General features: G+C 72.7%; 54 protein-coding genes (1 of these 54 cut by a window edge). 25 read left to right on the top strand and 29 right to left on the bottom strand.

Features of this window, described 5'->3' with window-relative positions:
* Positions 1–101: the beginning of a lipase maturation factor family protein gene (locus ACWD0J_RS24015; protein WP_451497873.1), read on the bottom strand. Its footprint begins 1321 nt before the window's first position; the window shows 101 of its 1422 coding nt (coding positions 1–101); its start codon is at positions 99–101; its stop codon lies beyond the left edge, outside the window.
* 208 nt (positions 102–309) lie between these two features.
* On the opposite strand from ACWD0J_RS24015, the gene ACWD0J_RS24010 reads away from it, so the two are divergent.
* The 3 genes from ACWD0J_RS24010 (at position 310) to ACWD0J_RS24000 (ending at position 4746) form a co-directional block, all read left to right on the top strand.
* Positions 310–1668 (top strand): DUF6777 domain-containing protein, encoded by a 1359-nt coding sequence (locus ACWD0J_RS24010; RefSeq protein WP_451497872.1) that lies wholly within the window; start codon positions 310–312, stop codon positions 1666–1668.
* A gap of 95 nt (positions 1669–1763) precedes the next feature.
* A complete protein-coding gene (locus tag ACWD0J_RS24005) occupies positions 1764–3851 on the top strand; it encodes a SpoIIE family protein phosphatase (RefSeq protein ID WP_451497871.1) in 2088 nt (695 codons plus the stop codon).
* 31 nt (positions 3852–3882) lie between these two features.
* Positions 3883–4746, top strand: coding sequence for an Fpg/Nei family DNA glycosylase (locus tag ACWD0J_RS24000; protein ID WP_451497870.1), 864 nt, complete (start codon positions 3883–3885; stop codon positions 4744–4746).
* Between the two features lie 46 nt (positions 4747–4792).
* Here the strand turns inward: ACWD0J_RS24000 and ACWD0J_RS23995 are convergent, their stop codons facing one another.
* From ACWD0J_RS23995 to ACWD0J_RS23985, 3 genes are all read right to left on the bottom strand, one after another.
* Positions 4793–5461, bottom strand: a complete 669-nt coding sequence (locus ACWD0J_RS23995; protein ID WP_451497869.1) for a zf-HC2 domain-containing protein — start codon at positions 5459–5461, stop codon at positions 4793–4795.
* 151 nt (positions 5462–5612) lie between these two features.
* Positions 5613–6128, bottom strand: coding sequence for a hypothetical protein (locus ACWD0J_RS23990; protein ID WP_451497868.1), 516 nt, complete (start codon positions 6126–6128; stop codon positions 5613–5615).
* Positions 6129–6265: 137 nt separating this feature from the next.
* Complete coding sequence (locus ACWD0J_RS23985) at positions 6266–6811, bottom strand: sigma-70 family RNA polymerase sigma factor (RefSeq protein ID WP_451497867.1); 546 nt, start codon at positions 6809–6811, stop codon at positions 6266–6268.
* Between the two features lie 212 nt (positions 6812–7023).
* Between ACWD0J_RS23985 and ACWD0J_RS23980 the strand changes: the two genes are divergently transcribed.
* Positions 7024–8178 carry a CapA family protein gene (locus ACWD0J_RS23980; protein ID WP_451497866.1) on the top strand — a complete coding sequence of 385 codons (1155 nt, stop codon included), beginning with the start codon at positions 7024–7026 and terminating at the stop codon, positions 8176–8178.
* Between the two features lie 69 nt (positions 8179–8247).
* On the opposite strand, the gene ACWD0J_RS23975 is transcribed toward ACWD0J_RS23980, so the two are convergent.
* Complete coding sequence (locus ACWD0J_RS23975; protein ID WP_451497865.1) at positions 8248–8709, bottom strand: universal stress protein; 462 nt, start codon at positions 8707–8709, stop codon at positions 8248–8250.
* 464 nt (positions 8710–9173) lie between these two features.
* Between ACWD0J_RS23975 and ACWD0J_RS23970 the strand changes: the two genes are divergently transcribed.
* Positions 9174–10043 (top strand): polysaccharide deacetylase family protein, encoded by an 870-nt coding sequence (locus ACWD0J_RS23970; protein ID WP_451497864.1) that lies wholly within the window; start codon positions 9174–9176, stop codon positions 10041–10043.
* A gap of 33 nt (positions 10044–10076) precedes the next feature.
* On the opposite strand, the gene ACWD0J_RS23965 is transcribed toward ACWD0J_RS23970, so the two are convergent.
* The gene (locus ACWD0J_RS23965; protein ID WP_451497863.1) at positions 10077–10748 is read right to left on the bottom strand and encodes a class F sortase; all 672 of its coding nucleotides are present in this window, start codon (positions 10746–10748) and stop codon (positions 10077–10079) included.
* 332 nt (positions 10749–11080) lie between these two features.
* Between ACWD0J_RS23965 and ACWD0J_RS23960 the strand changes: the two genes are divergently transcribed.
* Positions 11081–11572, top strand: coding sequence for a hypothetical protein (locus tag ACWD0J_RS23960; RefSeq protein ID WP_451497862.1), 492 nt, complete (start codon positions 11081–11083; stop codon positions 11570–11572).
* Between the two features lie 124 nt (positions 11573–11696).
* Here ACWD0J_RS23960 and ACWD0J_RS23955 read toward each other — a convergent pair whose 3' ends face one another.
* Both ACWD0J_RS23955 and ACWD0J_RS23950 read right to left on the bottom strand, forming a co-directional pair.
* The gene (locus ACWD0J_RS23955; RefSeq protein ID WP_451497861.1) at positions 11697–12224 is read right to left on the bottom strand and encodes a hypothetical protein; all 528 of its coding nucleotides are present in this window, start codon (positions 12222–12224) and stop codon (positions 11697–11699) included.
* A gap of 233 nt (positions 12225–12457) precedes the next feature.
* Positions 12458–13222 carry a bestrophin-like domain gene (locus tag ACWD0J_RS23950; protein WP_451497860.1) on the bottom strand — a complete coding sequence of 255 codons (765 nt, stop codon included), beginning with the start codon at positions 13220–13222 and terminating at the stop codon, positions 12458–12460.
* A gap of 82 nt (positions 13223–13304) precedes the next feature.
* Here ACWD0J_RS23950 and ACWD0J_RS23945 point away from each other — a divergent pair, with 82 nt between their 5' ends.
* From ACWD0J_RS23945 to ACWD0J_RS23930, 4 genes are all read left to right on the top strand, one after another.
* Complete coding sequence (locus ACWD0J_RS23945; RefSeq protein ID WP_451497859.1) at positions 13305–13760, top strand: hypothetical protein; 456 nt, start codon at positions 13305–13307, stop codon at positions 13758–13760.
* 317 nt (positions 13761–14077) lie between these two features.
* On the top strand, positions 14078–15049 hold the full coding sequence (locus ACWD0J_RS23940; protein ID WP_451497858.1) for an SCO0930 family lipoprotein: 972 nt from the start codon (positions 14078–14080) through the stop codon (positions 15047–15049).
* A gap of 338 nt (positions 15050–15387) precedes the next feature.
* On the top strand, positions 15388–16200 hold the full coding sequence (locus ACWD0J_RS23935) for an SAM-dependent methyltransferase (protein ID WP_451497857.1): 813 nt from the start codon (positions 15388–15390) through the stop codon (positions 16198–16200).
* A complete protein-coding gene (locus ACWD0J_RS23930; RefSeq protein WP_451497856.1) occupies positions 16197–18332 on the top strand; it encodes a putative bifunctional diguanylate cyclase/phosphodiesterase in 2136 nt (711 codons plus the stop codon). Before ACWD0J_RS23935 ends, ACWD0J_RS23930 begins: the two co-directional genes overlap by 4 nt.
* 117 nt (positions 18333–18449) lie before the next feature.
* Here the strand turns inward: ACWD0J_RS23930 and ACWD0J_RS23925 are convergent, their stop codons facing one another.
* Positions 18450–19334: a LysR family transcriptional regulator gene (locus tag ACWD0J_RS23925; RefSeq protein WP_451497855.1), complete on the bottom strand. Its 885-nt coding sequence runs from the start codon at positions 19332–19334 to the stop codon at positions 18450–18452.
* A gap of 118 nt (positions 19335–19452) precedes the next feature.
* Between ACWD0J_RS23925 and ACWD0J_RS23920 the strand changes: the two genes are divergently transcribed.
* The 5 genes from ACWD0J_RS23920 to ACWD0J_RS23900 all read left to right on the top strand — a co-directional run bounded on the left by ACWD0J_RS23920 (position 19453) and on the right by ACWD0J_RS23900 (position 24683).
* Positions 19453–20121, top strand: coding sequence for a succinate dehydrogenase (locus ACWD0J_RS23920; RefSeq protein ID WP_451497891.1), 669 nt, complete (start codon positions 19453–19455; stop codon positions 20119–20121).
* Between the two features lie 2 nt (positions 20122–20123).
* Positions 20124–22076 (top strand): fumarate reductase/succinate dehydrogenase flavoprotein subunit, encoded by a 1953-nt coding sequence (locus ACWD0J_RS23915; RefSeq protein WP_451497854.1) that lies wholly within the window; start codon positions 20124–20126, stop codon positions 22074–22076.
* Positions 22073–22822, top strand: coding sequence for a succinate dehydrogenase/fumarate reductase iron-sulfur subunit (locus ACWD0J_RS23910; RefSeq protein ID WP_451497853.1), 750 nt, complete (start codon positions 22073–22075; stop codon positions 22820–22822). Before ACWD0J_RS23915 ends, ACWD0J_RS23910 begins: the two co-directional genes overlap by 4 nt.
* A gap of 281 nt (positions 22823–23103) precedes the next feature.
* Positions 23104–23874 (top strand): GNAT family N-acetyltransferase, encoded by a 771-nt coding sequence (locus ACWD0J_RS23905; protein WP_451497852.1) that lies wholly within the window; start codon positions 23104–23106, stop codon positions 23872–23874.
* A complete protein-coding gene (locus tag ACWD0J_RS23900) occupies positions 23874–24683 on the top strand; it encodes a lysophospholipid acyltransferase family protein (RefSeq protein ID WP_451497851.1) in 810 nt (269 codons plus the stop codon). Before ACWD0J_RS23905 ends, ACWD0J_RS23900 begins: the two co-directional genes overlap by 1 nt.
* A gap of 18 nt (positions 24684–24701) precedes the next feature.
* Here ACWD0J_RS23900 and ACWD0J_RS23895 read toward each other — a convergent pair whose 3' ends face one another.
* The gene (locus ACWD0J_RS23895) at positions 24702–25331 is read right to left on the bottom strand and encodes a TetR/AcrR family transcriptional regulator (RefSeq protein WP_451497850.1); all 630 of its coding nucleotides are present in this window, start codon (positions 25329–25331) and stop codon (positions 24702–24704) included.
* 83 nt (positions 25332–25414) lie between these two features.
* Between ACWD0J_RS23895 and ACWD0J_RS23890 the strand changes: the two genes are divergently transcribed.
* On the top strand, positions 25415–26365 hold the full coding sequence (locus ACWD0J_RS23890) for a DMT family transporter (protein ID WP_451497849.1): 951 nt from the start codon (positions 25415–25417) through the stop codon (positions 26363–26365).
* On the opposite strand, the gene ACWD0J_RS23885 is transcribed toward ACWD0J_RS23890, so the two are convergent.
* Positions 26352–27350: an LLM class flavin-dependent oxidoreductase gene (locus tag ACWD0J_RS23885; RefSeq protein WP_451497848.1), complete on the bottom strand. Its 999-nt coding sequence runs from the start codon at positions 27348–27350 to the stop codon at positions 26352–26354. The two genes, ACWD0J_RS23890 and ACWD0J_RS23885, sit on opposite strands and share 14 nt — an antisense overlap.
* A gap of 156 nt (positions 27351–27506) precedes the next feature.
* Here ACWD0J_RS23885 and ACWD0J_RS23880 point away from each other — a divergent pair, with 156 nt between their 5' ends.
* Positions 27507–28238: a nucleotidyltransferase domain-containing protein gene (locus ACWD0J_RS23880; RefSeq protein WP_451497847.1), complete on the top strand. Its 732-nt coding sequence runs from the start codon at positions 27507–27509 to the stop codon at positions 28236–28238.
* Here ACWD0J_RS23880 and ACWD0J_RS23875 read toward each other — a convergent pair.
* The 4 genes from ACWD0J_RS23875 to ACWD0J_RS23860 form a co-directional block, all read right to left on the bottom strand.
* Positions 28181–29356: a GTP-binding protein gene (locus tag ACWD0J_RS23875; protein WP_451497846.1), complete on the bottom strand. Its 1176-nt coding sequence runs from the start codon at positions 29354–29356 to the stop codon at positions 28181–28183. The genes ACWD0J_RS23880 and ACWD0J_RS23875 overlap by 58 nt on opposite strands.
* Before the next feature lie 3 nt (positions 29357–29359).
* Positions 29360–29530 (bottom strand): 50S ribosomal protein L32, encoded by a 171-nt coding sequence (gene rpmF, locus ACWD0J_RS23870; RefSeq protein WP_095750490.1) that lies wholly within the window; start codon positions 29528–29530, stop codon positions 29360–29362.
* Between the two features lie 93 nt (positions 29531–29623).
* Entirely contained in the window at positions 29624–30028 is a 405-nt protein-coding gene (locus tag ACWD0J_RS23865; RefSeq protein WP_451497845.1) for a (2Fe-2S) ferredoxin domain-containing protein, read from the bottom strand.
* A gap of 55 nt (positions 30029–30083) precedes the next feature.
* The gene (locus ACWD0J_RS23860; protein ID WP_451497890.1) at positions 30084–31298 is read right to left on the bottom strand and encodes a right-handed parallel beta-helix repeat-containing protein; all 1215 of its coding nucleotides are present in this window, start codon (positions 31296–31298) and stop codon (positions 30084–30086) included.
* Positions 31299–31409: 111 nt separating this feature from the next.
* Between ACWD0J_RS23860 and ACWD0J_RS23855 the strand changes: the two genes are divergently transcribed.
* Positions 31410–31901: a phosphatase domain-containing protein gene (locus ACWD0J_RS23855; RefSeq protein WP_451497844.1), complete on the top strand. Its 492-nt coding sequence runs from the start codon at positions 31410–31412 to the stop codon at positions 31899–31901.
* A gap of 105 nt (positions 31902–32006) precedes the next feature.
* On the opposite strand, the gene ACWD0J_RS23850 is transcribed toward ACWD0J_RS23855, so the two are convergent.
* The 5 genes from ACWD0J_RS23850 to egtA form a co-directional block, all read right to left on the bottom strand.
* Positions 32007–32222, bottom strand: coding sequence for a dodecin (locus ACWD0J_RS23850; protein WP_451497843.1), 216 nt, complete (start codon positions 32220–32222; stop codon positions 32007–32009).
* 100 nt (positions 32223–32322) lie between these two features.
* Positions 32323–33285: an L-histidine N(alpha)-methyltransferase gene (gene egtD, locus ACWD0J_RS23845; RefSeq protein WP_451497842.1), complete on the bottom strand. Its 963-nt coding sequence runs from the start codon at positions 33283–33285 to the stop codon at positions 32323–32325.
* Positions 33282–34109, bottom strand: coding sequence for an ergothioneine biosynthesis protein EgtC (gene egtC / locus ACWD0J_RS23840; protein ID WP_451497841.1), 828 nt, complete (start codon positions 34107–34109; stop codon positions 33282–33284). The genes egtD and egtC overlap by 4 nt, the downstream gene beginning before the upstream one ends.
* Entirely contained in the window at positions 34109–35470 is a 1362-nt protein-coding gene (gene egtB, locus ACWD0J_RS23835; RefSeq protein WP_451497840.1) for an ergothioneine biosynthesis protein EgtB, read from the bottom strand. Before egtB ends, egtC begins: the two co-directional genes overlap by 1 nt.
* Positions 35467–36768, bottom strand: a complete 1302-nt coding sequence (egtA, locus tag ACWD0J_RS23830; protein ID WP_451497839.1) for an ergothioneine biosynthesis glutamate--cysteine ligase EgtA — start codon at positions 36766–36768, stop codon at positions 35467–35469. Before egtA ends, egtB begins: the two co-directional genes overlap by 4 nt.
* 288 nt (positions 36769–37056) lie before the next feature.
* On the opposite strand from egtA, the gene ACWD0J_RS23825 reads away from it, so the two are divergent.
* A complete protein-coding gene (locus ACWD0J_RS23825) occupies positions 37057–37905 on the top strand; it encodes a TIGR02452 family protein (protein ID WP_451497838.1) in 849 nt (282 codons plus the stop codon).
* Positions 37906–37967: 62 nt separating this feature from the next.
* On the opposite strand, the gene ACWD0J_RS23820 is transcribed toward ACWD0J_RS23825, so the two are convergent.
* Both ACWD0J_RS23820 and ACWD0J_RS23815 read right to left on the bottom strand, forming a co-directional pair.
* Entirely contained in the window at positions 37968–38414 is a 447-nt protein-coding gene (locus tag ACWD0J_RS23820) for a type II toxin-antitoxin system PemK/MazF family toxin (protein WP_451497837.1), read from the bottom strand.
* Between the two features lie 110 nt (positions 38415–38524).
* Complete coding sequence (locus ACWD0J_RS23815; RefSeq protein ID WP_451497836.1) at positions 38525–39949, bottom strand: amidase; 1425 nt, start codon at positions 39947–39949, stop codon at positions 38525–38527.
* Positions 39950–40191: 242 nt separating this feature from the next.
* On the opposite strand from ACWD0J_RS23815, the gene ACWD0J_RS23810 reads away from it, so the two are divergent.
* Positions 40192–41586: a glycoside hydrolase family 43 protein gene (locus ACWD0J_RS23810; RefSeq protein WP_451497835.1), complete on the top strand. Its 1395-nt coding sequence runs from the start codon at positions 40192–40194 to the stop codon at positions 41584–41586.
* Between the two features lie 164 nt (positions 41587–41750).
* Here ACWD0J_RS23810 and ACWD0J_RS23805 read toward each other — a convergent pair whose 3' ends face one another.
* Positions 41751–42848: a helix-turn-helix domain-containing protein gene (locus ACWD0J_RS23805; protein WP_451497834.1), complete on the bottom strand. Its 1098-nt coding sequence runs from the start codon at positions 42846–42848 to the stop codon at positions 41751–41753.
* Between the two features lie 508 nt (positions 42849–43356).
* Between ACWD0J_RS23805 and ACWD0J_RS23800 the strand changes: the two genes are divergently transcribed.
* Positions 43357–43734, top strand: coding sequence for a peptidoglycan-binding domain-containing protein (locus tag ACWD0J_RS23800; RefSeq protein WP_451497833.1), 378 nt, complete (start codon positions 43357–43359; stop codon positions 43732–43734).
* A 441-nt stretch (positions 43735–44175) separates the two neighbouring features.
* On the top strand, positions 44176–45297 hold the full coding sequence (locus ACWD0J_RS23795; RefSeq protein WP_451497832.1) for an amidinotransferase: 1122 nt from the start codon (positions 44176–44178) through the stop codon (positions 45295–45297).
* A gap of 130 nt (positions 45298–45427) precedes the next feature.
* Here the strand turns inward: ACWD0J_RS23795 and ACWD0J_RS23790 are convergent, their stop codons facing one another.
* Together ACWD0J_RS23790 and ACWD0J_RS23785 are read right to left on the bottom strand one after the other, a co-directional pair.
* Positions 45428–46429 carry a hypothetical protein gene (locus ACWD0J_RS23790; RefSeq protein ID WP_451497831.1) on the bottom strand — a complete coding sequence of 334 codons (1002 nt, stop codon included), beginning with the start codon at positions 46427–46429 and terminating at the stop codon, positions 45428–45430.
* Between the two features lie 94 nt (positions 46430–46523).
* On the bottom strand, positions 46524–47987 hold the full coding sequence (locus ACWD0J_RS23785; RefSeq protein WP_451497830.1) for a hypothetical protein: 1464 nt from the start codon (positions 47985–47987) through the stop codon (positions 46524–46526).
* A gap of 403 nt (positions 47988–48390) precedes the next feature.
* On the opposite strand from ACWD0J_RS23785, the gene ACWD0J_RS23780 reads away from it, so the two are divergent.
* On the top strand, positions 48391–49257 hold the full coding sequence (locus ACWD0J_RS23780) for a class I SAM-dependent methyltransferase (RefSeq protein ID WP_451497829.1): 867 nt from the start codon (positions 48391–48393) through the stop codon (positions 49255–49257).
* 7 nt (positions 49258–49264) lie between these two features.
* On the opposite strand, the gene ACWD0J_RS23775 is transcribed toward ACWD0J_RS23780, so the two are convergent.
* The 3 genes from ACWD0J_RS23775 to ACWD0J_RS23765 form a co-directional block, all read right to left on the bottom strand.
* Positions 49265–49486 carry a helix-turn-helix domain-containing protein gene (locus ACWD0J_RS23775; RefSeq protein WP_451497828.1) on the bottom strand — a complete coding sequence of 74 codons (222 nt, stop codon included), beginning with the start codon at positions 49484–49486 and terminating at the stop codon, positions 49265–49267.
* A complete protein-coding gene (locus ACWD0J_RS23770; RefSeq protein WP_451497827.1) occupies positions 49486–49983 on the bottom strand; it encodes a DUF2975 domain-containing protein in 498 nt (165 codons plus the stop codon). The genes ACWD0J_RS23775 and ACWD0J_RS23770 overlap by 1 nt, the downstream gene beginning before the upstream one ends.
* Positions 49984–50055: 72 nt before the next feature.
* Positions 50056–51147 (bottom strand): fatty acid desaturase family protein, encoded by a 1092-nt coding sequence (locus tag ACWD0J_RS23765; protein WP_451497826.1) that lies wholly within the window; start codon positions 51145–51147, stop codon positions 50056–50058.
* A gap of 558 nt (positions 51148–51705) precedes the next feature.
* Between ACWD0J_RS23765 and ACWD0J_RS23760 the strand changes: the two genes are divergently transcribed.
* Positions 51706–52899 (top strand): N(5)-(carboxyethyl)ornithine synthase, encoded by a 1194-nt coding sequence (locus ACWD0J_RS23760; protein WP_451497825.1) that lies wholly within the window; start codon positions 51706–51708, stop codon positions 52897–52899.
* A gap of 564 nt (positions 52900–53463) precedes the next feature.
* Complete coding sequence (locus tag ACWD0J_RS23755; protein ID WP_451497824.1) at positions 53464–54405, top strand: hypothetical protein; 942 nt, start codon at positions 53464–53466, stop codon at positions 54403–54405.
* A 554-nt stretch (positions 54406–54959) separates the two neighbouring features.
* On the opposite strand, the gene ACWD0J_RS23750 is transcribed toward ACWD0J_RS23755, so the two are convergent.
* A partial coding sequence (locus tag ACWD0J_RS23750; protein WP_451497823.1) for a CoA transferase occupies positions 54960–55321 on the bottom strand: 362 nt, incomplete at its 5' end.

Raw genomic sequence — 55321 nt, 5'->3', positions numbered from 1 at the left:
TGCAGGGCCGCCGTCAGGAACGCCACGAGGTACACGCCGGCCAGAGCCCGCTGGAAGACCAGCCGGCTCATCCAGTACTCGGGTGCGGTGAACCAGTCCACGGCCGTGCGCTCCTGTCTGCGTCTCGCTGCGGGCACTCCCGGCCCGCTCCGGAGACTCCCGGTTCTGACTCCGGAGACTCCGCGCCGGATCCCCGCCGGACCCCGCGTGACTCTCCGTGTACCTTCCTTCCGCTTGCGTAACCCAAGTGAGTGAAGCAGACAATAGTGGCGACATGCCCGACATGGGCGGGACGGACGGGAGAACGTGGTGCGCACACCCACCGCAACCCTCGGCACGGCCTGCGCGCTCTCGGCGGCGCTCCTCGTCGCCGGCTGCGGCGGCGCCGGGGACGACGCCGACGCCACCGGGGCGAGCGGGGAACTCTTCCTCCAGCCCGCCGCGGCCCAGGGGCCTGACCCCTTCACGGACTCGACGGCGGCCTCCGCGCTCGCACCGCCGCCGGTCACCCGAACGCCGCGGCCGGCCCCGTCGGAAGCGGCCGGGGGACGGTCCGTCTCCGGCTCGACGCCCGGCCTCTACGCCGGCATCCGGCGGGCCGGCAGCTGCGACGTGCTCCGGCAGGCCGAGCACCTGACCCGGGACCGGGTCAGGGCCCGCGCCTTCGCGCAGGTCGTGGGCGTCTCCCCGGCCTCGGTCCCGGACTACCTGCGCGCGCTGGCCCCGGTCGTCCTGCGCGCCGACACCCGGGTCACCGACCACGGCTACCGCGACGGGCGGGTCACCGGCCGTCAGTCCGTCCTCCAGGCGGGCACCGCCGTCCTCGTCGACAACCGGGGCGTGCCGCGCGTCCGCTGTGCCTGCGGCAACCCGCTGACCCCGCCGGCGGCCTTGCGCGGCAGCCCGGGCACCCACGGCCGCCCCTGGGCCGGCTACCGGCCCGCGCAGGTCGTCGCGGTGGCTCCGGCCATCCGGGCCGTCGCCACCGTCACGATCATCGACATCGTCAGCCGCGCCTGGATCGAGCGGCGCGTCAGCCACGACGTCCGCCACGACCGCGTCGTGCCGACGCCGGACCCGCTGCCCCCGGCGTCCACCCCGCCGTCCCCCGACGGGCGTTCCTCCAGCGCCTCGCCGAACGGCGGCGGCGCGTCCCCGAGGACGGACGGCTTCCCCCCGGCGGCGAGCGACTGCCCGACCCCCACCCCCACCCCCACCCCGACCCCGATTCCGTCCTCGTCCTCGGCGCCGACCGCCACGGTCACCCGGGAGGCCACCGACGACGTACCGACGGACGACGACATGGCGGACGCCACCACAGGCGCCACCACGGGCGCCACCACGGGCGCCACCACGGGCGAGCCCACCGGTTGCCCCACGGCCACCGTCACCGCCATGTCCCCGTCGGACCCCGGCGGCCCTCTCACGCCGTCGGACGAGCCGGACGACACGCCCCGCCTCGGCACCACGGTCCCCGGCGAGCCCACCGCCGAGGAAGCCCCGCTGGACGACCCCTCCGTGGACGCGCCCGACACCTCCCCGGGCTCCTCCGACGAGGCCGGCCCCGACGCCGTGCCGGAAGCCCCCGACCCGCCCGACGGCGGCGGACTGATCCCCGACGACCAAGCCGGCACGGACAGTGTCCCCGGCAGCCCCACCGGCGTCTGAACCGGCCGACGGCGCAGGCGCCCCCGGCCCACCCGCTCACCCCCCGATCCGTCCTCCCGGTCGAAGAATCGGGTGAATCCTGGCAAGGTGGCCCCATGGCTGATCGGGGAGCGAGCGCCCTGTCACTCCCGGACGACTGGCCCGCCCACCCGGACCCGATCCTGGCGCTCAACCGCATGGGCAGCTTCGACTGGGACCTGGACAGCGGCCTGTTCCACATGGACGCCCAGGCCCACGAGGTCTTCGACCTGCGCCCCGACGAGTACGACGGCCACCCCGGGTCGCTGGCGAGCCGGGTGCCGGGCGCGGAGGCGCACCGCCTCGACGCCCTGGTCGCGCAGGCCATCAAGGACGGCAGCGAGAACTACGGCACCTACTTCCGGCTCCGCTGCCGCGACGGCTCGCTGCGCTGGACCCACACCCAGGGCTACATCCGGCGCGACGAGACGGGTCGTCCGCGCCGGATCGTCGGCATCGTCCGCGACGCCACCCAGGAGCTCAGCGAGATCGAGTCCCGCCGCGATCAGGCCGCCCAGGACGAGGCGCGGCGCCGCCAGACCAACGTCGTCCAGCTGACCACGGCCGCCCTCGCCCACGCCCGCACCGTCGACGACGTGATCGACGTCCTCAAGGACACCCACGGCCTCACCCACCTCGGCGCCACCAGCCTGGTCTTCGGACTGGTCGAGGCCGGCCGCATCCGGCTGGTCGCCGAGGGCCCCGAGGGCAGCTTCGTCCCCGGCACCGACGTCACCCGGATCGACGAGCCCTACCCGATGAGCGAGGTCGTCCGCACGCTCAGCCCCCGCTTCATCGAGTCACCGGAGGAGTTCGCCGAGCGGTACCCCATCCTGTGGCCGCACCTCACCGGCCTGGACATCACCGCGGCCGCCTATCTGCCGCTCATCGCCGAGGCCCGCCCGATCGGCGCCATGGGCCTGCTCTACAGCGACCGGCGCGGCTTCTCGCCCGAGGACCGCAACGTCCTCGTCGCCCTCGGCAGCAGCATCGCCCAGAGCCTGCAGCGGGCCATGCTCTTCGAGCAGGAGAAGGACCTCGCGACCGGCCTCCAGCAGGCCATGCTGCCGCGCTCCATCCCCAGCGTCCCCGGCGCCGACGTCGCCGTCCGCTACCGGGCCGCGACCGCCGGAGGTTCCCCCGGCCGGGACATCGGCGGGGACTGGTACGACCTGATCCCGCTGCCGGGCGGCCGCGTCGGTGCCGTCATCGGCGACGTCCAGGGCCACGACACCCACGCCGCCGCCGTCATGGGCCAGCTGCGGATCGTGCTGAGGGCCTACGCCGCCGAGGGGCACACCCCGGGCACCGTGATGGCCCGCGCCTCGGTCTTCCTCCACGAACTCGACACCGAGCGCTTCGCGACCTGCCTGTACGCCGAGGCCGACCTGTCGACCGGCGTGGTCCAGGTGGTCCGGGCCGGACACATCGACCCGCTGATCCGGCACCCCGACGGCAGCTGCCGCCGCGTGTCCGTCCCGGGCGGCCTGCCGCTCGGCCTGTCCGCCGAGTTCGGGCGCCTCGACTACCCGGTCGCCACCCTCGAACTCGACCCCGGGCACACCCTGCTGCTCTGCACCGACGGGCTGGTCGAGCAGCCCGGCGCCGACCTCGACGACGGCATGCGCACCCTGACCGCGCTCATCGCCACCGGCCCGGACGACGTCCGCGACCTCGCCGACCGGCTCATCGACGTCGCGGAGGAACGCGGCGGCGACGACGACGTGGCCCTGCTCCTGCTGCGCCGCCACGGTCTGGACACCCCGCGGTCCGGGGGCCGCCTCCAGCAGCACGTGGCCCCCGGCGACCCCGAGGCCCTGGCCGCGGCCCGGCACATGATCCGCGCCGCCGTCGCCGCCTGGGGCGCCCGCGACCGCTGCGACGAGATCGAACTCGTCGCCGACGAACTGATCACCAACGCCCTGATGCACACCGAGGGTTCGGCGATCGCCACCCTCAGGGTCCTCACCGGCACGGAGCGCCGCCTGCGCGTCGAGGTCGAGGATCCCTCCAGCGCCCTGCCGCGCCGCCGCGAGGCGGGCGAGTCGGGCGTCTCCGGACGGGGCCTGCTCCTCGTCGACCTGCTCACCGACGCGTGGGGCGTGGAGGCGCGGGGCGGCGGCAAGTGCGTGTGGTGCGAGTTCCTGGTGACGGAGCCGAGCTGAGCACTCCGGTGTCCGGTGGCACTCTGGACCTATGCCGGAACTCCCCGAGGTCGAAGCGCTCAAGGACTTCCTCACCGAGCATCTGGTCGGCCACCGGCTCGTCCGGGTGCTGCCCGTCGCGATCAGCGTCCTGAAGACGTACGACCCTCCGCTCACCGCCGTCGAGGGCCGCCAGGTCACCGCCGTGCACCGGTACGGCAAGTTCCTCGCCCTCGCCACCGAGGGCGGCCCGCACTTCGTCACCCATCTGGCCCGCGCGGGCTGGCTGCACTGGAAGGACACGCTTCCGGACGGCCCGCCCCGCCCCGGCAAGGGTCCCCTCGCCCTGCGGGCCGCCCTGGAGACCGGCGCCGGCTTCGACCTGACCGAGGCGGGCACCCAGAAACGCCTCGCGGTGTACGTCGTCGGGGACCCGCGGGAGGTCCCGGGCATCGCCCGCCTCGGCCCGGACCCGCTCGCCGCCGACTTCGACGAGGCCCGTCTCGCCGCCCTGCTGACGGGTGAACGCCGCCAGCTCAAGGGCGCGCTGCGCGACCAGAGCCTGATCGCCGGGGTCGGCAACGCCTACAGCGACGAGATCCTGCACGCGGCGAAGATGTCCCCTTTCAAGCCGACCTCGTCGCTCACACCCGAGGAGACCGGCCGTCTGTACGAGGCCCTGCGCACCACTCTCACGGAGGCGGTGGAACGTTCCCGGGGTGTGGCGGCCGGCCGCCTGAAGGCCGAGAAGAAGAGCGGCCTGCGCGTCCACGGCCGCGCCGGCGAGCCCTGCCCCGTGTGCGGCGACACCATCCACGAGGTCTCCTTCAGCGACCGTTCGCTCCAGTACTGCCCGACCTGCCAGACAGGCGGCAGACCGCTGGCGGACCGCAGGCTGTCGAGGCTGCTGAAGTAGGCGCGGACACGCGCGCCAGGGGCGGCCGAGCAGGTACGGCTCCCGTCTACCGGGTCTCCAGCGTCACCAGGTGCTCCCCGGTGCTCGTGCGCAGTTCGAAGTGGTCGATCTCGTCGGGGTGCATGGCCGCGCCGCCGCGCATGATGTTCGGGCGGGCGTCGTGCCGCAGGACGCTCCAGCTGGTCACCGTCTGTTCCGAGCCGTCGAGGCCGACGGCGATCAGGCGGCAGGTGCGGGGACCGGCACCGTCCTTGACCTGGAGTTCCACGTCGCTGCCCCAGACCTTGTCCTCGGTGGTGACCTGGGCCCACACACCCGACCGCTCGTCGGTCGCGGTCACCCGTACCCCGCCGGCCTCGGCACCCCCGGCCTCGTCGCCGCTCGCCATCAGCGCGATGCCGGGTCCGGCCACCGCGAACACCACCGCCGCGGCCACCGCGTACAGCAGGCGCCGGCGCCCGGCCCGGTGGCGTGCCGCGACCGCGCCGAGCAGCCGGTCCAGCAGTCGGGGGCCCGGCTGGGCCATGGGATGCACGACACGGGGGGTCGCCCGGCGGTACAGCATCATCTGCCGGGTGACAGGTCCGAACTCGGTCACCTGTGCCGCACAGCGGGGGCACTCCATGAGGTGGTCCTCGAAGCGGAAGGCCTCCGCCTCGTCCAGCACGCCGAGCGCGTACGCGCCGACATCGCGATGCCTCTCCAGGGACCTCATGCCGAATCCTCGTGCCGTTGGGTGCGGGTGGGGTTACTCCGTGCTCCCACCGGTACGCACCGGCCAGCCGAATCACTCAAGGGCCACACCGAATCGTAACCAAGGGATTCGGAGCGGCCGGACCCGGGGATTGGTCCGAGTCGAGACGAATCTAGAAAAGATGGATGGCGAGGTGTCCCAGGGGCAATCCGAGCTGCCAGGCCGGCGTCCACACCTTGGGCCCCTCGTCCTCACCGGCCGCCGCACCGCCTCCCGGCACCGCGTTCAGATCGGGCGCGAGCAGCTCGGTCTCCTCCAGCCAGCGCCAGGCCGCCCGCGCGAGTTCCAGGTCCGGAGCCGGGCCGCGGGAGGCGGCCGTCGCGGCGGCGAGCGCGGCCATCCGCTCGCACACCCAGTCCTGCCAGGGCTGGTCGTACGCCGTCAGCGACAGCCAGTTCTCCAGCTGGGAGACGACCTCGATGCCGGACAACTCGCCGTCGGTGTCGGACAGATAGATGGTCAGCGCCAGTGCGTCCCGTCCGGCGCGGAACTCGAAGGACGTCGGCGGCATCAGATCGCCGGACTTCAGCAGTTCGTCGGCGATGTACTCGGCGTACAACCAGGCCATGGGGACCGTCAGTTCGCCCCCGCCGGCGCCGTCCGCGCTCTCGTGACCTCTGTGCGGCATCCCTTCCTGCCTTCCTCCGGTTGCGTGCGCGTAGCCCGTCGCCGGGTCCTCGGTGCGGAACACGGATGAGGACAGCCGATTACCCGACCGGGGTCCAAGGCAAGGCGCTTTACGGAGGTTTGACCAAGTCATTGGTTTCACCGCAGGTCGGCCGCATATCCCGGAAGCACCCGGCGCAGGGCGCGCAGCGCGTAGTACGCGCGGGACTTCACGGTACCGGGCGGAATGCCGAGGGCTTCCGCGGCCTCCGCCACACTCGCCCCTTGGAAATACACCAGCACCAGTACGTCACGGTGTTCCCGAGTGAGTGTCTTCACAGCCTCCCGCACATCGAGGGTGGCCGCCGCCCGCTCGGCATGATCGGCGCACACCCGCGAGTTCTCCAGGATCGCGTCGCCGACCTCCGCCGGGCGTGCCTGCCGGGCCCGCCGCGCGTCGATGGCGAGCCGCCTGCCCACGGTCAGCAGCCATGGCCGTACGGAGTCGAAGTCGTCGGCGCGCAGGGCCTCAGGGTGCTGCCAGGCGCGTACGAGTGTTTCCTGGACGAGGTCCTCGGCGCGCTGTCGATCGCCGTCACAGAGCCGGAGCAGCAGCGCGAAGAGGGGCCGGCCGTGCTCCCGCTGCAGTGCGGCGAGCTCGTGCTCGGCGGTCGTCCCGTTCGTGAGAGTGATCCCGGCCGTCATGGCCGTATGGCACAACAGAGGACGGTTTCTGGACAGGGCGGGCGCACAGCTCTGCGGCGGACGGTCGATCGCGTCGGCGAACGGTTCGACGAACGGTCCCGCCGCGCCGTCCGCGCGCTCCGGACGGGCTAAAGAGGGCGGCGGGATTGTTTGCGGGCGCCTTCAGCTTCGTACCTATTTGTAGGTCAATATGACCACAATGGGGTGAGCTGATGATCGCACGCAGAAGCCAGGTCGCCCTGGCTCTCACGGCCCTGCTCGCCGCGGGCGCCGCCTGCCAGGCCCAGGACCACGAACGGCCCGCCGGGCCCGGACACCCGGCCCCGTCCGCCGCCGCCCGCGGTTTCACGCTCGTCGCCTCCGGTGACGTCCTGCCGCACAGCTCGATCATCGACCGGGCCCGCTTCGACGCGGGCGGCACCGGCTACGACTTCCGCCCGATGCTCGCCGGTGTCGAACCGGTCGTCTCCCGCGCCGACCTGGCGCTGTGTCACATGGAGACCGTGTACGGCGCGAACGGCGACTACACCGGCTACCCCACCTTCAAGTCCCCGCCCGAGGTCGCCCAGGGCCTCGCCGCGACCGGCTACGACGGCTGCTCCACCGCCTCCAACCACAGCCTCGACGACGGCGCCGACGGCATCCGCCGCACCCTGGACGCCCTCGACCGGGCGGGCGTACGGCACGCAGGCTCCGCCCGCACCGAGGCCGAGGCGGGCACGGCCACCGTGCTGCGCGCGGGTCCCGCGCAGGTCGCCCACCTCGCCTACACGTACGACACGAACGGGTTCCCGCTCCCGCAGGGGCAGCCCTGGGCCGTCGACCTGATCGACGAGGCCAGGATCGTCGCCGACGCCCGGGCGGCCCGCGAGGCCGGCGCCGATGTCGTCGTCGTCTCCCTGCACTGGGGCACCGAGTGGCAGGACGCCCCCGACGAGCGGCAGCTGAGCCTGGCGGGGAGCCTCACCGCCGCCCGCACCGGCGGGCGTCCCGACATCGACCTGATCCTGGGCACCCACGCCCATGTCCCGCAGGCGTACGAGAAGGTGAACGGCACCTGGGTGGTGTACGGGATGGGCGACCAGATCGCCGGCGGGATGGTCAACCACCAGGGGGTCCGGGATCCGCGCGGCAACCAGTCCACGCTCGGCCGCTTCACCTTCGCGCCGCCCGCGCGGGCGGGGGAGCGCTGGCGGGTGACGCGGGCCGAGTTCGTCCCGCAGTGGTTCGACATCGACGCGGGGCGCGTGGTGAACCTCAACCAGGCGCTCGCCTCGGGCGCCGACGTGCGCGCCGTGCGCGACCGGATCCGGCAGGTGGTGCTGAGCCGGGGCGCGGCCGAGGACGGGCTGACCATGGGGCGCTGACCGCTCCGCCGGTCTCCCCGTCGCCGCAGCGACCCGCGACCCCGTAGCCCGCCGGCCCGTGGGGGCGGGCTACGGCACCACCGTCACCGGCCACCGCCCCGCCTTCACCAGCCGCACCGCGACCGAGCCGACGATCCGGTGGCCGGCCGACTCCGAGGCGCCCACGACCACCGCGTCCGCCTTCAGTTCGTCCGCCGCCCGCACCAGGCCGCTGAAGGGATCGCCGCGGAAGGTGTGGAACTCCCAGCGCACGTCGAATATCCCCTTGGTCCGCTCGGTCGCGTCCCGGATCTGTGCCACCAGGTCCTCGGCGATCTCGTCGGTCGTCTCGGCGACGGGCGCCCCGAGCGCCGCGCCCGCCCCGAGCACCGGCTGCACGTACACGACGGCGAGCAGCGCGTGCTGGCGCCGGGCCAGACCGCCGGCATAGGCCGCCGCGCGGAGCGAGGAGTCGGAGCCGTCCACGCCGGCCACGATGACCTTGGGCCCGTCCGTGCCCCGCTCGAACTGATGCGATCGCTGTTCCGTCACGGCTGTGAGGCTATCGGAATCCGCAGGTCCCGCCGCCGGCCGCGGGTGCGGCGCCGGGTGCGGACCTGCTGGACAGGTCCGCACCCGGTCCGCCGGGCCCGGCCTCGTCCCCTCCGTCGAGGCCGAGAGCCGAGAGCGACGGCAGGCCTTGGGCGGCGGCCGGCCGGTGCCCGCCCTTCGGGTGCCCCTTTCCCCGGAGTTCGCGCAACCACGGCGAAGGACGGCAGGAAATCGGCAGTACCGGACGGAACATCGGACGGATCACCGGGCGGAATGCCGGACGGAATGCCGGACGGAACACCGGGCCGGTCACCGGCACTTGGCGTGGGAACACCGCGGTGCGCCGCTTGTCCTCCCGTGGTGCGCCGCCGCCGACGGCGAGCCGTAGGCCGCCCGGGTGGAATCGTGCCGCCGCCCCGGTGCCGTTGTGGTGCGTCGGGTCCGCCGTGGGCGACTGATGAGTCATGACGAAGGATCAGTTGCTCACCCGGCTGTCGTCGACGGCGACGGCGGTGTTCACGCGGCGTCGGGCCCTGCTCGCCGGCGCCGCCGCCGTCGGGGCGGCCGGCACCGCCGGTCTGCTCGTGTCCGGTTCGGGCGGGGAGGCGGCCCGGCCCGCCGCCCCGGTCGCCGGCCCGCAGGCCCGCCGCGCACTCAAACCCTCCGCCTACCGGCTCCAGCCCCTGACCGGATACGGCCCGCCCCGGACCGTGCCCGGCCGGACCCTCGTCCGGCGCGAACCGTTCCTGCGGGTGTCCGGACGAGGCCGCACCATGGTGCTGACCTTCGACGACGGGCCCGACCCCCGCTACACCCCGGACATCCTGGACACCCTCGCCGAGTACGACGTCCGCGCGATGTTCTTCGTGTGCGGCGAGATGGCCGCGGACCACCGGGACCTGCTGGCCCGCATGGCGGACGAGGGGCACGTCGTCGGCAACCACACCTGGTCCCACCCGCTGCTGACCCGGCTCGGCCGCGCCCAGATCCGCTCCCAGATGGAACGCACCTGCGACGTCATCGAGGAGGCGTACGGCGAGCGCCCGGCGTGGTTCCGCGCGCCCTACGGAGCCTGGAACCGGGCCGCCTTCCAGCTCGGCGCCGAACTCGGCATGGAACCGCTGGCCTGGACGGTCGACACCCTCGACTGGACCACCCCCGGCACCGGCACCATCGTCGGCCGGGTGGAGGACGGCGCCGCTCCCGGTGTCGTGGTGCTCTCGCACGACGCCGGCGGTGACCGCACCCAGAGTGTCCGGGCGCTGCGCGACTATCTGCCGCATCTGCTGGATTCCGGCTACCACGTCACCGTCCCGCGACGGCAGGACACATAACCGGACCACGGGGCCCGCCCGGTCGGGGAACGCTCAGCGGACCTCGACCAGGCGGGCGAAGGCGACGACGTTCCCGTCGTAACCGTTCTGCTCGGAGAAACCGCCCCCGCAGGTGATGACCCGTAGTTCGGGGGAGCCCTTGGAACCGTAGACACGGTCGCCGGGGAAGTTGTTCTTCTCGAAGACCTCGATGCCGTAGATCTCGAAAACGGCCGTCTTTCCGTCCTGCCGCGCGATCTCGACGCGATTTCCCTGCTTCAGGGCTCCCAGCCCGTAGAACACGGCGGGGCCTTGTTTGTTGTCCACGTGCCCGACGACGACGGCGGTGCCCTTCTCGCCGGGGGTGACCGCGCCGGTGAACCAGCCGGCCAGGTTCGGATCCTCCGGCGGCGGTGCGCCGACCCAGCCGTCCGCGTCCAGACCGACCGCCATGACCGGCGCGTCGACCTGGATGGACGGGATCCTGACCCGGTCGGGCACGGAGTACGGCAGGGGACCGGGGGTTGCGCTGAACGTGCCGGCTGTGGCGCGGCTCTCGGCGGCGGCCGCCGACGCGGGCTGCGGCGGTCCGACATCGAATTCCCCCGACCCGTTCCGAATGAGCGCGAGGCCGGTCAGCAGAACAAGCGCTATTACGCCCCAAGGAGCGCGCTTCTTCGGCCGCTCCTCCTCTTCGGCCAGGCCGGCCAGTTCGGACGCAGACATTCGACTTCCCCTCTCGACGCGGCCGTCGCCACGTCATTCGCGCATACGAGAACGCTAAGTCCCGCGTGCGGAACCGGCGACGGGGCGAACGCGAACGGGTGGCCCGTACTCCTTGTGGTGCGCCATCCGAGTTGCCGTCGCGAGGAATTTTCTGACGGTCCGTGACCTGCGGTGATATCCGATTGTGTGCGTGCCGTTCGGCGTGTCCTCTCACCAGGACGGACCATCGCCGACATGCGGCCCCGCGCAGGGCATCTGAGGGTTTTTGCGGGAGGCGCTTTCTCGCCGATCCACCGGGGACGGTTCCCGGGGCGTCTTCCGCGGAGGATCACATGCGTAACTCTCGTGCCCTGGCGGTCACCGGCGCCGCCGCGGTCGCCGTCGTCGGGCTCGCCGCTCCGGCCGCCGTCGCGTGGAACAGCCCGAGCAACATCGTCGCCCTGCCCAGTGTCATCGCCCGCGGCGGCCAGCTGACCGTCACCGTCGACGGCTGCCCCAAGGGCGGCACCATGACGTCGAACGCGTTCCCGTCGACCTCGTTGTCGCCCATCAGCGGAGCCAACGAGACGTCGAGGGGCACCGCCACCATCAACGCCAACGCCAGCCCCGGCTCGTACAGCATCACCGTCAAGTGCGAGAGGACGGGCACGCTCACCAACCCGGCCGCGTTCACCGTCATCGGCGGTGTCCGCGGTGGTCTCGGCGGCAGCAGCTCCACCGGGGCGACCCCCACCGACATGGCCATCGGTGGCGGGCTGGTGGCCGCGGCCGTCGTCGGCGGCGGGCTGTTCTGGATGCGCCGCCGTTCCGAGAAGCGGATCTGACCTTCCGCTGGCCTCTCGCGGACGCCGACCGCACGTGCACAGGCCTTCGCCCCGGTCCCTCCAGGGATCCGGGGCGAAGGCCTCACGTGGCGCGCGGTGCCGGTCGGGCGCCGTTCCTCTCGGCTCAGGCGCCGTCCTCCTCGGTGCGGCGGCGGGAGAGGTGGTACGCCGTTCCGACCGAGCCCGCGATGAGCGCGATGCCGAGGCCGATCTCCTGGAGGTCGAAGCCGGCGAAGCTGCCGCCCTCACCGGCGTGGACGCCGCGGGACGGGTGCACCGGCACCGGCACCGGCACCGGCGTGGGCTCGACCGGGCGGCCCCCGGCGATGGTGAGGTCGGCGTTCTGCCAGAAGGTCCCGCAGCGGAACGTCACCTCGTACAGGGCGCCCGGCTTCGCGTCCCAGTCGACCATGGCCGTGGCCGTCGTCTGGCCCTTGCGGATGGTCACGTCGTCGAAGACGCCCGAGGAGACGAACACGTCCTGGCCGCAGCCGGTGGCGCGCAGGGTCACCTGCCCGCCCGCCGCGATGGTCTGCGGCAGGACGCTGACCCGGAAGCCGGTGCTCTCGGCCCTCGCGTGCGCGGCGGGGGCGGTGAGGGCCAGGGCGCAGGCGCCCAGCAGTGCGGCCGAAGCGACGCGTATCGCGCGCATGGTGGTTCCTCCGGTCCCCGAGGAGCAGCTGCGGACCTTTTTCCGCTTGCGCCAGAAATGCACCTCGATGACCGAAACGCTAGGAACATGTGTGCGTCCGCGCGATCCCACTCGGGCGAATGGGGCACGCGTGTGCGCCGGTCGGGGGACCTGACCGGCGTGGCGGGTGTCCCCGGCGGTCCCCCGGGAGAGGGCCGGTCGCGGCGGCCGGGCCGGCCGCCGGGGGACGGGCGTCACCCCTTGACGTGCGGGAACAGGCTCAGGAACGGGTCCGCCGACGCCGTGATGCCCCGGCTGTAGGGCGCGTCGAAGTCCCAGATCAGGAACAGTAGGAACGCGATCAGCGCGGAGAACAGCCCGGCGAGCACCAACTCCCGCACCGTGCGCCGGATCTGCAGCGCGAAGACCATCCCGATGGTGACCACGCCCCCGCCCAGCAGGCCGAACCACACCACCCCCGGCATCGTGGGCGAGGCGGAGTCCGCCCGGGCGTTGCGCGCCTGGTCCGCGGTGGCGATCTGGTCCAGGACCGGCTGGTAGGCCTGGGCCTCGAAGTCGGTCCTCGGCTCGTAGTCGGTGACGTCCACACGGATCCGGCCGAGGAGCGCGGTGCCCCGGTCCGTGACCTGGCCGTCGTCCGCCATGGCCTTCCATTCGGTGGTGACGACGTGTCCGACATAGGCGTTGACATCGGCCCGAATACGGTCGCGGACGTCGGGCGGATAGACCCGGACCCGCTCCGAGATCTCGTGCAGCGCCTGCGCCTCCGCCTGCACGTGGTCCTGGGCGCTGCTGCGCGCCTCCCAGACCCCGGCGATGGCCAGGCCCAGGACGATCGCGTACACCACGCCGATCCACATCGTCATGTACTCGATGACGTCCGGTGTCTCGCTGGGGTCCTCGTCGTCGGGTGCCCGGCGGTGCCGTACGAGGGTGATGACGACCACCACGGCACAGGCTGACAGCATCGCGAGGGTGAGAACAAGCCATTCCGGCAAGGGGAGCCTCCAGGATCGGTGCTAGCGCGGCCGCAGCGCGGCCACGGCGACCACCGCGGGCATGGTGATGAGCAGGACGTAGGTGACCGGCGACGTGGTGCCGCGGGTCTGCCGTTCGGGCGGTTGCGCCTGGTACCGCGGATACGCCACCGGGGCGACGGAGGGGGGCGGGGCGGGCTTCGCCGGCGGTGCCGGCGCGGGGGGCGGGGTCGGCCGCGGACGAGGTGGCGGCGGCTGTGGTGCCGACGGCTGTGGTGCCGGCGGTGGTGACGCGGGCGGCGGCTTCGGCGGCGGGGGCGTCGGCGTCGGCTTCGGCGGCGGGGGCGTCGGCGTCGGCTTCGGCGGCGGGGGCTCCGGAGCGGGGGTGGGCTTCGGCGGGGTCGGGGTCGGCGTAGGTGTCGGCGGGGGTGGAGGCGTGGGCGTGGGCGTGGGGGTCGGGCAGGGCGGGGGCGGGGGCGACGGCGGCGGGCAGGTCGGCCAGGTGAGGCTGCCGGCGACCGCCACCGCCCGCGTGCCGTCCGGCCCGGTCGAGGCGTAGGCGCAGGCGTCGGCCTGGGCCGCGCCGGCCGGCGCGCCCACGAGCATCCACGTCAGCGTCAACAGGGCAAACGCCCGTATGGCCGGGGCGGATCGGGTCGGTTCGGGTCGATGCACGACGGCGATCATGAGGCCTGGAGAGCCGCCACACGCCCGGGTACGGCCGGATTGCCCCGAAAGGGGGAACACCCGTGACACAGGTTTCGGAAAGAAATCTGCGAAAGGGTTGAACACAACCCCTGCCCCCCTGCGTATCCATGGTCGTGCGGCGGCCCAGAAGGGCGCTGCAACACCCGAGGGAAGTATGGGGAGTTGACGATGAAGACCTCCTGGCGGAGCGCCTCACTCGTGGCGAGCGCCGCGGCGGTACTGGCGCTGACGACGGCGTGCGGCCAGGAAAGCGCCCCGTCCACCGGTAGTCAGAACGTGGGCGCGACGGCCGCGGCGGGCGACTACGGTTCCGTGGGCGCGGGCGTCGGCAACGGCTCCGGCGGCGCCTCCCCGCAGGCGGGGCAGAGCAGCGCCGCGACCCAGACGTCCATCGCCGGTGAGCTGTCCGTGTCCACGAACGCGGAACTCGGCAACGTCCTGACCGACAGCGCCGGTCTCACCCTCTACCGCTTCGACCAGGACACCGCCGAGCCGCCGAAGACGAACTGCGAGGGCGACTGCGCCACCACCTGGCCGCCCGTCCCCGCGGACGACGCCACGGCCGGCGCCGGCATCGACAAGGCGCTGCTCGGCGAGGTCACCCGCCCGGACGGCGCCAAGCAGCTGACCATCGGCGGCTGGCCGGCCTACCGCTACGCGAAGGACACCAAGGCCGGGGACATCGCCGGCCAGGGTGTGGGCGGCAAGTGGTACGCGCTCGCCCCCGACGGGAAGAAGGCCAAGCTGGCCGACCTGCCCGGACTGTCCACCCGCAAGGACGCCGAGCTCGGCGAGATCGTCGTCGACAAGAACGGCATGACGGTCTACCGCTTCATGAAGGACACGCAGTGGCCGATGTCGACCGCCTGCACCGGCGAGTGCCTGGAGAAGTGGCCCGTCGTCGCGCCGGTCGAGGCTGAGGACACCAAGGGGATCGACCTCCAGGGCTCCACCGCCAACCGGGGCTACGTGGTGTTCGACCGCCCCGACGGGATCAAGCAGCAGTCCATCGACTGCGTACCGATCTACACGTTCGCGGGCGACAAGAAGGCCGGTGACACCAACGGACAGGGTGTCGGCGGCACATGGTACGCCGTGGCCCCCGACGGAAAGCCGGTCGGAGCGCCCGGCAAGGAATAGGACGGCGTTTCCCGGCACACCCCTCCGACCCCTCCGCCCCCTCCGCGTCGCGCGGAGGGGGCGCAGGGGTGTGCCGTCATTCACCGCAACTCCCCGCGATTCGGCAGGCATTCCGGAACGCTCCGGAATGACGCGGGTACGCTTCGTAGCGGCGGGCGCGATGGCTTTCCGCAACCGGGTCGCAGGGGCTTCACGGGCGGTGCGGCGGGGCATCACTTCGGCACGTGCCTCAGGCAGTGACCGGGAACGGACGGTCAATTTCCGTTTCTGCTCGCTCCTTTGGCGGGCGATCAGTAGCCTCAGCTCGAACACCGGATCGCCTACGCCTGGAGAGATAGATGGAGCGTCCCGCCTGGGCCCCACGGAGCATCGACATCTCGGTGCCGAGCGTTTCGCGCATCTACGACTACTACCTGGGCGGTTCGCACAATTTCGAGGTCGACCGGGAAGCGGCCCGCAGGGCCATGGAGTTCATGCCGGGACTCCCCAAGATCATGCAGGCGAACCGGGCCTTCATACGCCGCGCGGTGCGCTTCGCCGTCGACGAGGGCATCACCCAGTTCCTCGACATCGGCTCCGGCATCCCGGCCTTCGGCAACGTCCACGAAGTGGCCCAGGCGGCCCGCCCCGGCGCCCGGGTGATGTACGTGGACCACGACCCGGTGGCGGTCGCGCACAGCCAGGCGGTGCTCGCGGGCAACACCGACACCGGCGTCGTCGCGGCCGACCTCCGCAAGCCCCGGGAGATCCTCGCGAGCCCCGAGGTGCGGGGCCTGATCGACCTGAACCGGCCGGTGGCCCTGCTTCTCGTTGCCATACTGCACTTCGTGGAAGACGCGGACGACCCGTACGGAGCGGTGGCCGAGTTGCGGGACGCGCTCGCGCCCGGCAGCCTGCTGCTCCTCACGCATGCCTCGTACGAGGGAATCCCGCTGCCACCGGAGCGGGCCGAGGGGGCGGTGGACGTATACAAGGACATTCGCAACCCGCTGATCATGCGCTCGCGCGAGGAGATCGCGCGGTTCTTCGAGGGGTACGACATGGTGGAACCCGGACTGGTGCCGATGCCGCACTGGCGGCCGGACACCGCACCGCAGGACGAGGATCCGTTCGCCTTCTCCGGTTTCGCCGGCGTGGGGCGTACGGCGTGAGCGCGGAACCGGACGGGCCGGAGGACAGACTGCGGCGGTTCGCGACGATCTGGAGCCGGGCGGTGTTCCCGGTGACCTCGACCTCCGCGACCCGGCCCGAGTTCGAGAAACAACTGCTGCCGCTGGCGCGGAGGCTGAGCGAGGCGCTCAGGGCCCGCACCTTCGACGCCGGCGAGGCCAGGGCGGTGGGCGCCGCCCTCGTCTCCGCGCACTGCACCGACCCGGAGGCGCTGACCCGCACGCTGGACTGCGTCGACGCCTACCTCGTGCTCTACTGCGGGCAGGGCGGCGTCCAGGAGGACCTGCGGGCGCGCGCGGCACGGCTCCAGCACGCCATGGCCGCCGGGTTCGCCGAGGCACTGCGCGAGCGGACGCTGGTCGAGCAGGAGGCCATCGCGCAGGCGGCGCTGCAGGCACAGGGCGTGGTGGCGCAGGCGCTGCACGCGACCGAGGCCCGGTTCCGCGCGGTCTTCGAAGGCGCGGCCATAGGCATCGGCATGGCCGACCTCGACGGCAACATCCTCCAGGTCAACGGAGCGCTGCTGCGCATGTTCGGCGTCTCCGAGCAGACCATGCGCGGGCGCAGCGTCGTGGAGTGGACCCACCCCGACGACGCCCCCCAGACCTGGCATCTCTACGACGAACTCGTCCGCGGCGAGCGCGAGCACTACCACGTCGAGAAGGCGTTCTACCGCCCGGACGGAACGGTCCTGTGGACCAACCTGACGGTCTCCCTGCTGCGCGACGCCGACGGCGAACCCCAGTACCAGCTCGCCCTCATGGAGGACACCACCGAGCGTCGCCTGCTCAACCTGCGGCTGCGCTACGAGGCCACGCACGACGCGCTCACCGGCCTGCCCAACCGCACGTTCTTCTTCGAACGCCTGGAGAAGGCGCTGGGCGCCGGACCCGGCCAGCGGTTCGGGCTGTGCTACCTCGACCTGGACGGCTTCAAGACGATCAACGACAGCCTCGGCCACGCGGCCGGCGACCGGCTGCTCGTCGAGATCGCCGACCGGTTGCAGTCCTGCGCGACCGCGCCCGGCGAGATGGTCGCCCGGCTCGGCGGCGACGAGTTCGTGGCGCTGACCACCGGACCCGAGACCGAGCGCGAGGTCGACGAACTCGCCTCGCGGATCATGAACGCGCTGCTCGCGCCCGTCAGCATCGACGGCCGTGAACTGACCGTGCGCGGCAGCATCGGCATCGTCGAGGGCCCGGCGGGGGAGCGCAGCCCGGCGGAGGTGCTGCGCAGCGCCGACATCACCATGTACCGGGCCAAGTCGGCGGGCGGCAACCGCTTCGAACTCGCCGACGCGGAGGCGGACGCCCGCGCCATCACCCGGCACGGACTCACCACGGCTTTGCCCGCGGCCCTGGACCGGGGCGAGTTCTTCATCGAGTACCAGCCGCTGGTGCACCTCGGTGACGGCAGCGTGCGCGGCGCCGAGGCCCTGGTGCGCTGGCTGCACCCGCAGCACGGCGTCCTCGGCCCCGACCGGTTCATCCCGCTCGCCGAGCACACCGGGCTGATCGTCCCGCTGGGCCGCTGGGTCCTGGAGCAGTCGGTGCGCCAGGCCCGCGAATGGGCCGAACGGCACACCGGTGCGCGCCCGTTGCGCGTCAACGTCAATCTCTCGCCCTGTCAGCTGACGCATCCCGGCCTGGTGCAGGACACCGTCGACATCCTGGAGCGCATGGGCGTCGAACCCGAGGCGCTCTGCCTGGAGGTCACCGAGTCGGCGCTGATCGGCGCGGACGACGACCTGCTGAAGCCGCTGCGGCGGCTCGCCGAGATGGGCGTCGACATCGCCCTGGACGACTTCGGCACCGGCTACTCGAACCTCGCCAACCTGCGGCGCCTGCCGGTGAGCATCCTCAAGCTGGACCGCTCCTTCACGCAGAGCATGCAGCAGTTCCCGGCCGACCCCGTCGACCTCAAGATCGTCGAAGGGATCGTCTCGCTCGCGCACAGCCTGAACCTCGGGGTGACGGTGGAGGGCGTGGAGACCGGAGCGCAGGCCGAGCAACTGCGGATACTGGGCTGCGACACCGCCCAGGGCTGGTACTACGCCCGCCCCGGCCCGCCGGAGCGACTGCACCACCTGGCACTGGTGGACGCGACGGGCTGAGCCGGGGCGGGCCGAAGTCCGGGTCCCGCGGAGCGCGCGGGGACCCGGGCCGTCGTCCGGGAGGCTCCGCGGGGCCGCGTCGGCACCGCTCGCGGGGACCGGTGGGGCCGATCCGTCTCAGCGTTCCAGCAGCATCCGCTGCAGCTCGCGCGCGGCCCGTGGCGGGGCCACGTCGCTGCGGTGCGCGAGGGCGATCGTGCGGTGCAGTCCGGGCCGGGCCAGCGGGGTGACCCGCAGTCCGCGCCCGGACCGGGCCGCCACCATCCGGGGTACGACGGCCATGCCGAGGCCCGCCCGGACGAACCCCAGCACCGCGTCCATCTCCCCGCCCTCCACCGCGAAGTCCGGCTCGAAGCCCTCCGCGCGGCACGCGGCCACGGTCAGTTCGCGCAGGTCGTAGCCGTGCCGGAACATCACCAGGCGCTCGCCCTCCAGGTCGGCGACCCGCACGGTGCGCCGGCCGCCGCCCGGCTTGGGGGCGTCCGGGGAGGAGACCACGACGAGGTCCTCGCGCAGCAGTTCCACCGTGGTGAGCGCGGGGGACGGCGTCGGCAGCGGCAGGACGACCAGCGCCAGGTCGAGGGCGCCGCGCGCGAGTTCCCGTACGAGATCGTGCGAGCCGCTCTCCTCGATCAGCAGCCGGATGCCGGGATAGCGGTCGTGGAAGGCGCGCAGCACGTCCGGCAGCAGACCCGTGCACAGACTCGGCGTCGCGCCCAGCCGGACCCGGCCGCTGCGCAGCTGCGCCAGCTCCTGCACCTCGTGCCGGGCCGTGTCCGCGTCGGCGAGGATGCGCCGGGCCAGCGGCAGCAGCGCCTCGCCCGCGTCGGTGAGCGTGATGTTGCCGCGCGCCCGCAGGAAGAGATCCGCGCCGAGTTCCCGCTCCAGCGCCTTGATCTGCTGCGACAGGGACGGCTGGGCGACGTGGACCAGCTCGGCGGCCCGGGTGAAGTGCCGGGTCTCGGCAACGGCCACGAAGTACTGGAGCTGCTGGAACTGCATGACCCCACGATAGCCCCGGCCTATGGAATCAAGCCGGACCATGTCTTGGACCGATCGGATCCCCGCCCGTAGCGTCGGTGGCATGGCTCTGGCAACGCGGACGGACCGACGGCCGTCCTTGGCACGCACCGTGTGGGACTCCACCGTCGGCAAGAAGACCGTGATGGCCGTCAGCGGCCTGATCATGCTGCTCTACCTGGTCGTCCACATGATCGGGAACCTGAAGATCTTCTTCGGCGCGGGGGAGTTCGACCACTACGCCCACTGGCTGCGCACCGTCGGCGAGCCGTTCATGCACTACGAGTGGACGCTGTGGCTCGTCCGGGTCGTGCTGGTGGTCGCCGTGGTCGCCCACGCCACCTCCGCGTACCAGCTCAGCCGCCGCGACATCAGGGCGCGTCCGACCAAGTACGTCCACAAGAAGCCGCGGGCGAGCTACGCGACGCGCACCATGCGCTGGGGCGGGATCATCCTCGGCCTGTTCATCGTCTGGCACGTCCTGGACCTGACGACCGGCACCGTGCACCCCGGCTTCCAGGCGGGCCACCCGTACCAGAACGTCGTGGACACCTTCTCCACCTGGTACGGCAACGTCATCTACATCGTCGCGATGCTCGCCCTCGGCCTGCACGTCCGGCACGGCTTCTGGAGCGCCGCCCAGACCCTCGGCGTCGGCAGCCGGGCCCGCGACCACGCCCTGAAGACCGTCGCGAACGTCCTCGCGCTGCTGCTCACGGCCGGCTTCATCGCCGTACCCGTGGGCGTCATGACCGGAGTGGTGAGCTGAAGATGACTGCTGAGTACGTGGATTACACGACCGGAGAACCGGTCGTCGACACGAAGGCCCCCACCGGACCCGTCCACGAGCGCTGGGACAAGCGCCGCTTCGAGGCCGGGCTGGTCAATCCGGCCAACCGGCGCAAGCACACCGTGATCGTCGTCGGTACGGGTCTGGCGGGCGCCTCGGCCGGTGCCACGCTCGCCGAACAGGGCTACCACGTCGTCCAGTTCTGCTACCAGGACTCCCCGCGCCGGGCCCACTCGATCGCCGCGCAGGGCGGCATCAACGCGGCGAAGAACTACCGCAACGACGGTGACTCGGTCCACCGGCTCTTCTACGACACCGTCAAGGGCGGCGACTTCCGGGCGCGGGAGTCGAACGTCCACCGGCTGGCGCAGATCTCGGTGGAGATCATCGACCAGTGCGTGGCGCAGGGCGTGCCCTTCGCCCGCGAGTACGGCGGTCTGCTGGACACCCGTTCCTTCGGCGGCGTCCAGGTCTCGCGGACCTTCTACGCGCGCGGCCAGACGGGCCAGCAGCTGCTGCTCGGCGCGTACCAGGCGCTGTCGCGGCAGATCGCGGCCGGGAACATCGAGATGCACCCGCGTACCGAGATGCTCGACCTGATCGTCATCGACGGGAAGGCGCGCGGGATCGTGGCGCGGGACCTGATCACGGGGAAGATCGACACGTACGTCGCGGACGCCGTCGTCCTGGCGAGCGGCGGCTACGGCAACGTCTTCCACCTGTCGACGAACGCCATGAACTCCAACGCCACCGCCATCTGGCGGGCGCACCGGCGCGGCGCGTACTTCGCCAACCCGTGCTTCACGCAGATCCACCCCACCTGCATCCCGCGCACCGGCGAGCACCAGTCCAAGCTGACGCTGATGAGCGAGTCGCTGCGCAACGACGGCCGCATCTGGGTGCCGAAGGCCAAGGGTGACGACCGGCCGCCGAACCGGATCCCCGAGGACGAGCGCGACTACTACCTGGAGCGGATCTACCCCTCCTTCGGCAACCTGGTCCCGCGTGACATCGCCTCCCGCGCCGCGAAGAACGTCTGCGACCAGGGCAGGGGCGTCGGCCCCGGCGGCCAGGGCGTGTACCTGGACTTCGCGGACGCGATCCGGCGGATGGGCCGGGGCGCCGTCGAGGCCAAGTACGGCAACCTTTTCGACATGTACCAGCGGATCACCGACGAGGATCCGTACGAGGTGCCGATGCGGATCTACCCGGCGGTGCACTACACGATGGGCGGCCTGTGGGTCGACTACGACCTCCAGACCACCGTTCCCGGCCTGTTCGCGATCGGTGAGGCCAACTTCTCCGACCACGGCGCGAACCGGCTCGGCGCCTCCGCCCTGATGCAGGGCCTGGCCGACGGCTACTTCGTCCTGCCGGCGACCATCAACGACTACCTCGCCCGCAACCCGCACCACGAGGCGGTGACCGGCGTACACCCCGTCGTGCAGGAGGTGGTGGCGGAGACCGAGGACCGGCTGAACCTGCTGCTGGCCGTCGACGGCGACCGCACCCCCGACTCCTTCCACCGGGAGGTCGGGGAACTGATGTGGGAGTTCTGCGGCATGGCCCGCACCGACAGCGGACTGCGCAAGGCGCTGGAGCGGATCCCGCAGATCCGGGAGGAGTTCTGGCGGCGGATCAAGGTCCCGGGCACCGGTGAGGAGTTCAACCAGTCCCTGGAGAAGGCCAACCGCGTCGTCGACTACCTGGAACTCGCCGAACTCATGTGCCTCGACGCGCTGCACCGCGCCGAGTCCTGCGGCGGCCACTTCCGCGAGGAGTCGCAGACTCCCGACGGCGAGGCCGCCCGCCGGGACGAGGAGTTCGCCTACGCGGCCGCCTGGGAGTTCACCGGTACCGGTGACGCCCCTGTTCTGCACAAGGAAGACCTGGTCTTCGAGTACGTCCACCCCACTCAGCGGAGCTACGCATGAAGCTCACCCTGCGCGTCTGGCGGCAGAAGAACGCCGACGCCGACGGCGCCATGTCCACGTACGAGGTGGACAAGATCTCCTCCGACATGTCCTTCCTGGAGATGCTCGACACCCTCAACGAGGAACTCATCCTGCGCGGGGAGGACCCGGTCGCCTTCGACCACGACTGCCGGGAGGGCATCTGCGGGGCGTGCAGCCTGGTGATCAACGGAGACGCGCACGGGCCCGAGCGCACCACGACCTGCCAGCTGCACATGCGGTCCTTCAAGGACGGCGACACCATCGACATCGAGCCGTGGCGGGCGTCCGCGTTCCCGGTGATCAAGGACCTGGTGGTGGACCGGTCGGCGTTCGACCGGATCATCCAGGCCGGCGGATACATCACCGCGCCGACCGGGGCCGCGCCGGAGGCGCACGCGACGCCGGTGCCGAAGCCGGACGCGGACTTCGCGTTCGAGCACGCGGAGTGCATCGGGTGCGGGGCCTGCGTGGCCGCGTGCCCCAACGGGGCGGCGATGCTGTTCACGTCGGCGAAGGTGAACCACCTGAACGTGCTGCCGCAGGGCGCGCCCGAACGGGAGACGCGGGTGCTGGACATGGTGGCGCAGATGGACGAGGAGGGCTTCGGCGGGTGCACGCTGGCGGGGGAGTGCGCGACCGCCTGCCCCAAGGGGATCCCGCTGGTGTCCATCACCGGCATGAACAAGGAGTGGCTGCGGGCTGCCCGCCGGACGGGGAAGCGGTAGCGCCGCAGGGGATCTGCCCCTGCGGGGCGCGGGTCGTACGGGGCCGGTCACGCCGGTCCGCGCCCCGGGGGCCGTAGTGAGACGTTCGCCGAGAGGTGCGGACGGGCGGGGCCGGGAGTGGTGCTCATCCCCGGTCCCGTCTCGGCTTTCCGGCGGCGCCCCTGGCATTCAGCATTCCCACATCCGCGCTCCTGGCGCAGGTCACGTCCCCGCCAACCGGCGTCGGGAGAAACAGGGGTAGCGCCACCGTCCCCGATGTGGCCCGTGCCCAGGAGTGTGCCATGACCGGCGTTTCCACCCTCGACCGTCCCCCGCAGTCGACCGCCCCCGTCCGCTACACCGTCACCCTGGCCCGCGACGAGGCCGATGTGCGGGCCGCGCAGCGGCTGCGGCACGACGTGTTCGCCGGGGAGCTGGGCGCCCTCCTGAACTCCCCGCAGCCGGGGCTCGACGCCGACCCCTTCGACGCCCACTGCGACCACCTGATGGTCCGGGACACGGTGACCGGCCAGGTCGTCGGCACGTACCGGCTGCTGCCGCCGGAGCGGGCCGCCATCGCCGGACGCCTGTACTCGGAGGGCGAGTTCGACCTCGCCCCGCTCGACCCGATCCGCCCGGACCTGGTCGAGGTCGGCCGCTCCTGTGTGCACCCCGACCACCGGGACGGCGCGGTCATCGGACTCATCTGGGCCGGCATCGCCCGCTACATGGCCGACCGCGGCCACGCATGGCTCGCCGGCTGCTGCTCGATCCCGCTCGCGGACGGCGGCGCCCTCGCGGCCGGCACCTGGGACCGGGTGCGGGAGAAGCACCTGGCACCGGCGGAGTTCCGGGTACGGCCGCTGGTGCCCTGGGCGCCGCGGGACGTGACCGTCCCGGCCCGCACCGACCTCCCCGCCCTGCTGCGCGGCTACCTCCGGCTCGGCGCCTGGGTCTGCGCGCCGCCCGCGCACGACCCGGACTTCGGGGTCGCCGACCTGTACGTGCTGCTGTCGATGCGCAACGTCAACCCGCGCTATCTGCGGCACTTCCTCTCCCTCGTCCCGGCCTGATGAGCGTCTGGCTGCCCGGCGCGCCCTGCACCCCGCGGGCGTGCGTGCGACGGACGGGGTCCGCCACCGCCGTACCGCGGGCCGTGCTGCGGCTGACGGCGGTCACGGCCCTGGTGCTGGCCGGTGTGCTGCTGGCGCCCCTCGGCGGGAGGATCCCCGCGGGGCCGGTGAAGCGGTGGTGCCGGTGGATCGTACGGGCCGCGGGCGTCCGGGTCAGGATCACCGGCACCGCCGCGTCCACCGGAGGACTGCTCCTGGTCGCCAACCACATCTCCTGGCTGGACGTCCCGCTGCTCGGCGCCGTCCGCCCGGCCAGGATGCTCGCCAAGGCGGAGATCGGGCGGTGGCCGGTGGCGGGACCGGTGGCCGCGCGCGGCGGGGTGCTGTTCATCGACCGGGACCGGCTGCGCGCACTGCCCGGCACCGTCGGCCGGATCGCGGACGCGCTGCGGGCCGGGCGAGCCGTCGCGGTGTTCCCCGAGGGCAGCACCTGGTGCGGGCGGGCCCAGGGCCGCTTCCACCGGGCCGTGTTCCAGGCCGCGCTCGACGCCGGCGTGCCGGTCCAGCCGGTGCGCCTTTGCTACCGGCTCGCCGGGGGAGCGGCCAGCACCGCACCGGCCTTCGTCGGCGACGACTCCCTGCTCGCCTCGGTGTGGCGGGTGGTGTCGACGCGGGGGCTGGTGGCCGAGGTGGAGGTACGGGAGGCGATCGCGCCGGACGGCCATCCCGACCGCCGCGCGCTGGCCCGGGCCGCGCAGCGGGAGGCGCTGCCGGAGCCGGACGGGATCCACGCGGCCCTGGTGCCCTGACGCGGGGCGGGATTGTCGTCAGGGAGCCCCGGCGCCACCGGTGCCGCCACCGCCACCGCCACCGGCGTCGGCGCCGGCGCCGGCCAGGAGTTCGCCCGCCCGGTCGCGGGCCCTGCCGATGGGGTCGGGGAAGATGCCCAGGCCGTGCGCGACCAGCGCCCCCTCGTGCAGCAGCATCAGCGTGCGGGCCAGGTCGTCCGCGCGGTCCGGAGCGGCGCCCCGGACCAGGCCGGCGAAGAGCGCGAGCATCCACGCCTTCTGGCCGGTGATGATCGCGTGCGCCGGATGGGAGGGGTCGCTGATCTCGGCGTGCGCGTTGACCATCGCGCATCCCTTGGGGCTGCTCTCGGTCATCCACTCCCGCGAGGCGTCGAACACCGCCGACACGCGGTCCACGGATCCCGGCCCCGCCCGCTCGACCCGTTCCGTGACGAATGTCCGCCAGCGCTCGTCACGGTCGGCGAGGTACTCGACGACGATCTGCTCCTTGGACCCGAACCGGTCGTAGAGCGTCTTCTTCGTGACCCCGGCCTCGGCGGCGATCAGGTCGACCCCGACCGCGTGGATGCCGCGCTCGTAGAAGAGCCGGGACGCGGCGGCGAGTACGCGGCGTGCGCCGGGGGTCATCGTGATGCGCCTGGTGCCCATGACCCAAGACTATACCGATCTGTATAGTGGCCCGGAGCGGCAGGTATACCGATCTGTTTAGTAGCGGCTGGTGGTGATGCGTCGTGGACCTCTTCCTCTCCGTCGCGTTCGTGCTGTGCTGGAGCTCGGGGTTCGTGGGCGCCAGGCTGGGCACGGAGGACGCCGGTGCGGTGACGCTCCTGATGTGGCGGTTCCTGCCCCTCGCGCTCGTCCTCGTCGCGGCGGCCGTCGCGCGCGGCAGGGCCTCGTGGCGGGGGCTGGCCGCGCGGGACCTCGGGCGGCAGGCCGTGATCGGGCTCCTCTCCCAGAGCGGCTATCTGCTCACCGTCTACTGGGCGATCCAGCTCGGCGTGTCCAGCGGCACGACCGCCCTGGTCGACGGCACCCAGCCGCTCGTCGCCGGAGCGCTCGCCGGCCCGCTTCTGCGCCAGTACGTCTCGGGCCGGCAGTGGCTCGGCCTGTGCCTCGGGCTCGCCGGCGTCGTCCTCGTCGCCACGGCCGACGCGGGCGCCGCCGGCGGGGTGGCCTGGTGGGCGTACCTGGTGCCGTTCGCGGGGATGCTCTCGCTGGTGGCGGCCACCTTCCTGGAACAGCGGTCCCGTACGGACGTCCCGCCCGTGGTGTCGATGACCGTCCACTGCGCCACCAGCGCGGTCGTGTTCACCGGCGCCGCTCTCGCGGCCGGGGCGGCCGTGCCGCCGTCCGCGCCGTCGTTCTGGGCCGCGATCGGGTGGCTCGTGCTGCTCTCCACCTGGGGCGGCTACGGGCTCTACTGGCTGGTGCTGCGGCGCTCCGGCGTCACCAAGGTCAACACGCTCATGTTCCTGATGGCACCCGTCACGGCCGTCTGGGGCGCCGCCATGTTCGGCGAGCCGTTCACCCCGCAGACCGCCGTCGGCCTGGCGGTCGCCCTCTCGGCGGTCGTCGTCGTGCGGGCCGACGCCAGGGCGGTCCGCACCTGCCCGGACGGCGGGTCCGGGGCGGTACCCGCCGTGGACAGGGCGCCGCAGGGCGGGAGTTCTAGGCGGAGGTGATCGTGGCGAGCCGCCGATAGGAGTCCAGGAGCCTGTCGCGGTCGTACGTGCTGGTGGTGACGAGGACCTCCTGGGCGCCCGTCTCCTTCAGCACCGTCTCCAGCTCGTGCGCGACCTGCTCCTCGGTGCCGGCGATCTGGCCGGTGAGCCCGGACTCGTAGAAGCCACGTTCCTTGGCGGTCATCGCCCGTGCCTCCACCACCTCGGCGGGCGGCAGGGGCGGGAAGGTGCCGTGGGTGCGGGAGTACGCCATCGACCAGGCCTCGGGGATCAGGAGCCGCCGTGCCTCCTCGGGCGTGGCGGCCACCGCGATCGTGCCGGAGATCACGACGTACGGCTCCCGCGCCCAGGGAGAGGGCCGGAAGTGCGCGCGGTAGTGGTCGATGCCGCGCCGCATCTTCTCGCGGTCGCGCAGGTCGCCGATGACCATCGGCAGGCCCGCACGGGCGGCGACGGCGGCGCCCTCGCCCATCGCGAGGACGAACGGCGGCACGGTCAGCCCCTCGGCGGGGCGCGCGTGCACGCCGGTCGGGGAGGCGCCCCGGAACCAGCCGAGCAGCTCGTCGAGCTGGGCCGCGAAGTCGTCGGCGACGTCCTTGTCCCGCCCGAGTGCCTTGCGCACCCCGTCCGTGAAGCCCACGGAGCGGCCCAGACCCATGTCGATCCGGCCCGGGAAGAGCGACTCCAGCACCCCGAACTGCTCCGCCACCACCAGCGGTCGGTGGTTCGGCAGCATCACGCCGCCGGTGCCGACCCGGATCCGCCCGGTCGCGGCGGCCACGGCGGCGGCCAGCACGGTCGGCGCGGAACCGGCGACCCCGGGCACGCCGTGGTGCTCCGACACCCAGAACCGGTGGTAGCCGAGTTCCTCCAGGTCACGCGCCAGCCGCACGGTGTCGCGCAGTGCCTCGGCGGGCGGGTGGCCCTCGCGGGTGCGGGAACGGTCGAGGACGGAGAAGCGGGTGCCGGCGATCAGGGAACTCACACGAGGTGCAACGCCTGGCGGCCGGTGGCATTCCCGCGCCCGGTGTCCGCCGGGCGCGGAAAACCGCATGACCGCAGTCCCGGGGGCCAGCACAATGGGACACGCCCCCGCGGCGGCCGCACGTCCACTCGTCCCACCCAAGGAAGGCGGCCGACCGTGACCGTCCCGAATCTCCTGCTGTCCGGCGTCGTCGGTTCCACCGCGTACGGGCTCGCCCACGCCGGTTCCGACGTCGACCGCCTGGGCCTGTTCGCCGCGCCCACCACGGACCTGCACGGCCTGCGCGGCCCGAAGGAGTCCCACGTCACCACGGCACCGGACCGCACCCTGCACGAGGCCGCGAAGTGGTGCCGGCTCGCCCTCGGCGGCAACCCGACCGCCATGGAACTGGTGTGGCTGCCGGCCGAGCTGTACGAGGTGCGCACCCCGCTGGGCGAGGAACTCATCGCCATCCGTACCTCGTTCCTGTGCGCCCAGCGCGTCCGGGACGCCTACCTCGGCTATGCCACCCAGCAGTTCCGGCGGCTGGAGCGCCGCGGCGACGGCTCGTTCTCCGCGGACACCCGCGGACGGACCGCCAAGCACGCCCGGCACCTGAAGCGCCTGTGCCACCAGGGGCTGGAGCTGTACACCTCAGGCCGCCTGGAGATCCGCGTCGAGGATCCCGAGGAGTACCACGCCTTCGGCGAACGTGTCGCAGCCGACCCGTCGGCCGCGCTGCCCCTGCTCCGCCACTACGAGGCGGCCTTCGACGAGACACCGACCGCGCTGCCGCAGGAGCCCGACGAGGCGGCGGTGCGAGCGTGGCTGCTCCGGGTCCGCCGCCGCTTCTACACCGAGGAGACCACCACGTCGTGCTCGTGCTCGCAGGCCTCGTCGATGCCGTAGGTGTCCCAGGCGGGGAACGGGTCGGCCGGTGGCAGCGGTTCGCCCGGGGCCAGCAGGCAGCCGGCGAGCGCGTCGCGGAGCGCCTGCGCCGCCAGCCGCGTACCGATGAAGACCAGTTCCTGGGCGAACGGGCTGTCGGCGTCGCGGGCGGCGGACGGTTCGAAGCGGGCCACCGAACCGGCCTGGGACCACAGGCCGGTCACCCGCGGACGGCTGGCCAGGGCGAAGAACCCCTTCGAGCGCAGGATCCGCCCGTAGGCGCCGCTGTCCAGCCCTTCGGTCACCAAACTCCACAACCGGCCGGGGTGGAAGGGGAGTTCGGAGCGGAAGACGAGGGAGGAGACCCCGTACTCCTCGGTCTCCGGGACATGGTCGCCGTTGAGCTCCCGCACCCAGCCCGGTGCCTGCTGGGCGCGTTCCAGGTCGAACAGCCCGGTGCCCAGCACCTCGGGGAGATCCACCCGCCCGCGTACCGCCGGGACGATCCGGGCGACGGGATTGAGCCGGCCGAGCGCCGCACTGAGCCGGGCCGCGGACCGCGCGTCGACGAGGTCGAGCTTGTTGAGCACGATGACGTCGGCGAACTCGATCTGGTCGACGAGCAGGTCGCTGACAGTGCGTTCGTCGTCCTCGAACGGGGCGAGGCCGCGGGCGGCGAGTTCGTCGCCGTTCGCCAGCTCCGGCAGGAAGTTGACGGCGTCCACCACCGTGACCATGGTGTCCAGCCGGGCGAGATCCCCGAGTGTGGCGCCGTCGTCGCGGGCGAAGGCGAAGGTGGCCGCGACGGGCATCGGCTCGGAGATGCCCGACGACTCGATGAGCAGATGGTCGAAGCGGTCCTCGCGGGCCAGCCGGTCCACCTCCTCCAGCAGGTCGTCGCGCAGGGTGCAGCAGATGCACCCGTTGGTCAGCTCGACCAGCCGCTCCTCGGTCCGCGACAGCGCCGCCTGTCCGCCGCGGACCAGCGCGGCGTCGATGTTGACCTCGCTCATGTCGTTGACGATCACGGCGACCCGCAGCCCCTCGCGGTTGGCGAGGACATGGTTGAGCAGGGTCGTCTTGCCCGCCCCGAGGAACCCGGACAGGACGGTGACGGGCAGCCGGCGGTCGCTGGGCATCCCTCAGCCCTCGGGGCGCAGCAGCCCGCGCTCGTACGCCTTGACCAGGTTCTGCGGTACGAGGTGACGCACGCCGTCGATCGTGACGGGCACCAGCGTGGGCGTGGCGGCCTTCCACTGCGCGCGTCGGTGACGGGTGTTGCTGCGGGACATCTTCCGCTTGGGAACAGCCATGACGGTCCTCCTCGGTGGGGTGAGCACCGAGGACGCTACATGAAAATGGATCCCATTAACAATGAGGGGGGTCGTGTGACGGCCGGGAAGGTCTCAGCGGCGGGAACGCGTGCGCGCGTCCCGGGGCGGCCGGATGAACTGCAACTCCAGCGTGAGCGGCGGCTCGGCCACCCCGGGCCCGCCCGCCGCCGCCCACCGCACGACCTCCTCGGTGCTGTCGTCGTCCGTGACGAACCCGATCCAGACGGCCCGTCCCCCGGCCCGGCGCCCGGCGGCCGAGGGGCGGACGACGATGACGTCGGCCTGGTCGCAGGGGCCCAGGCAGTCGGTCGTACGGACCTGGAAGCCGTGCTCGGCCGCCGCGGCGCGCAACAGCTCCAGGCGCCAGGCCGGGTCGGTGCCGGGCTGCTTGCGCGGATTGCCGCAACAGCAGCCCCGGCACACGACGAGGGTGCAGGAACCGGAACCGGTCAGGCGGGTACGGGGCGTCGAAGGCATGGGAGAAGCATGCGGCCTTCGCCGGTCAGAGGGGGTCGCCGGGGTGGGGTTCCGGTCAGAATCGCGCCCCGATGCCCGTCCCGTCACGCGGCACGAGGAACGACGGTGCGGCCGGCAGGGATCCGTCGGCCTTGCGCGCGCCCGTGAGAGGAGCGGCGTCCGTGCTCAGGACCGAGGACGCGTTCCACGTACCGCCCAGGTTCCAGGAGTTGCCGCTGGAGACCGTGGCCGAGCCGAGGGCGACGGCGCGGGCGTCCGCGACCGAGAGGTTGGCGGTGAGCACGGCCTTGCCGCCGGAGACGTCGACGTCGAAGCCCGTACCCGCGTTGGCGTGGGTGGAGTTGCGGGTCAGGACGAGGGCGCCGGTGTTCCCGTTGTCCGTGACGCCGTGCGCCGCGTTTTTGAACGCCACGCTGTTGCGCAGGGTGTGGGCCACCGCCGGGGCGGGGCTGCCGCCGCCGAGCTTGAAGCCGTTGCCGTCGCCCGCGAAGTCGGGGAAGCCCCAGCGGTTGACGCCGTTGCCGTACGCGACCGTGTTCTCGACCAGGACCGGCGAGGTGAACTTCCAGTTGTCGAAGCCGTCGTCGACGTTGTTCCACAGCCGGGCGCCCCGCACCACGTTGCCCGTTCCGGTGCCCTCCTTGATGGCGAGACCGTCCGCGCTCTCGCCGTTCTTGCGCGGGTCGCGGTTGGCGTAACTGTCCAGGTTCAGGATCTGGTTGTTGCTGGAGGCTCCCTGGAGCTGGAAGCCCGACTCGTAGTTGTCGTGGGTCTTCAGCCGCGCGAAGACGTTCCCGTTGCAGCCGTCGCAGTACACGCCGTACGGACCGTTGACGATCTCCAGGTCCGAGATCCGCCAGTACGACGCCTCCTGGTGGATCGCCCCGCGCTCGGCGCGCGGGATGCTGCCGCCGACCGGCGTGTGGCTCGCGGGCAGCCGCTCGCCGTCCACGACGACCCGCTCGCCCTGGTAGGCGCCGAGCGTGATCGGCTGGGACGCGGTGCCCGAGGTGGTGAGGGTGATGTTGTCGGTGAGGGCGTACGTCCCCCCGCGGACGGCGATCGTGTCGCCGGGCCCCGCCAGGTCCACGGCCCGCTGGATGGTGCGCAGGGGCTGGGCGAGGGTGCCCGCCGCGGAGTCGTCGCCGTTGGCCGCCACGACCAGGGTCGTCGCGGCGGTGGCGGCGGACGCCGGGCCCGCCGTGCCCCCTCCCGTCACCAGCGCCGCGCTCACCAGTGCCGTCGTCGCCCAGACCGTCGTGTCGCGCATCCTGCGCATGGGGCCTCCCGCCTTCGCCGTGCGTGCCATGTCGCACAGCAGTGGCCGCCGGGGGCGCGGGGGTTGCCGGGTCCGCGGGCGCGGATGTCTAGGGTGGAGCGCGTGACCGACAGCAGCAAGCCACCGCTCGCCGTGTTCGACCTGGACAACACCCTCGCCGACACGGCCCACCGGCAGCGGTTCCTGGAGCGCGCGCCGCGCGACTGGGACGGGTTCTTCGCCGCCGCGCCCCAGGACCCGCCGATCCCCGAAGGCATCGCGCTGGTGCTGGAGAGCGCGCGGGAGTGCGAGGTCGTCTACCTCACCGGACGGCCCGAGCGCTGCCGGCGCGACACGCTCGACTGGCTCACCGCGCAGGGGCTGCCCGAGGGGCGGCTGTACATGCGGCGCGACAACGACCGCAGGCCCGCCCGGCGCACCAAGCTGGAGCGCCTGCGCCGGCTCGCCGACAGCCGGGAGGTCAGGGTGCTCGTGGACGACGACGAGCTGGTGTGCGAGGACGCCGAACGGGCGGGTTTCACCGTCGTACGGGCCCGCTGGGCGGCCCAGTCAGCCCAGCTGAAGGTCGCGCAGGAGCGGGAGGGGCGGACCTGAGACCCCGGCGCGTTCCCGGGGCCTCAGGGGGTGTCACTCCCGTCAGGGGTGTCAGCACCGTCCGGAGTGTCTGTGCCGTCCGGTGTGTCAGCACGGTCCGGTGTGTCAGTCGGACTCGTCCAGCCGGAAGCCGACCTTCAGGCCGACCTGCCAGTGCGCCACCTGCCCGTCCTCGATCTGGCCCCGCACCTGGGTGATCTCGAACCAGTCGAGGTTGCGGAGGGTCTGCGAGGCACGGGAGATCCCGTTGCGGACGGCCTGGTCGACGCCCTCGGGCGAGGTGCCGACGATCTCCGTGACCCGGTACGTGTGGTTCGACATGCGGGGCTCCTCTCGGCGGTGACGGGTGTCACCTGTGTCGGGCGGTCATTCCACGGTGCCCCACGCGACGGCGGCGCGCGAGACGGCCCGGCGTCCGCCGTCACCGCGCCACGCTCAGCGACAGCGCGAACCGGCCCTCGCCGTCCGTCCACCAGTGGGCCAGGCCGAGGCCCGCCGCGGCCAGTTCCGCGCGCACGCCCTCCTCGCGGAACTTCGCCGACACCTCGGTACGCAGGTCCTCGCCCGCCGCGAAGTCGACGGCCAGGCCGAGCGAGGGGATCTTCACGGTCTGTGCCGTACGGGAGCGCAGCCGCATCTCGATCCACTCGTTCCCGGCGTCCCAGAGGGCGACGTGGTCGAAGGCGCCGGGATCGAAGTCGGCGCCCAGTTCGCGGTCGACGACGGTCAGGACGTTCTTGTTGAACTGGGCCGTCACCCCGGCCGCGTCGTCGTACGCCCGCACCAGGACCTCCTCGTCCTTGACCAGGTCCGTGCCGAGCAGCAGTGCGTCGCCGGGGGAGAGCAGGGCGCGGACGGACGCCAGGAACGCGGCCCGCTCGGCCGGCAGCAGGTTGCCGATCGTGCCGCCGAGGAAGGCCACGAGCCGGGGGGCGGGTGTGTCCGGCAGGGGCAGCCGGGCGGTGAAGTCGGCGATCAGCGCGTGCACCCGGAGCCCCGGCCGCTCGGCGACGAGCGCGTGCCCGGCCTGGGTGAGCGCGCTCTCGCTGACGTCGACGGGGACGTACGTGCGCAGGCCGGTCAGCGCCCCGATCAGGTGGCGGGTCTTCTGCGAGGAGCCGGAGCCCAGTTCGACCAGCGTGCGGGCGCCGGTCACCGCCGCGATCTCACCGGAGCGGGCGATCAGGATCTCCCGTTCGGCGCGCGTCGGGTAGTACTCGGGCAGTTCGGTGATCCGCTCGAACAGGTCGCTGCCGCGGGCGTCGTAGAACCACTTAGGCGGCAGTGTCTTGGGGGTGCGGGTCAGGCCCCGCAGGACGTCGGCGCGCAGAGCGGCGTCCGTCGCGTCCTCGGCCAGGACGCGGGTGACAAGGAACGGACTCACGTGCTGGGCTCCTTCGGTGAGGACGGTGACCCTGTCCCGGCGGAGCCGGGGGCGGGAGCGGGCCGCAGTGGCTCACTCGGCTCCTTGAGCGGGGTGAGCAGCACGTCGGTGCGGCTCGCCGCGAGCAGGGTGCGGTCGGGGACCTCCCGCCAGTGCGGGTCGTCGTCGTAGGGCTCGGAGGCCACGACCGTGCGGCGGCCGGGCTCGGAGAGGTACCAGAGGGTGTCGCCCCAGGCGGTCGCGGTGATGCTCTCGCCGTTGGCCAGCAGCAGGTTGAGCCGGGAGCCGGGGGCCGCCGCGGCGACCTCCAGGACCGAGTCGGCCAGGGCCTGGCCCTCCTCGTCGCCGCCGCGCAGCCGGGCCAGGACCAGCGCCCACACGAGAGCCGAGTCGTTGCGCGCCTCCAGCGACAGCACGTCGGCGGCGGGCAGACCCGCCACGAGCGGCGCCAGCGAACCCGGCCAGCCCGCGACCGCCCCGTTGTGACTGAACAGCCAGCGGCCCGCGGCGAACGGCGCCGCCGCGGCCTCCGCGTCCGCGCCCGCCAGGGTCGCGTCCCGGACGGCGGCGAGCACGGCCCCGGAGCGCACCACCCGGGCCAGGTCGGCGAGCGACCGGTCCGCCCAGATGGGCCCGGCGCGGCGGTACCGGGCCGGTTCCGGGTCGCCGTCGGCGTACCAGCCGACGCCGAAGCCGTCGGCGTTGACCGTCCCGTACCGCTGCCGCCGGGGCGCCCAGGACTGCCGGTACAGGCTGTGCGGCGGCTCGGTCAGGATCCGGCCGAGCGGTTCCTCCGGGCCCAGGTAGGCCAGGTGACGGCACATCAGACGGCCTCCGAACGGGCGGTTCGGAACCCGGAGAAGATCTGCCGCCGGATCGGATGGTCCCAGTTGCGGAACGTCCCCCGGCAGGCCACCGCGTCCACGGCGAACGAACCGCCGCGCAGCACCTTGTGGCCGGGGCCGAAGAAGACCTCCGAGTACTCCTTGTACGGGAACGCCTGGAACCCCGGGTACGGCAGGAAGTCGCTCGCCGTCCACTCCCACACGTCACCGATCAACTGCCGTACGCCGAGCGGGGACTCACCGGCCGGGTAACTCCCGGCGGGCGCCGGACGCAGATGCCGCTGGCCCAGGTTGGCGTGCTCGGGCCCCGGGTCGGTGTCGCCCCACGGGTAACGCGTCGAGCGGTCGCCCGCCGGGTCGTACCGGGCGGCCTTCTCCCACTCGGCCTCGGTGGGCAGCCGGCGCCCGGCCCAGCGGGCGTAGGCGTCCGCCTCGTACCAGCACACGTGCACCACCGGCTCGTCGGGCGGCACGACCTCGGTGACGCCGAAGCGGCGGCGCAGCCACTGCGTGCCGTCGCGGTGCCAGAACAGCGGCGCGTGGAGGGAGTGCCGGCGGATGTGGGCCCAGCCCTGAGGCGCCCACCAGCGCTCCTCGTCGTAGCCGCCGTCCTCGATGAACGCCTGGTACGCGGCGTTGGTCACCGGAGTGGTGTCGATGGAGAACGGCGGCACCTCACGCCGGTGCGCCGGGCGTTCGTTGTCCAGCGCCCAGGGCTCGTCCGAGGTCCCCATCGTGAACGGGCCGCCGGGGACCAGGACTTGGGCCGGGCCGGTGAACAGCGGTACCGGGTCCGGGTCCGGGGCGGTCAGGGCCTGCGGCCCCCTGCGGAGCTGATGGGTGATCAGCATCGTCTCGTCGTGCTGCTGTTCGTGCTGCGCGACCATCCCGAAAGCGAATCCCGCCTCCGTGAGCCGCGTCCCGTGAAAGGCGGTGCGCTCCAGGACGTCCAGCACCCGGCCGCGGACGTCCGCCGCGTACCCGCGGGCCTCCGCGGGCGCCAGCAGGGGCAGGGAGGGCCGCTCGGAGCGCGGGTGCTCGAAGGCGTCGTACAGGCTGTCGATCTCGGGCCGGATCGCCTCCTGCCCGGCGACGGCCCGCAGCAGCCACTGCTCCTCCTGGTTGCCGATGTGCGCGAGGTCCCACACCAGCGGCGACATCAGCGGCGAGTGCTGCGCGGTCAGGTCCGGATCCTCCACGCAGCTGGTCAGCAGCGTGGTGCGCTCCCGTGCGGTCGTCAGCGTGGTCAGCGCCCGCTCGCGGAACGCCTCGCCGTCGAGTCCGGGGTCGAGGCCGGCGGCGGCGCCGGCGGAGCCGGTGCCGAGGGCGGGGTCGGTCATGTGCGGATGTCCTTCCCGGGGGCGCGGCCGTCCGTGCCGCGCAAGCGGTCGAGCAGGTCGTCGGCGGGGCAGCGGCCCGGCACGACATAGCGGTCCCGGTACGCCGTCACCGCGTCCGTCACGTCGGTGGCGGCACCGAGCCGGGGCAGGGCCTCCAGGGCCACCGCGAAGCACGCGACGGCGGCCTCGTGCAGCTCAGGGTCGGTCAGGCCGCGCCGGGCCGCTTCGGTCCACAGCGGATTGTGCGGCGCGGGCAGCCCCATGCCCCGTTCGGCCAGGGGCTTCATGATCCGGTAGGCGGTCTCGGCAGCCGCCGGGTCGTCGAAGAGCGCCGTCGTGACGGCGAGCGGCACGATCCAGCCGTCGTCGCCGGGCTGCGCGTCGATCATGCGCAGTTCGAGGTGGCCGCGCGGTCTGACCGGCGGGAACAGGGTCGTGACGTGGTAGTCGAGATCCTCCCGGGTCGGCGGCCTGGGCGACCGTGACCGGGTCCACTCCCGGAACGACAGCCCGTCGGGCACCTCCCACGGGCCGCTCTCCCGCCGTACGCACATCACCGGGGCGTCCAGGACGTGCCGGGTCCAGGCGGTGCGCGGGTCCGTGTCCGGTGCGGGCGCGCCCGCGCGGTCGGCGCCGATCTGCGTCCACAGCAGCTGCCGGGAGGAGAGCCACCCGGTGGGCTCGGAACCTGCCAGGGGCGAGTTGGCGAACGCGGCCACCAGCACCGCGCCCAGCTGGTGCGCCAGCCACCAGCGCCGCCCGAGTCCGAGCGGGCCCGGCTCCTCGTGTCCGGCGTCCAGGCACACCTGGACGGAGGCCGAGGTGCACATCATGGCGCGGCCGGCCGGGCCGGTGCGGTCGAGGCACGTCTCCATGGCGTCGTAGCGCGGCTCGCGCAGGAAACGGCGGGGCGGGTGCCAGGGATCCTGGCCGAGGCCGACGAGAGCGAGACCGTCCTCGGCGAGGACCGCGCGGACGGCGTCCAGGTCGGCGGAGACGGTACCGATGCACTCCGTCAGGGAGGCGGCGGGCGGCGAGCTCAGTTCCAGCTGGCCGCCGGGCTCGACGGTGAGCGCCGACCTCAGGGGCACGGTCCGCAGTGCGGCGTAGGCCGCTGCGAGTCGTTCGGGTGTCACGGGGAGCCGCGGGGCGCGCAGCTCATGGACGAGCCACTCCACTTCCACGCCCACCCTGCGCGGTGGGCCGGTCTTGAAGCAGATGCCCCGGACCAGGGCCTCCACCTCGGTTTCCGTGATGGCTGTACCGGTCTCCGTACAGCCACTCATTGAGTCAGACATGTCGGGATCCTCCTGAGATTCCACCATGCCGCCGGCCCGGATTCCGATGGGCCGGGGTCGGCACACCCGACCCACCCAAGACCTTTCCGCCGTTCCGCACAAGGGGGCACATCCCCGCAATCGGGGCCGCGGGGCCCCGTTCCCGGGATGGTGTCGAGGAGTTTTCCTGCGGGCCCGGGGCCAGGAAAACGCGTTGCGCCGCAGGATCAGGATCGCTCACGATGCGTACGTGGGCACGACGGGGGAGGCCGCGCGGCACGCGGTCATGGCGCGCACGGGGGTGGCGCCATGAGCGCGCGCCTGCGCGGCATCGCGCAGCAGACGGAGCGGATCGTGGCGGCCGGGGCCTACCGCGCGCCGGCCGGGCACGAGGTGTCCATCGCCGCGGCGGTCGAGGCGGCCGTGCACGGAACCCGGATGTACGGGCCGGGCCCGGTGGAGGTACCGCCGGCCCCGTCTGCGGACACGTGTGTCGAGGTCACGGGCGAGAGCAGCCTGGAGGCGGCCCGCCGGCTGGCCTCACCGGTGGCCGTGCTGAACTTCGCGTCGGCCCGCAATCCCGGCGGCGGATTCCGCAACGGCGCCCAGGCCCAGGAGGAGGCCCTGTGCCGGGCCTCCGCGCTGTACGCCTGCCTGGCCGGGGCCCGGGAGTTCTACGACCACCACCGCGCCCACCGCGACCCGTTCTACACCGACCGTGTCCTGCACGCACCGGCCGTGCCCGTCTTCCGCGACGACCGCGGCCGTCTGCTGGACGAGCCGTACACCGCCGGCTTCCTGACCGCGGCCGCGCCGAACGCCGGCGTGGTGCTGCGGACGGCACCGGAGCGGGCCGCCGACCTGCCGACGGCCCTGGCGGTCCGGGCGGAACGGGTCCTGGAGACCGCCGCCGCGCACGGCTACCGGCGGCTGGTGCTCGGCGCGTGGGGCTGCGGAGTGTTCCAGAACGACCCGGCGCAGGTCGCGGACGCCTTCCGGACACACCTCGGTCCCGGCGGCCGCTTCGCCGGCACCTTCGCGCACGTGGTCTTCGGGATCCTCGACCGCACCCCGGGTGCGGTGGTGCGTGCGGCGTTCGCGCGGGCGTTCCCGGAGCGTCGGACCCCGCCGCCCGGCATCAGCCCTTCCGGCGTGTGAGGAGCGGGGTCCGGGGCGGAGCCCCAGAGCCCCAGAAGGGCGGGACGGGCAGGAGCGGCGGGTCAGGTCCAGCCGTAGCGCTCCGCCAGCCGGTGGCGCACGAGGTTGAACCGCATCCGGTCCAGGGCGCAGGCCTCGCGGCGCATACCGGCCTCGTGCAGGCGCAGGACACGGTCCACGTCGACCCATGAGTCCCGTCCCGAGCGGTCCCACGGCCCGCTGCCGATCGGCACCCACTCCCGGTCCCCGTCGTGCCGTTTGCTGGACAGCTGGACGGCGAGGAAGGTGCCGCCGGCCTCGCGGGCGACGACGAGCACGGGGCGGTCCTTGCCCCGGCCGTCGTTCTCCTCGTAGGGGACCCAGGTCCAGACGACCTCGCCGGGATCCGGGTCCCCGTCGTGCGCGGGCGAGTACTCCGTGCGCACCCGGCCCACCGCGCGCGGGTCGGCCTCGGTCGTGGCGGAGGGGCCGAACCGGCCGGGGACGTTCTCATCGACAGAAGCAGTCACGGGCGCAACGTTAGAGCCCTCGCGGGGCTCCGCCCGCCCCGCCCTCCGTCCTTCGCCACCGGCACCCGCCGCCTGCCCGTTCTGGTACGGGCGTGGGACGGCGAACACCCTTACGCGGAGGGGGAGTTCGAGGCGGCATGCGCCGGCGGCCACGCCTCGTGCCAGCGCAGGTCCGTCTCCAGCTGCGCCGCCAGGGAGAGGAGCAGCGGCTCGCTGTTCGCGGGACCGAGCAGCTGGGCGCCGATCGGCAGACCGTCCGCGACGAAACCGGCGGGCACGTTGACGCCGGGCCAGCCCAGCACGTTCCACGGCCAGGCGTAGGGGCAGGCGGCGATCATCGCGCGGTCGGTGGCCAGGCCGTTCAGGCTCAGCAGCGCGCCGATGCGCGGCGGGGGCGCGGCCGTGGTCGGCGCGAGGACCACGTCGTACGACGTGAAGAACCCTCCGATGCGACGGTGCAGCACCGCCTCGGCGCGCCGGGCCGCCCGCAGCGGTGCCCCGCCGAGCAGCCCGCCCAGCCGGGCGGCCTCCCGGGTGCGGCGGTCGAGGAGGGTGGGGAAGGGTGCCTCGCGGACGCGTTCGGCGAGACCGGCGGTGGCGCGGGGGACGAACGCCAGCCCGATCTGTCCGTACGGCGGATCGGCCTCCTCGACGTCGTGCCCCAACGCGCCGAGCCGGTCGGCGAGTCGGACGACCAGGGCGCGCACCTCCGGCTGGAGGCGGGCGGGCAGGGCGGTGAAGGGCGGCTTGAGGGAGAGCGCGACGCGCAGTCGGCCGGGATCGCGGCCGACGGCCTCGGCGGCGCGGACGGCCGGCGGGCGGTGCGGGTCCAGGTCGTGGTTGCCGCTCGCCGCGTCCAGCAGCAGGGCCGCGTCGGCGACCGTGCGGGCCAGGGTGCCGTTGACCGTGATGCCGTGGAACGACTCGCCGCGCGGCCAGGTGGAGATCCGGCCGCGCTGCGGCTTGACGCCGATGAGATGGGTCCAGGAAGCCGGGATGCGTACCGAGCCGGCCCCGTCCGAGCCGAGTGCGGCGGGCACCAGGCCCGCAGCGACGGCGGCGGCCGAACCACCGGACGAACCCCCGGGCGTGTGCTCCGGGCTCCACGGATTGCGGGTCGCGCCGAAGGCCGGCCCCTCGGTGAACGGCCACTGCCCGAACTCGCAGGTGTTGGTCTTCCCGACGATCACCGCCCCGGCCGCGCGCAGCCGCCGTACCGCCTCGCCGTCCCGCGCCACCGGCGGGAACGCGCCCCGGCAGCCGAACGCGGTCGGTTCGCCGGCCACGTCCATGTCGTCCTTGACGGCCACCGGCACCCCGAGCAGGGGCTTGCGCACCCCGGCGGCCAGTGCCTCGTCCGCCGCCTCCGCCTCGGCGAGCGCCGCCTCGGCCCGTACGACCCGGAAGGCGTTCAGCGAGTCCCGGGTGGCCTCGATCCGGGCCAGGGCCCGCTCCGTGAGCGCCCGGGCGGTCACCTCCCCGGCGGCCAGCGCCCGGGCGGACTCCGTCAGGCCTGCGGAACGGTCGAGCGTCATGCGGGACACCTCCGGGGGGCGGTCCACTGCACCGTAACGTCCGTGGGGGCGTGGCGGAACGCCTCGACGGCAGCGGCGGTCCGGCGGCCCGGACGGCGAGCACCCCGGTTCTCTGCGCGGATCACGAGGTCGTGCGCAAACCATTGACGCGTTCGCGCCCCACCCCTACCTTCTGATCGACTTTCCGAACTTTGTTCGCAATGTCGAACGTAGAGCCGCACGCGTCCGAGAGAGAGCCGCCCGTGAGCACACGATCCTCCCTGCCGTCGCCGTCCCGCCGCACGCTGCTGCGCGCTCTGGCCGCCCTGCCGGCTTCGGCCGTGCTGATGGGCGAGGTACCCGGACTGCTCGGCTCGGCCCTCGCCGCCGCGCCGCCGAGCGGCTCGGCCACCCGCTACACCATCGTGCCGTTCCTCAACAGCAACGACGGCACCGTGAACGTCTACCAGTCCGACGACGCCACCGACTTCCGGCTGGCCAAGTCGTCCGCCTACACGCCGCCGAGCAACCGCATCCGCGACGCGAGCATCTTCAAGCACACGAACGGCTACTACTACATCACCTACACCACCCACACCTGGCAGGACCCGAGCACCACGATCGGCTTCGCGCGCAGCTCGGACCGGGTCAACTGGACGTTCCTGTACGACTACACGGTCCCGATCGCCAACCTGTCCCGCGCCTGGGCGCCGGAGTGGTTCGTCGACAGCGACGGCAGCGTGAACATCATCGTGTCCTGCTCCACCACGAACGACGAGTGGATCTTCACCCCGTACCTGCTGAAGGCCACGAACACCGCGCTGACGACGTGGAGTTCACCGGTGGCGCTGTCGGGCATCGGGGCCAACCACATCGACACGTACATCGTGAAGATCGGCTCGACCTACCACGCCTTCACCAAGAACGAGACGTCCAAGTACATCGAGTACGCGACGGCCTCCCGGCTCACCGGCCCCTACACCATCAGCCGCACCGGCAACTGGGCCGGCTGGGGCAGCTACCGCGAGGGCGCGGCACTGGTGCAACTCGACAACGGCGGCTGGCGGATCTTCTACGACGGCTACGGCGACGGCACCTACTACTACAGCGACAGCTACGACACCTTCGCGACCTGGTCGGCCCCGGCGGCACTGCCCGGCGTCTCGGGCACGGCCCGCCACTTCACGGTGATCAAGGAGACGGTGTCGGGCGGCCCGAGCCTGGCGAGGAACGTCACGCGCTCCTTTCAGTCGGCCAACTTCTCCACCCGGTACTGGCAGTCGCAGTCCTCGCTGCTCAACCTCCCGGTGGTGAGCGGCTCCAGCACCACCGCCGAGAAGCAGGCGGCCACCTTCACGGTCGTCGCCGGCCTCGCCGACGCGAACGGCTACTCCTTCCGGGACGCCGCCGGCAACTACCTGCGCCACTGGGACTTCCGCGCCCGCTTCGACCCGAACAACGGCACGTCGACCTTCGCCAGGGACGCCACGTTCATCGCCCGCACCGGCACGTCGAGCGGCTCACTGCGCTTCGAGTCGTACAACTACCCCGGCTACTACCTGCGCCACTACGACTACCAGCTCCGTGTGGCCCGCGCGGACGGCACGGACCTGTTCCGGCAGGACAGTTCGTTCGTGCCGACGGCGGCCTGGGGCTGAGCGGTCCGGCACCGCCGCCGCGCGTGAGGCGGCCGGAGCAGGCCCTGCGGCCTGGTCCGGCCCGCCGCCGGGCGGCATTGCGTGAACTCCTTGGTCGATGCCTTCAGGCCCGCTGACCTCCTCGGGAGTCGTAGAAACCCCCGGCCACGCCTCTTCGGAGCCGCTCAGCCAGGCGACGAGCCGGACGGTGAGGGCGACGACGAGCCGCCGTACGCGCGTTCGCAGTGCGGCCAGTCCCCGAAGCTCTTCGTACGGCTCCACAGCCGGTGGGCGGCCTGGATGTTCCACTCCGCGTCCAGCGCGTCGCGGGGGGTGCCCCGCAGCTCTCGCAGTCTGGCGTCGGAGATCTGGAAGACGCCCCAGTTCCGGGTGCCGTTGGTGTTCGGCAGGATGTGGAACGGATCGAGGAACGACTGGCAGTCGGCGATGGCGACCGCGCGGTCGGGCGCTTCGCGGAACACCTCACGGATCCGCTGCCGCACCCTCTGCGGCGTCCAGGTGTTCATCCGGGTCTGCGCTGCGTACAGCGCCTTCTTCGTCTCCTCGCCGACCACCCCGTTGGGGCCGATGCCGGACAGCACCTGGAAGGCGGTCACGCGACGCAGTGTCTGCGGGCCGAAGTCACCGTCGACGTCCAGCTCCGCCCCGGCCCGGACCAGGAGCCGCTGCACCTCCCGCACGCAGGCGTCGTGCTGACCCATGCTCACCGGCTGGGCGCACGCCGCCGAGAACAACAGGCGTTCCCCGCCGCCGGACGCGCCGCCGTCAGCCGGTCCGGTGCCCGAAACGGCCGCCACCACCCATGCCGTGGCCCCCAGTGCGAGGATCAACGCGATCACTCCGAGAGTCTGCGATCTCGCGCGGTGCCGTGACGGGCGCTCGGCGGGTGCGGGCGGCAGCGGCGCGGTGGCCGGGAGGGGATCCGGTGCGCGGTCCCCTGCCCGGCCGGCACCCGGGTCCGGCACCGGGTCCGGCACCGGTTCGCCACCGCCCCCGTCGCGACCGGGCTCCCGGCTGGCGTCCGCCAGGGCCCAGAGCCGGTGTAACCGGCGCAGTTCCTCCGGTGACGCCCCGCAGGCGGTGGCGAACCGGTGCGCCGATCCGTAATCCAGCGGGACGTACGAGCCGGAGCAGTACCGGTGCAGACTGGAGCTGCTGATCCCGGTCTTCCCGGCCAGCGCCCCGTAGCTGAGGCCCGCTCGTTCCCTGAGTGTCCGCAGACAGGCCGCGAACTCCTCGAACTCCACGGGCTGCGATGACATGGCTCCCCCTCGGTCCTCATCCGCTCTGCTTGTCCCACCGGTGTCCCAGCAGGTCAGCAGAAGTACGAGGTCCCACGCGTCTCGGTGTCCCAGCATCCCACCGGGTGACGCTCCCTTGCTAGCCACCGGCGCCTGCTGCCAGCGTCGGCCTGGCTCGGGCACGGCACAGGGTTGGGGCCCGCCGGACCGACGGAACCCACGGGTGCCGGAGGTGCCGGACCGTGCCCGGTCGCTGCGCACACACCGTGGCGCAGACAGGAGGTGCCGACGCGGACTGCCGGAAGGCCCACGGACACGGACAGAACGTGGGGCCTTGGAACTCGCACGGGCGGCACGGGGCGTCCGACGCCGAGTCGGCCGTCCGCGACGGCACCACCGGCAAGACAGTGATCCGCCCCGGCCCAGGCCACACCGACGTGCCGTCGGAAGGCCGGCCGGAGCGGTTGTCCTCCGAGGACGGCCTTGTATCCGTTCTCGATCCGACGACCACACACCAAGGGGAACGCTCATGCGATTGCGCACATTCGCCGCGGCCGCCGCAGCGGCCGCGACACTGGTGACCGGGCCGGCTCTGGCCGCGCCCGCACTGGCCGGCACGTCAGGGGCGGCCGGAGTCCACGGCTGCAACTACACGGACTCCACTCCCACCATCTCCATGGCGCGCAACTCCAGCGGCACCGCCGTCAAGCAGGCCCAGTGTCTGCTGGAGTACTGGGGCTACGACGTCGGCTCCTCCGGCATCGACGGTGACTTCGGTGAGGACACCAACGACGCGACCCGTTCCTTCCAGTACGACAGCAGGTACTACTGCACCACGCGGCTGAGCGTGGACGGCGAGATCGGTACGAACACCTGGCGGGCTCTGCGCGGCGACGGCTGCCCGTAGGCCCAACGGCCTTGTGGGCCAGGAGTCTGCGGCAGTGCGTGATCCCGGACGCTGACGATCCGTCCGGGGCGGGGCGTGCCGTACGCGGCGGCGACACGGCAGTCCCCTGCGGACAGAGCACCAGGCAGTCCGGCCGGTCCAGCCGGTTGATCGGTCACTCCGCACCGACGGCACCGCGGCGAGCAGTACGCCGCGGTGCCGTCGGCGATCGGCCTGCTCCCGCACGGGGGCCGTCGAGTCGCGAGCCGGGGACGTTCAGGGTCTCCCGGTCGGGGTAGTCGGGTGAAGTGGCCCTGAGCGCAGGGAAGGGCCGGACTTCTGCGGGGCGCCGAGTCAACGTGATGAGTGAAAGCGGTTGGATATGGCGGCAGTGGTGAGACCCGGCAATCTGACGGTGACGACAGTCGACGACACCCCTTCGCACGTTGCGGACCACGCGTGATGTCGGCGCCGTCGGTCACGACCGCCGTCGCCGCGGAGCATCTCGGTTCGCCGGTCAATTCCCACAACGAGTGGGACCCGTTGGAGGAGATCATCGTCGGCCGTCTCGACGGCGCGACGATTCCCTCCGACCATCCGGTCGTGACCTGCAACATCCCCCCATGGGCGGCGCGGCTGCAGGGGATCGCCGCGGGTTTCCGCTATCCGCATCTGCTGATCGAGCGGGCGCAGCAGGAGCTCGACCAGTTCATCGCCCTCCTGGAGTCCCTCGACGTCACGGTCAGGCGCCCGGAAGCGGTCGATCACCGGCAGCTCTTCGGCACCCCCGACTGGTCGTCGCGCGGGTTCTGCAACACCTGTCCGCGCGACAGCATGCTCGTGATCGGCGACGAGATCATCGAGACCCCGATGGCCTGGCCGTGCCGGTACTTCGAGACCCACTCCTATCGCGAGGTTCTCAAGGACTACTTCCGGCGTGGGGCGCGCTGGACGGCGGCACCGAAGCCGCAACTCACCGACGCGCTGTTCGAGAAGGACTTCCGGCCCCCCAAGCCGGGGGAGCCGATGCGCTACATCCTCACCGAGTTCGAGCCGGTGTTCGATGCGGCGGACTTCGTGCGCGCCGGACGCGATCTGTTCGTCACGCGGAGCAACGTCACCAACCGCATGGGCATCGAGTGGCTGCGCCGGCATCTCGGACCCGGCTACCGCGTCCACGAGATCGAGAGCCGCTGCCGCACACCCATGCACATCGACACGACGTTCATCCTGCTCGCGCCCGGCAAGGTACTGGTCAATCCCGAGTACGTCGACGTCGACCGCCTGCCCGACGTCCTGCGCTCGTGGGACGTCCTGGTCGCCCCCGAGCCCGACCCGATCGACGAGCGCCTGCTCAAGATCACGTCGATGTGCGGCAAGTGGCTCAGCATGAACATCCTGATGGTCGACGAGAAACGGGTGATCGCGGAGCGGCATCACACCAGCATGCTGCGCGCGCTCGAGAAGTGGGGGTTCGAGCCCATCCCGTGCGACCTGCTGCACTACGCGCCGTTCGGTGGCTCGTTCCACTGCGCGACCCTCGACACCCGCCGACGCGGCACGCTCGAATCGTATGTCGACTGACCGGATCAGCTGCGTCGGGAGCGTTCAGCCTCTGGACGCCTGCCGGCCCGGCTCACGCGCGGGAGCGCCGGCTGACGACGGCTGACGACGGCCGGCGTGGCGCGTGGACAGCGCCGCCCGCGTGCCGCGCCTAGCCGGGCGGTGCGGTGAGGCGTTCCACTTCTTGGGCGGCCTCACGTGCCTCCTGTTCGGCCTCGTTCACGGCGTCGACGGCCGCCTGCCGCCCCTCCACGGCTGCCCGCTGCTCCTGTTCCGCCTGCTGGAGTTCCTCCTGGGCCTGGCGCAGTCGCTGTTCCGCGGCGGACACCTGCCGGCGGGCCTGGTCGTGCCGGTCGCGTGCCTGCTGGACCAGCGCGTCGGCGTCCGCTCGTGCGGCGTGCCGGTCGCGCAGGCGACGCTCGGCCGCCCTGGCCGCCTTTTCGGCCCGGGCCCGTTCCTCCCGCCGCCGGCGTCGTTCGGCGAGGTCGTCCTCGGCCCGCGCCCGCGATGACGGCGGCGCCGCAGCCCTGGATGACGGCTTGGACGTCGTCGGTGACTTCGGTGACCTCGGCGGCTTCGGTGACTTCGACCGCGGGCCGGACTCCTGGGGGGTGGAGGCGGGGAACGCCGACGGCGGGGTGAGCGCGGTCTCCAGCCGGCCGGTGGCCCACCGGGCCGCCGCGTCCTCGTCGGCGAGCACGGCACGCAGAGTGGATGCCACCTCCCGCTGGGCCGTGTCCGACAGTCGGTGCCCGGCCTCCCGGGCCAGCCGGGCAGCCTGCCGGGACAGGGCGGAAACGACCGTGCGGCGCTGCTCCGACAGCTCTTTGATCCCGTCGGCGTCCAGGGACCGGTAGGCCTCGCGCAGCGCCTGCCCCAGCTCCAGGAAGCGCCGGCTCTCCTCCTGCCGGCCACGCAGGAGCAGGTTGGCAGCCCAGGCCGCGAGGGTGGGGCGGCGTGCGGCGTGGATCCGGCGGGCATCGTCCACCCGGCCGTCCGCCTTGGCCGCCGCGGCCAGTTCCTCGCGCCGGGCGACGAAACCGGGCGGCGGCGTGATGTGGAGCTCGTCGAGAAGGGCCTCCACGTCAACGGCCTCCCCATCAACGGCCTCCCCGTCCGGCCCGGTGCCGCCCCGCCCTCCCTTGCGCCGCATGCTCCTCGCCTTTCGTCGGGTGTGACCACCGCGCACGTCGAGCCCGCCGCTCGTGCGGCGGCCGGCCGGTCGCCTCCGCATCGCCTCCGCGCACTCAGCCGCCCCGGCGTCCGGGAGAAGGGAACGCCGAGGGGGACAGGTAGGCGCGGTAGTCAGGCCGGTTGCGCAGGTCCGGCAGGGGGAGGGCGCGCCAGCCGCGGGCGTAGGCCGGGGGACGCCGGTCCCCGGAGAGCAGGACGGCGACCGGCCGGTGCCGGGCCGCGGCGGCGAGGCCGCCCGGCGTGATGCTCGTGTCATGGCCGGCGGGCTGGCGGGAGGCGCAGCCGGCGCGGAACGCGACCCGGATCGCCTCCTCGCCGGTGATCACGCAGGGCGGGCGCACGCCCTGCGCGCGCAGGGCGGCGGCGATGCGGGTGTGGTCGGCGGTGTCTTCGCGCACCCGGCCCGTCACGCCGTCGAGAACCTGGTACTGGACCACGAGGTGTGCGACGACCGCCACGCCGAGCAGAGCGACACCGACCCGGCGCCACGGTGGCCGCACACGCCACACCCCGACCAGGCACTGCGCCACCGGCAGGCTCAGCAGGGCGTACGCCGGCAGCAGGAAACGCGGCGCCGCGTAGCCGACGGTGAACAGGTAGGGCACCGCGAGGACCAGGCCGACCCCGGTCGCGAGGGCGATCCCGGCCCGGTGGCGGGCGCGGGCGCGGGCCGCCGCCCATACGCCGCCCGCGACGAGCACGGGCAGCGCGAAGAACCACAGACCGGCGACGGGGTCCCGCCAGGGCACGTCGCAGGGACGGCACAGGATCCGCCCGCTCAGCGCGCGTACATGGTCGTCGACGGCGAAGTACGCGCCCAGCTGCCCCTGGATGTCGCTGGCTCGCCGCAGCCGGGCGAACAGGCCGTCGTACCGCGCGTACGCCTCGACGATCCACTCGGCCGAGCCGACGGCCAGGCCCGCGGCGAGGACGAGGAGCAGCGACAGCCGGCGCCGGGTCCGCAGCAGCAGCGCCGCCGCCGCGAGCGGCAGGACCAGCCACACCGCGTCGGTGGGACGCATCAGCGCGGCGAGCGCGACCCCGGCGGCCAGGCCGGCCAGCGCCCGGTGGTCGCCGGGCCGGCGGACGGCGCGCAGGAAGCAGCCGGCCGCGACGAGTGCCCCGTAGGCCACCCAGAGGTTCGGCATCACCTGCGGGCCGTAGAACACCGTGATCCACAGGCTCGCGAACAGCGCCCCGGCGACCGTGAGGACGGGAGTGGGCAGCATGCGCCGCCACACCCACAGCGCTCCGAACAGCCCGCAGCCGGAGAGCACGGCCAGGTAGACGCGCAGTGCCAGGGTGGAGGTGGTCACCGCGGTGACGGGGGCGACCAGGACCGTGACGCCCCGGGCGCGGGGCGCGCTGAAGAACGCCGCCGGGGCCTGCGGGCTGACCTGGCTGACGTACACGGTCTCGTCCCAGCCGAGCCCGAGGCCCGGCACCACCAGAGTCAGCTGGACGAGCGTGAAAGCGGCGGCGACGGCCGCCGGCCACAGCAGCGCACGGGCGGCCACCCCCGCTCGCGGAGCACGGCGGCGATCACCGTGCTCCCGGCGTCCTCGATCCCGCCGGCCTCCTCGCGTCCGCCGCTGTGCCTCGTCCGGCAGACCGCGCGGTGGGCCGGAGATCAAGGGGGATTCCTGCACGGTCCGGCCTCCTTCGACGGTACGGCGACGGCGTCCACGGCCCGTGTCCGCGCCTCCACGCTGCCGGTGGCCGCGGTGGTCCACCAGGCCGGTGCGGCACTCGGCCGAGCGGCCCGTCCCGAACGGGTGAGCGGGAAGGACCCCGCGGCAGGGCATGAGGAAGCCGCCGGAGCGGACGGCGGGCGCGGACGGCCGCCGACGCGCCGTCGCCGGCCTTCGTGGTTAGCATCCGGACAGGCAACGCCTACGGACGGAAGACACGGAGACCGTCATGCACAGGACATCCGCCGCGCGCCTGACAGCGAACCGTTCGCGCCTGGGACACAAGGTGCGTCACGCGCTGCGTCATCCCCAGCGCGTTCTGCCCTACCTGCGCCGGGCGGGCAGGGACGGCTGGCTGCGGTTCCGGCACCGGGGAAGTCACATCGCGTACTACCGCGCGGTGATGGCGTCGGACATCGCGAGGAGTCCCGAGGCGGCGGTGGGGGGCGTGCCGTCGCACGCGCGCTGGCTGGCCATCGGGCAGATGCAGTACGACTACCTGGTGCGCCACGGGCTGCGGCCGCGGGACCGGATGCTGGAGATCGGGTGCGGCAATCTGCGCGCCGGGTGGCGGTTCATCGAGTACCTGGAGCCCGGGCACTACGTCGGGATCGACATCTCGCCCGACATCCTCATCGAGGCCGAGAAGACCCTGGTCCGCTACGGCCTCCAGCGGAAGCTGCCGCACCTGACCCCCGTCGCCGACCTCACGCTGGACTTCCTGCCCGACGGGTACTTCACGGTGGTGCACGCGCACAGCGTGTTCTCGCACTCGCCGCTGGAGGTCATCGACGAATGCCTCCGCCACGTCGGACGGGTGCTGGCCCCTGACGGCTTCTTCGACTTCACCTTCGACCGCACCGCTCGCGACGAACACCAGGTGCTGGGCGAGGACTTCTACTACCGCACCGAGACGCTGATCCGGCTGGCCGAGAAGCACGGTCTGACCGCCCGCTTCATGGAGGACTGGGAGCGACTGCCGCACGGCCAGTCCAAGCTCCGGGTCACCCACCCCACGCCGGACCGCGCCCGGCCCCGTCCGCCGGGCCCGCCGGCCGGCCGATCGGCTGACCCGGCGGGCCCGGCGGGGGGCTGAGGGCTCGTCACTCGTTCCCCGTGTCCTGGGGCTCCCAGCGCAGCAGTTCTCCCGGCTGGCACTCGAGCACCTCGCAGAGCGCGGCGAGTGTGGCGAAGCGCACGGCCTTGGCGCGGCCGTTCTTGAGCACCGCCAGGTTGGCGGGCGTGATCCCGACGCGTTCCGCGAGCTCGCCCACGGACATCTTCCGCTTGGCGAGCATCACGTCGATGTCGACGGCGATCGGCATCAGATCACCTCGGCGAGCTCAGCCCGCATCCGCGCCGCCTCGATGTCGCGCGCGACGGCCTGGGCGAGCAGCATCCGCAGCACCAGCACGATGAGCGCGACCCCCAGCACCGCCACGCCGGCCCCGCCGATCAGGAGGACCACGCCCGGGGCGACGGCCTCGCCCGGCGCCAGCACGACCCCGAGCGCGAAGACGAGGAGCGCGGCCGCCACGACCGCGCCGATCACGATGTGCACGTACCGGAAGGCACCGTGCGAGAACACGGTGCCGCGTCGCACCATCGTCACCAGGCGCCACACACAGACCAGCACGACCTGGACCGCCACGACACCCAGCACCGTGATGACGAGGAACGGGATGCGCAGGTGTGCGACGTCCTCGTCGAGGTCCCTCATGTCGATGGCCAGCAGCGGCACCATCACCGCCTGGACGAACAGCGAGCCGGCGAGCAGCGCCACGAGCACGGCCCGCAGCGCGAGCACGGTCAGCTTTCCCATCGCTTCCCCTTCGATCGAGTCACGATGGAAATCTATCGATAGTCGATAGGTTCGGCAAGGGGCCGGGTGAGGTCAGTACTCCAGTTCGGGGCGGAGGGGGCCGCCGACCGTGTGGAGGTGCCGCAGCACCTGGGCGTAGGAGTCGAAGAGCCCGGTCTCGTGGTAGGCGATGCCGTGCCGGGCGCAGAACGTCCGCACGAGTTCCTGGGCATGACGCAGGCTGGGCCGCGGCATGGACGGGAACAGGTGGTGCTCGATCTGGTAGTTCAGCCCGCCGAGCGCGAAGTCGGTGAACCGGCTGCCGCGGATGTTGCGCGAGGTCAGTACCTGCCGGCGCAGGAAGTCGACCTTGGCGTCCTTGGCGAAGAGGGCCATGCCCTTGTGGTTGGGGGCGAACGAGCACCCCATGTACAGCCCGAACAGTCCCTGGTGCACCGCGAGGAAGGCCACCGCCTGGAGGGGCGACAGGACCACGAAGAGGGCGGCGAGATAGCCGACGAGATGCGTCGTCAGCAGTGCCGCCTCGGCCAGCTTGGTCACCCGTGAGGTACGCGAGCCGGTGCGCTCGAACATCGCCTGGACACCGGCGACGTGCAGGGCGAGTCCTTCCAGGAGCAGCATCGGGAAGAACAGCCAGGCCTGGTGGCGGCCCAGCCAGGCGTACGCCCCGGTGCGGACGCGGGCCTGGTCCTCGGTGAAGGCGATCGCGCCGTCGGCGATGTCGGGGTCACGGTCGACGTGGTTGGGGTGGGAGTGGTGCCGGTTGTGCTTGGAGATCCACCAGCCGTAGCTCAGGCCGATCAGCAGGTCGGCGTGGATGCGGCCGAGCAGGTTGTTGACGCGCTTGGAGGAGGAGATCTGGTGGTGCCCGGCGTCGTGCCCGATGAACCCGGTCTGGGTGAACATCACGGCGAGGAACGCGGCGGTCAGCAGCTGCCACCACGACTCCCCGATCAGGGCGAACGCGGTCCATCCGGCGGCCAGCAGCAGCAGGTTCGCCCCGACCTTGACGGAGTAGTAGCCCGGGCGCCGCTTCAGCAGCCCGCGCTGCTTGACCTCGCGGGACAGCGCGGCGTACTCGCTGCCCCGGCCGTCGGCGGAGGGTTTCGCCGGCTCGGCCTGATCGGCCGGCTCGATGCCCCGGTTGATGATGTCAGTGGTCATGGTGTCCTTTCGGGATGCGTGCGGGCCGGTGCAGGCGGCGCGGGGGCGGGGCGCCGGGTGCTGAAGCCCGTATCGAAGCAGCGCGAGGCAGGCCCGCGGCGCGGGCCTGCCTCGGAATCGGGTGTCCTCAGAGCGCGCGGACCTGGTCGGCCCGTATGCCCTTGGGGCCGGGAGTTCCTTGGGCCATGGGGTGTGTCTCCTTCGAGACGGCGATGTAGGGCGGAGACCGCGCGTGCTCGCGCGGTCCCGGGCTGCTGGTCGCCAGCCGTCGAAGAACACTCCGAAACGACAAAACGCCCGCTGTCAGAACTCCGCGGGCGCTTCCACGTTCGCAAACTTCAACTACAACCACTCGTTACAACGTCCGGCGTGCCGGGATGGTTCCCGGCCGGGCGGGGAAGGTCCGGCGACGCCCTGACCGGCCCGCTCCGCTGCCGGAGGGGAGTACGGTTGAGGTACCGAGCGCACCTCGCACGCCGTCATCCGTCTCGGCGTCGCCCTCGGGGAACGGCACAGGCCGCAGCGCATCGACGCCGGCCGGAAAAGAGCCGCACCCGCATGTCCCTGATGAGCCTCGGCGTCCTCGCCTCCTCCCGCAAGGAGAACGAGTTCCGCCTTCCGCTGCACCCCGCCCACCTCGACCGGATCGCTCCGGACGTACGGGAGAAGATCTTCCTCGAAGAGGGCTACGGCGAGCGGTTCGGCGTCGCCGACGACGCGCTGCGACCGCTCGTGGCGGGCCTGCGCCCCCGTGCGCGGCTCCTCGACGAGTGCGACGTGCTGATGCTGCCCAAGCCCATGCACGAGGACGTCGCCGCGCTGCGGCAGGGCCAAGTGCTGTGGGGATGGCCGCACTGTGTGCAGGACCGGACGATGACCCAGCTCGGCATCGACCGGCGGCTGACCCTGATCGCCTGGGAAGCCATGAACCACTGGACGTCCGCGGGCGCCTTCAGCGTCCATGTGTTCCACAAGAACAACGAGCTCGCCGGTTACTGCTCGGTGCTGCACGCCCTCCAGCTCGGCGGGCTGACCGGCAGCTACGGGCGCCGCCTGCGCGCGGTGGTCATCAGCTTCGGCGCCACGGCGCGCGGAGCGGTCACGGGCCTCGGTGCCATGGGGGTCTCCGACGTCACGGTGCTCACCCAGCGCGCCGCGGCGGCGGTCGCGTCACCGATGCCGTCGGTCGTGATGGGCCACTTCGAGGAGCAGGAGGACGACCCGTCGCGTCTGCGGGCGGTCACCCCGTCCGGTTCCGCGCCGCTGGCGGAGTACCTGGCCGGGTTCGACATCGTCGTCAACTGTGTCCTGCAGGACACCGACGCGCCGCTGACGTTCGTCACCGACGAGGAGCTCTCCCTGTTCCGGCCGGGAACGTTCTTCGTCGACGTCTCCTGCGACGAGGGCATGGGCTTCGCCTGGGCCCGGCCGACCACCTTCGACGACCCGATGCACACGGTCGGGCCGGGCTGCCACTACTACGCGGTGGACCACAGTCCGTCCCACCTGTGGAACTCGGCGACGTGGGAGATCAGCGAGGCGCTCCTGCCCTATCTGCGCAAGGTCATGAGCGGTGCCGCGGCATGGGAGTCCGACGCCACGATCAGCAAGGCCATCGAGATGCGTGACGGCGTCGTACGGAACCCGAAGATCCTCTCCTTCCAGCGCCGGGCGGCCGCCTACCCGCACCCCGTCGAGACCCCGGCCGTCGACACCGCCCGGACGACGAACTCCGCCGTCCAGCGGGTCTGACGCACCGCGGGACCGCGGGACAGATTGTGGGGCTGCCCCGCCTGGCCCGGTGAGGGATCCCGGTGAGCGGCTCCCGTGAGGGCGGTCCGCCCGCGTCCGGGCGGACCGCCCTCAGGCTTCCCACGAGGGACTCCCACGGGATGAGTTCCCACTCCTGCGAGCCGTCCGTGACCGCGTTCCGCAAGATCAGCGGCGATCCGGCAGACGCTCCGGTCAGGTACAGGCTCGTGTTCTTCATGGACCGCAGCTTGGAGAACCCGTCGGCGTGGAGAACCCGTCAGCGGTCTTGACGAGGCGTCCGGGCAGCCGGACGGAGCAGTTGCCCGAGGGCCAGGATCGCCCGGGGATGCCGGGCGACGGTCCCGGCCAGTTCCTCGAACGCCTTCCTCGAACGCCTTCCGCGAACGTCTTCCGCGGATCCTCCACGGGCACGCCACGGCCACTTCATGGGCACGCCGCCACAGACCTCGACGTGCGGATCCGGACGCCACGTCCCGGCAACCCGCCCGGCGTCGGCGGCGACCTGTGGCTGAGATCCCGTCCCCCACCGAGGGAGTCCACCCCATGCGCACCCTCCTCGCGCGTCTGGTCGCCGTCCTCGCGGCCCTGGCCGCCCTGTCGGCCGCACCCGGCGCGGCGGCATCCGCGGCGTCCGCGGCACTCGCGACAACGGCGACGTCGGCGGCAACGGCCGCGCCCGGCGCGCCCGCACCCTCCGGCGCACCGGCCGCACCCTCGTTCCAGGCGGCCGACGACTGGAACCCGCCCGCCCACCTGGTCCAGCCGCTCAACGAGGTCTGGAACCACGTCCAGTCGACCTACCCCGACCTCCACGGCTTCCGCAACTACGGCTGGGACCAGGTCATGGCCAACAAGGGAAGCATCAACTACTGCGTCCGCTGGGAGTCGGACGCCCCGGTCACCGCCGCTCTGCGCGACCGGATCCACACGGCGCTGAAGAAGCAGTTCGCCAAGTGGACCGCCGCCATGGTGGACAACGGCACGGGCACCAACGCCTGGCCGTACACCACCGTCCCCGTCACCATCGTCGGCTGGGCGGTCAAGGACCGCTCCACCCTGCAGTGGACCGACAACTCCGTCGACATCTACGCCGGGAACCTCGACGGCGGCGGCGCCCCGCAGTGCGCGCCCGACTGCGGCCGCTTCTTCCACCAGGACGGCGACTACTCGAAGTGCCCGGGTGGCGCGGCCCGCCACTACGACCAGTCGCTGTGGCTGACGAAGGGCTTCCAGGGCGGCGCCGGCGGCGACTGGGGCCAGCGGGTCGGGCAGGAGTACTTCACCGGCGCGCTGGACAAGGAGAACATCCACATCTATCTGCACGAAGTCGGCCACACCTTCGGCCTCGACGACTTCTACGACTGGACCCCGACCGGCCAGTGCTGCTTCCTCATGAAGGCGGGCAGCGCCGACCGGATCACGGAGTTCGACACCTGGATGCTCCGCGACTTCTGGCGCCACCTGAAGAGCCGGTACGGCCTCTGACACCGCCTCTGACATGTGCCTGACCCACACCCGCCTCCCGCCTCCCGCCGACGGCTATCGGCTGCGGGCTGCCGACCGAGGCGGAGCGGGGCACGCCTGCCGCGCCGGCCAGACCCGACGTGGGATTCCGCGTCGCGCGTTCCACGCCGGCTGGCCGGCGAGGGTCCGGGCGCCCAGGACGGCCGGGCAGCTCCGGCTTCTCGGCGTCCTCGGTGTCCGGCCGGCCGTGCAGACCACCAGGTGCAGGTCACTGCCCGCCACCCGGAGCAGGTCGCGGTCCAGCGTCAGCGTGCCCACCGCCGTCCGCGCCCCGGGGACACCGGCGTACCACTCCGCGGGCGTCTCCTACCCGGGGTCCAAGGGCGGCGGTCGGTCAACACGATCACCGTGCAGTGCGCGAAGGCGTTCCCGGCCCTGCGGATCGACGCCGTCGGGCGAACCCGGGACGGACCTCGGGCGAACCCGGGCTCCCCGGACGGAACCCAGGCATCCCCGGACGGACCCAGGGCGGTCCCCGAGGGCCTGGTCGGCTGACCGGGTCCGCCGCGGGCCGGTCAGATCACCGCGTCGGCGCGCAAGGCCTCGATGTCCTCGCGGCCGCGGCCGAGTTCGGTGAGGATCGCGTCGGTGTGTTCGCCCACCGCCGGCACCGAATCCATCCGCGCGGGCAGACCGGCCAGGTCGGCCGGCGGGAGCAGTGCCTGCACCAGCGCGCCGCCGGGCACGCCCACGTGCCGCCAGCGGTCGCGGGCGGCCAGCACCGGGTGGTCGAGGAACGCGGCCACGTCGTTGACGCCGGCGCACGCGATACCGATGTCCTCCAGTTCCTGGAGGATCTCCTGCGCGCCGGAGCGGGCGACCCGCTCGGCGACGATGGCGTTGAGTTCCCGGCGGTGGGCGACGCGGTCGGAGCCGG

The sequence above is a fragment of the Streptomyces sp. NPDC003011 genome (assembly GCF_053591515.1).
The sequence above is the reverse complement of the archived record's forward strand: the minus strand, read 5'-3'. Positions and strand labels throughout refer to the sequence as shown.

What these genes read in the sequence shown, in the direction of transcription:
- ACWD0J_RS24005 (WP_451497871.1), top strand. Translation starts at nt 1,764, where the DNA reads ATGGCTGATCGGGGAGCGAGCGCCCTGTCACTCCCGGACGACTGGCCC.
- ACWD0J_RS24000 (WP_451497870.1), top strand. Translation starts at nt 3,883, where the DNA reads ATGCCGGAACTCCCCGAGGTCGAAGCGCTCAAGGACTTCCTCACCGAG.
- ACWD0J_RS23995 (WP_451497869.1), bottom strand. Translation starts at nt 5,461, where the DNA reads ATGAGGTCCCTGGAGAGGCATCGCGATGTCGGCGCGTACGCGCTCGGC.
- ACWD0J_RS23990 (WP_451497868.1), bottom strand. Translation starts at nt 6,128, where the DNA reads ATGCCGCACAGAGGTCACGAGAGCGCGGACGGCGCCGGCGGGGGCGAA.
- ACWD0J_RS23985 (WP_451497867.1), bottom strand. Translation starts at nt 6,811, where the DNA reads ATGACGGCCGGGATCACTCTCACGAACGGGACGACCGCCGAGCACGAG.
- ACWD0J_RS23980 (WP_451497866.1), top strand. Translation starts at nt 7,024, where the DNA reads ATGATCGCACGCAGAAGCCAGGTCGCCCTGGCTCTCACGGCCCTGCTC.
- ACWD0J_RS23970 (WP_451497864.1), top strand. Translation starts at nt 9,174, where the DNA reads ATGACGAAGGATCAGTTGCTCACCCGGCTGTCGTCGACGGCGACGGCG.
- ACWD0J_RS23965 (WP_451497863.1), bottom strand. Translation starts at nt 10,748, where the DNA reads ATGTCTGCGTCCGAACTGGCCGGCCTGGCCGAAGAGGAGGAGCGGCCG.
- ACWD0J_RS23960 (WP_451497862.1), top strand. Translation starts at nt 11,081, where the DNA reads ATGCGTAACTCTCGTGCCCTGGCGGTCACCGGCGCCGCCGCGGTCGCC.
- ACWD0J_RS23955 (WP_451497861.1), bottom strand. Translation starts at nt 12,224, where the DNA reads ATGCGCGCGATACGCGTCGCTTCGGCCGCACTGCTGGGCGCCTGCGCC.
- ACWD0J_RS23940 (WP_451497858.1), top strand. Translation starts at nt 14,078, where the DNA reads ATGAAGACCTCCTGGCGGAGCGCCTCACTCGTGGCGAGCGCCGCGGCG.
- ACWD0J_RS23935 (WP_451497857.1), top strand. Translation starts at nt 15,388, where the DNA reads ATGGAGCGTCCCGCCTGGGCCCCACGGAGCATCGACATCTCGGTGCCG.
- ACWD0J_RS23925 (WP_451497855.1), bottom strand. Translation starts at nt 19,334, where the DNA reads ATGCAGTTCCAGCAGCTCCAGTACTTCGTGGCCGTTGCCGAGACCCGG.
- ACWD0J_RS23915 (WP_451497854.1), top strand. Translation starts at nt 20,124, where the DNA reads ATGACTGCTGAGTACGTGGATTACACGACCGGAGAACCGGTCGTCGAC.
- ACWD0J_RS23910 (WP_451497853.1), top strand. Translation starts at nt 22,073, where the DNA reads ATGAAGCTCACCCTGCGCGTCTGGCGGCAGAAGAACGCCGACGCCGAC.
- ACWD0J_RS23905 (WP_451497852.1), top strand. Translation starts at nt 23,104, where the DNA reads ATGACCGGCGTTTCCACCCTCGACCGTCCCCCGCAGTCGACCGCCCCC.
- ACWD0J_RS23900 (WP_451497851.1), top strand. Translation starts at nt 23,874, where the DNA reads ATGAGCGTCTGGCTGCCCGGCGCGCCCTGCACCCCGCGGGCGTGCGTG.
- ACWD0J_RS23895 (WP_451497850.1), bottom strand. Translation starts at nt 25,331, where the DNA reads ATGGGCACCAGGCGCATCACGATGACCCCCGGCGCACGCCGCGTACTC.
- ACWD0J_RS23875 (WP_451497846.1), bottom strand. Translation starts at nt 29,356, where the DNA reads ATGCCCAGCGACCGCCGGCTGCCCGTCACCGTCCTGTCCGGGTTCCTC.
- rpmF (WP_095750490.1), bottom strand. Translation starts at nt 29,530, where the DNA reads ATGGCTGTTCCCAAGCGGAAGATGTCCCGCAGCAACACCCGTCACCGA.
- ACWD0J_RS23865 (WP_451497845.1), bottom strand. Translation starts at nt 30,028, where the DNA reads ATGCCTTCGACGCCCCGTACCCGCCTGACCGGTTCCGGTTCCTGCACC.
- ACWD0J_RS23860 (WP_451497890.1), bottom strand. Translation starts at nt 31,298, where the DNA reads ATGCGCGACACGACGGTCTGGGCGACGACGGCACTGGTGAGCGCGGCG.
- ACWD0J_RS23850 (WP_451497843.1), bottom strand. Translation starts at nt 32,222, where the DNA reads ATGTCGAACCACACGTACCGGGTCACGGAGATCGTCGGCACCTCGCCC.
- egtC (WP_451497841.1), bottom strand. Translation starts at nt 34,109, where the DNA reads ATGTGCCGTCACCTGGCCTACCTGGGCCCGGAGGAACCGCTCGGCCGG.
- egtB (WP_451497840.1), bottom strand. Translation starts at nt 35,470, where the DNA reads ATGACCGACCCCGCCCTCGGCACCGGCTCCGCCGGCGCCGCCGCCGGC.
- egtA (WP_451497839.1), bottom strand. Translation starts at nt 36,768, where the DNA reads ATGTCTGACTCAATGAGTGGCTGTACGGAGACCGGTACAGCCATCACG.
- ACWD0J_RS23825 (WP_451497838.1), top strand. Translation starts at nt 37,057, where the DNA reads ATGAGCGCGCGCCTGCGCGGCATCGCGCAGCAGACGGAGCGGATCGTG.
- ACWD0J_RS23815 (WP_451497836.1), bottom strand. Translation starts at nt 39,949, where the DNA reads ATGACGCTCGACCGTTCCGCAGGCCTGACGGAGTCCGCCCGGGCGCTG.
- ACWD0J_RS23805 (WP_451497834.1), bottom strand. Translation starts at nt 42,848, where the DNA reads ATGTCATCGCAGCCCGTGGAGTTCGAGGAGTTCGCGGCCTGTCTGCGG.
- ACWD0J_RS23800 (WP_451497833.1), top strand. Translation starts at nt 43,357, where the DNA reads ATGCGATTGCGCACATTCGCCGCGGCCGCCGCAGCGGCCGCGACACTG.
- ACWD0J_RS23795 (WP_451497832.1), top strand. Translation starts at nt 44,176, where the DNA reads ATGTCGGCGCCGTCGGTCACGACCGCCGTCGCCGCGGAGCATCTCGGT.
- ACWD0J_RS23790 (WP_451497831.1), bottom strand. Translation starts at nt 46,429, where the DNA reads ATGCGGCGCAAGGGAGGGCGGGGCGGCACCGGGCCGGACGGGGAGGCC.
- ACWD0J_RS23780 (WP_451497829.1), top strand. Translation starts at nt 48,391, where the DNA reads ATGCACAGGACATCCGCCGCGCGCCTGACAGCGAACCGTTCGCGCCTG.
- ACWD0J_RS23775 (WP_451497828.1), bottom strand. Translation starts at nt 49,486, where the DNA reads ATGCCGATCGCCGTCGACATCGACGTGATGCTCGCCAAGCGGAAGATG.
- ACWD0J_RS23770 (WP_451497827.1), bottom strand. Translation starts at nt 49,983, where the DNA reads ATGGGAAAGCTGACCGTGCTCGCGCTGCGGGCCGTGCTCGTGGCGCTG.
- ACWD0J_RS23765 (WP_451497826.1), bottom strand. Translation starts at nt 51,147, where the DNA reads ATGACCACTGACATCATCAACCGGGGCATCGAGCCGGCCGATCAGGCC.
- ACWD0J_RS23760 (WP_451497825.1), top strand. Translation starts at nt 51,706, where the DNA reads ATGTCCCTGATGAGCCTCGGCGTCCTCGCCTCCTCCCGCAAGGAGAAC.
- ACWD0J_RS23755 (WP_451497824.1), top strand. Translation starts at nt 53,464, where the DNA reads ATGCGCACCCTCCTCGCGCGTCTGGTCGCCGTCCTCGCGGCCCTGGCC.